45 protein-coding genes and 6 pseudogenes are annotated in these 44,206 nt (G+C 41.9%); 16 read left to right on the top strand and 35 right to left on the bottom strand.

Annotation, left to right across the window (positions count from 1 at the left end):
* From ACYQ0Y_RS10045 to ACYQ0Y_RS10010, 8 genes and pseudogenes are all read right to left on the bottom strand, one after another.
* On the bottom strand, positions 1–633 hold a 633-nt coding region (locus ACYQ0Y_RS10045), incomplete at its 3' end, for a replication initiator protein A (RefSeq protein WP_164505770.1).
* Between the two features lie 503 nt (positions 634–1,136).
* Positions 1,137–1,508, bottom strand: coding sequence for a hypothetical protein (locus ACYQ0Y_RS10040; RefSeq protein ID WP_062916848.1), 372 nt, complete (start codon positions 1,506–1,508; stop codon positions 1,137–1,139).
* 24 nt (positions 1,509–1,532) lie between these two features.
* Positions 1,533–1,772: a hypothetical protein gene (locus tag ACYQ0Y_RS10035; protein WP_010011603.1), complete on the bottom strand. Its 240-nt coding sequence runs from the start codon at positions 1,770–1,772 to the stop codon at positions 1,533–1,535.
* Positions 1,773–1,843: 71 nt separating this feature from the next.
* Complete coding sequence (locus ACYQ0Y_RS10030) at positions 1,844–2,635, bottom strand: ParA family protein (protein ID WP_056986383.1); 792 nt, start codon at positions 2,633–2,635, stop codon at positions 1,844–1,846.
* A gap of 363 nt (positions 2,636–2,998) precedes the next feature.
* A pseudogene (locus tag ACYQ0Y_RS10025) lies at positions 2,999–3,184 on the bottom strand (short-chain dehydrogenase); the annotation flags it as partial.
* A gap of 436 nt (positions 3,185–3,620) precedes the next feature.
* Positions 3,621–3,821 carry a hypothetical protein gene (locus ACYQ0Y_RS10020; RefSeq protein WP_056986382.1) on the bottom strand — a complete coding sequence of 67 codons (201 nt, stop codon included), beginning with the start codon at positions 3,819–3,821 and terminating at the stop codon, positions 3,621–3,623.
* Positions 3,822–3,980: 159 nt separating this feature from the next.
* Positions 3,981–4,112: pseudogene (locus tag ACYQ0Y_RS10015) on the bottom strand (IS5/IS1182 family transposase); the annotation flags it as partial.
* A gap of 81 nt (positions 4,113–4,193) precedes the next feature.
* The gene (locus tag ACYQ0Y_RS10010; RefSeq protein WP_155515909.1) at positions 4,194–4,364 is read right to left on the bottom strand and encodes a hypothetical protein; all 171 of its coding nucleotides are present in this window, start codon (positions 4,362–4,364) and stop codon (positions 4,194–4,196) included.
* Between the two features lie 237 nt (positions 4,365–4,601).
* Here ACYQ0Y_RS10010 and ACYQ0Y_RS10005 point away from each other — a divergent pair, with 237 nt between their 5' ends.
* Positions 4,602–5,480 carry a glycosyltransferase gene (locus ACYQ0Y_RS10005; RefSeq protein ID WP_082836707.1) on the top strand — a complete coding sequence of 293 codons (879 nt, stop codon included), beginning with the start codon at positions 4,602–4,604 and terminating at the stop codon, positions 5,478–5,480.
* 271 nt (positions 5,481–5,751) lie between these two features.
* Here ACYQ0Y_RS10005 and ACYQ0Y_RS10000 read toward each other — a convergent pair whose 3' ends face one another.
* Entirely contained in the window at positions 5,752–7,503 is a 1,752-nt protein-coding gene (locus ACYQ0Y_RS10000; protein ID WP_367334194.1) for an ABC transporter ATP-binding protein, read from the bottom strand.
* A 95-nt stretch (positions 7,504–7,598) separates the two neighbouring features.
* Between ACYQ0Y_RS10000 and ACYQ0Y_RS09995 the strand changes: the two genes are divergently transcribed.
* The 4 genes from ACYQ0Y_RS09995 (at position 7,599) to ACYQ0Y_RS09980 (ending at position 11,208) form a co-directional block, all read left to right on the top strand.
* Positions 7,599–8,386 (top strand): IS5 family transposase gene (locus ACYQ0Y_RS09995; protein WP_243884837.1). Its coding sequence is split into 2 segments (ribosomal slippage): positions 7,599–7,866 and positions 7,866–8,386, totalling 789 coding nucleotides; the frame shifts between segments, so codons are not numbered across the junction.
* A gap of 217 nt (positions 8,387–8,603) precedes the next feature.
* Positions 8,604–9,380, top strand: coding sequence for a lysophospholipid acyltransferase family protein (locus ACYQ0Y_RS09990; protein ID WP_407884940.1), 777 nt, complete (start codon positions 8,604–8,606; stop codon positions 9,378–9,380).
* A gap of 17 nt (positions 9,381–9,397) precedes the next feature.
* Positions 9,398–10,348 carry a glycosyltransferase family 8 protein gene (locus tag ACYQ0Y_RS09985; protein ID WP_014386901.1) on the top strand — a complete coding sequence of 317 codons (951 nt, stop codon included), beginning with the start codon at positions 9,398–9,400 and terminating at the stop codon, positions 10,346–10,348.
* A complete protein-coding gene (locus tag ACYQ0Y_RS09980) occupies positions 10,345–11,208 on the top strand; it encodes a lysophospholipid acyltransferase family protein (protein ID WP_407884942.1) in 864 nt (287 codons plus the stop codon). Before ACYQ0Y_RS09985 ends, ACYQ0Y_RS09980 begins: the two co-directional genes overlap by 4 nt.
* Positions 11,209–11,312: 104 nt before the next feature.
* Here the strand turns inward: ACYQ0Y_RS09980 and ACYQ0Y_RS09975 are convergent.
* Positions 11,313–12,140, bottom strand: a pseudogene (locus ACYQ0Y_RS09975) (IS30-like element ISLpl1 family transposase); the annotation flags it as partial.
* 51 nt (positions 12,141–12,191) lie between these two features.
* Here ACYQ0Y_RS09975 and ACYQ0Y_RS09970 point away from each other — a divergent pair.
* A protein-coding gene (locus tag ACYQ0Y_RS09970) for an IS5 family transposase (RefSeq protein ID WP_407884944.1) occupies positions 12,192–12,979 on the top strand; the annotation gives its coding sequence in 2 pieces (ribosomal slippage) (positions 12,192–12,450 and positions 12,450–12,979; 789 coding nt in all).
* On the opposite strand, the pseudogene ACYQ0Y_RS09965 reads toward ACYQ0Y_RS09970, so the two are convergent.
* The 3 genes and pseudogenes from ACYQ0Y_RS09965 to ACYQ0Y_RS09955 form a co-directional block, all read right to left on the bottom strand.
* Positions 12,972–13,208 (bottom strand): annotated as a pseudogene (locus ACYQ0Y_RS09965) (recombinase family protein); the annotation flags it as partial. The gene ACYQ0Y_RS09970 and the pseudogene ACYQ0Y_RS09965 overlap by 8 nt on opposite strands.
* A gap of 105 nt (positions 13,209–13,313) precedes the next feature.
* Positions 13,314–14,312 carry an FRG domain-containing protein gene (locus ACYQ0Y_RS09960; protein ID WP_407884959.1) on the bottom strand — a complete coding sequence of 333 codons (999 nt, stop codon included), beginning with the start codon at positions 14,310–14,312 and terminating at the stop codon, positions 13,314–13,316.
* A 59-nt stretch (positions 14,313–14,371) separates the two neighbouring features.
* On the bottom strand, positions 14,372–15,400 hold the full coding sequence (locus tag ACYQ0Y_RS09955; protein ID WP_407884957.1) for an IS30 family transposase: 1,029 nt from the start codon (positions 15,398–15,400) through the stop codon (positions 14,372–14,374).
* A 303-nt stretch (positions 15,401–15,703) separates the two neighbouring features.
* Here ACYQ0Y_RS09955 and ACYQ0Y_RS09950 point away from each other — a divergent pair, with 303 nt between their 5' ends.
* The 8 genes from ACYQ0Y_RS09950 (at position 15,704) to ACYQ0Y_RS09915 (ending at position 24,472) form a co-directional block, all read left to right on the top strand.
* Positions 15,704–15,781, top strand: coding sequence for a putative holin-like toxin (locus ACYQ0Y_RS09950; protein WP_076661461.1), 78 nt, complete (start codon positions 15,704–15,706; stop codon positions 15,779–15,781).
* 242 nt (positions 15,782–16,023) lie between these two features.
* A complete protein-coding gene (locus ACYQ0Y_RS09945; RefSeq protein WP_407884955.1) occupies positions 16,024–17,325 on the top strand; it encodes a Y-family DNA polymerase in 1,302 nt (433 codons plus the stop codon).
* Positions 17,318–17,638: an acetyl-CoA carboxylase gene (locus ACYQ0Y_RS09940; protein ID WP_407884953.1), complete on the top strand. Its 321-nt coding sequence runs from the start codon at positions 17,318–17,320 to the stop codon at positions 17,636–17,638. Before ACYQ0Y_RS09945 ends, ACYQ0Y_RS09940 begins: the two co-directional genes overlap by 8 nt.
* On the top strand, positions 17,631–17,999 hold the full coding sequence (locus ACYQ0Y_RS09935; RefSeq protein WP_407884952.1) for a hypothetical protein: 369 nt from the start codon (positions 17,631–17,633) through the stop codon (positions 17,997–17,999). Before ACYQ0Y_RS09940 ends, ACYQ0Y_RS09935 begins: the two co-directional genes overlap by 8 nt.
* 163 nt (positions 18,000–18,162) lie before the next feature.
* Positions 18,163–21,330, top strand: coding sequence for a type I restriction endonuclease subunit R (locus ACYQ0Y_RS09930; RefSeq protein WP_407884950.1), 3,168 nt, complete (start codon positions 18,163–18,165; stop codon positions 21,328–21,330).
* Positions 21,331–21,343: 13 nt separating this feature from the next.
* On the top strand, positions 21,344–22,966 hold the full coding sequence (locus ACYQ0Y_RS09925; RefSeq protein WP_407884948.1) for a type I restriction-modification system subunit M: 1,623 nt from the start codon (positions 21,344–21,346) through the stop codon (positions 22,964–22,966).
* Complete coding sequence (locus ACYQ0Y_RS09920; RefSeq protein ID WP_407884946.1) at positions 22,956–24,197, top strand: restriction endonuclease subunit S; 1,242 nt, start codon at positions 22,956–22,958, stop codon at positions 24,195–24,197. The genes ACYQ0Y_RS09925 and ACYQ0Y_RS09920 overlap by 11 nt, the downstream gene beginning before the upstream one ends.
* A gap of 185 nt (positions 24,198–24,382) precedes the next feature.
* Entirely contained in the window at positions 24,383–24,472 is a 90-nt protein-coding gene (locus ACYQ0Y_RS09915) for a putative holin-like toxin (RefSeq protein ID WP_072672334.1), read from the top strand.
* A gap of 156 nt (positions 24,473–24,628) precedes the next feature.
* Here the strand turns inward: ACYQ0Y_RS09915 and ACYQ0Y_RS09910 are convergent, their stop codons facing one another.
* The 19 genes from ACYQ0Y_RS09910 to mobQ all read right to left on the bottom strand — a co-directional run bounded on the left by ACYQ0Y_RS09910 (position 24,629) and on the right by mobQ (position 41,934).
* Positions 24,629–25,753, bottom strand: a complete 1,125-nt coding sequence (locus ACYQ0Y_RS09910; RefSeq protein ID WP_459935480.1) for an ArdC-like ssDNA-binding domain-containing protein — start codon at positions 25,751–25,753, stop codon at positions 24,629–24,631.
* 3 nt (positions 25,754–25,756) lie between these two features.
* Positions 25,757–25,972, bottom strand: a complete 216-nt coding sequence (locus tag ACYQ0Y_RS09905; RefSeq protein ID WP_041153659.1) for a hypothetical protein — start codon at positions 25,970–25,972, stop codon at positions 25,757–25,759.
* Between the two features lie 121 nt (positions 25,973–26,093).
* Entirely contained in the window at positions 26,094–28,229 is a 2,136-nt protein-coding gene (locus tag ACYQ0Y_RS09900) for a type IA DNA topoisomerase (protein ID WP_459935479.1), read from the bottom strand.
* Between the two features lie 6 nt (positions 28,230–28,235).
* Entirely contained in the window at positions 28,236–28,646 is a 411-nt protein-coding gene (locus ACYQ0Y_RS09895; RefSeq protein WP_459935478.1) for a hypothetical protein, read from the bottom strand.
* A 14-nt stretch (positions 28,647–28,660) separates the two neighbouring features.
* Positions 28,661–29,518, bottom strand: a complete 858-nt coding sequence (locus ACYQ0Y_RS09890; RefSeq protein ID WP_155278297.1) for a conjugal transfer protein TrbL family protein — start codon at positions 29,516–29,518, stop codon at positions 28,661–28,663.
* A gap of 5 nt (positions 29,519–29,523) precedes the next feature.
* Positions 29,524–29,898, bottom strand: a complete 375-nt coding sequence (locus ACYQ0Y_RS09885; RefSeq protein WP_147008642.1) for a hypothetical protein — start codon at positions 29,896–29,898, stop codon at positions 29,524–29,526.
* Positions 29,899–29,912: 14 nt separating this feature from the next.
* Positions 29,913–31,424 (bottom strand): VirD4-like conjugal transfer protein, CD1115 family, encoded by a 1,512-nt coding sequence (locus ACYQ0Y_RS09880; protein ID WP_311408346.1) that lies wholly within the window; start codon positions 31,422–31,424, stop codon positions 29,913–29,915.
* Position 31,425: 1 nt separating this feature from the next.
* Positions 31,426–31,896, bottom strand: coding sequence for a hypothetical protein (locus tag ACYQ0Y_RS09875; protein WP_008212995.1), 471 nt, complete (start codon positions 31,894–31,896; stop codon positions 31,426–31,428).
* On the bottom strand, positions 31,897–32,265 hold the full coding sequence (locus ACYQ0Y_RS09870) for a thioredoxin family protein (protein WP_040537815.1): 369 nt from the start codon (positions 32,263–32,265) through the stop codon (positions 31,897–31,899).
* The gene (locus ACYQ0Y_RS09865; protein WP_056986305.1) at positions 32,252–32,869 is read right to left on the bottom strand and encodes a SadB/YajI family lipoprotein; all 618 of its coding nucleotides are present in this window, start codon (positions 32,867–32,869) and stop codon (positions 32,252–32,254) included. The genes ACYQ0Y_RS09870 and ACYQ0Y_RS09865 overlap by 14 nt, the downstream gene beginning before the upstream one ends.
* A gap of 13 nt (positions 32,870–32,882) precedes the next feature.
* On the bottom strand, positions 32,883–34,037 hold the full coding sequence (locus tag ACYQ0Y_RS09860; RefSeq protein ID WP_407884993.1) for a phage tail tip lysozyme: 1,155 nt from the start codon (positions 34,035–34,037) through the stop codon (positions 32,883–32,885).
* Positions 34,038–35,456 (bottom strand): type VII secretion protein EssB/YukC, encoded by a 1,419-nt coding sequence (locus ACYQ0Y_RS09855; RefSeq protein ID WP_407884991.1) that lies wholly within the window; start codon positions 35,454–35,456, stop codon positions 34,038–34,040.
* The gene (locus tag ACYQ0Y_RS09850; protein ID WP_459935477.1) at positions 35,449–37,467 is read right to left on the bottom strand and encodes a VirB4 family type IV secretion system protein; all 2,019 of its coding nucleotides are present in this window, start codon (positions 37,465–37,467) and stop codon (positions 35,449–35,451) included. Before ACYQ0Y_RS09850 ends, ACYQ0Y_RS09855 begins: the two co-directional genes overlap by 8 nt.
* Before the next feature lie 11 nt (positions 37,468–37,478).
* Complete coding sequence (gene trsD / locus ACYQ0Y_RS09845; protein WP_153109617.1) at positions 37,479–38,138, bottom strand: TrsD/TraD family conjugative transfer protein; 660 nt, start codon at positions 38,136–38,138, stop codon at positions 37,479–37,481.
* Positions 38,107–38,469: a conjugal transfer protein gene (locus tag ACYQ0Y_RS09840; RefSeq protein ID WP_407885013.1), complete on the bottom strand. Its 363-nt coding sequence runs from the start codon at positions 38,467–38,469 to the stop codon at positions 38,107–38,109. The genes trsD and ACYQ0Y_RS09840 overlap by 32 nt, the downstream gene beginning before the upstream one ends.
* A 20-nt stretch (positions 38,470–38,489) precedes the next feature.
* The gene (locus ACYQ0Y_RS09835) at positions 38,490–38,828 is read right to left on the bottom strand and encodes a CagC family type IV secretion system protein (protein ID WP_407885011.1); all 339 of its coding nucleotides are present in this window, start codon (positions 38,826–38,828) and stop codon (positions 38,490–38,492) included.
* Position 38,829: 1 nt separating this feature from the next.
* The gene (locus ACYQ0Y_RS09830; protein WP_407885009.1) at positions 38,830–39,444 is read right to left on the bottom strand and encodes a hypothetical protein; all 615 of its coding nucleotides are present in this window, start codon (positions 39,442–39,444) and stop codon (positions 38,830–38,832) included.
* A 38-nt stretch (positions 39,445–39,482) separates the two neighbouring features.
* Positions 39,483–39,821 (bottom strand): hypothetical protein, encoded by a 339-nt coding sequence (locus ACYQ0Y_RS09825; RefSeq protein WP_011222043.1) that lies wholly within the window; start codon positions 39,819–39,821, stop codon positions 39,483–39,485.
* Between the two features lie 52 nt (positions 39,822–39,873).
* On the bottom strand, positions 39,874–41,934 hold the full coding sequence (gene mobQ / locus ACYQ0Y_RS09820) for a MobQ family relaxase (protein ID WP_459935476.1): 2,061 nt from the start codon (positions 41,932–41,934) through the stop codon (positions 39,874–39,876).
* Between the two features lie 270 nt (positions 41,935–42,204).
* Here mobQ and ACYQ0Y_RS09815 point away from each other — a divergent pair, with 270 nt between their 5' ends.
* Complete coding sequence (locus tag ACYQ0Y_RS09815; protein ID WP_065937746.1) at positions 42,205–42,414, top strand: hypothetical protein; 210 nt, start codon at positions 42,205–42,207, stop codon at positions 42,412–42,414.
* A gap of 19 nt (positions 42,415–42,433) precedes the next feature.
* On the top strand, positions 42,434–42,712 hold the full coding sequence (locus ACYQ0Y_RS09810) for a hypothetical protein (RefSeq protein WP_075141395.1): 279 nt from the start codon (positions 42,434–42,436) through the stop codon (positions 42,710–42,712).
* On the opposite strand, the pseudogene ACYQ0Y_RS09805 reads toward ACYQ0Y_RS09810, so the two are convergent.
* From ACYQ0Y_RS09805 to ACYQ0Y_RS09795, 3 genes and pseudogenes are all read right to left on the bottom strand, one after another.
* Positions 42,702–43,390: pseudogene (locus ACYQ0Y_RS09805) on the bottom strand (ATPase). The gene ACYQ0Y_RS09810 and the pseudogene ACYQ0Y_RS09805 sit on opposite strands and share 11 nt — an antisense overlap.
* Position 43,391: 1 nt before the next feature.
* The gene (locus ACYQ0Y_RS09800) at positions 43,392–43,589 is read right to left on the bottom strand and encodes a hypothetical protein (protein WP_084988368.1); all 198 of its coding nucleotides are present in this window, start codon (positions 43,587–43,589) and stop codon (positions 43,392–43,394) included.
* Positions 43,590–43,738: 149 nt separating this feature from the next.
* Positions 43,739–44,206: pseudogene (locus ACYQ0Y_RS09795) on the bottom strand (replication initiator protein A); the annotation flags it as partial.

Below are 44,206 nucleotides of genomic sequence, written 5' to 3'. Positions count from 1 at the left end.
CTTTTGAGTATCTATATTGTATCTATTAGTATCTAAATTATTAGTATAGTCTAGATCTTGTCTCTTTTTGAGAAGTCCGCTTGTACCAAGGGATTCAGATGTATCAGAAACGGTATCATGCGGGTTTCTCTTTTTGAGAAGTCCGTTTGTACCAAGGGGTTCAACGGTATCATGCGGGTTTCTCTTTTTGAGAAGTCCGCTTGTACCAAGGGGTTCAGGCGATTTTAATGGCTCTCGCTTAATATAAACGTCTTTTGCTGTTACTTCCAAATCTGCCAAATATAATCTATTTGGTTCGTTTTTGCCTGATCTTGGATTAAAACCCATATGTTTTTGATACAAAAGGTTTGCGTCGATTAATTCGTGTTTAATCTTATTGATTTTATTATTTGACCAGTTTCGTAAATCTTTTAGTTCATTGTTTGTGTATATGAAATATACGTTGTTATTTTCGTCAACCCAATTATTGCTTAGTGAGTAACTTAGACGATCGCGTAACACCGAATAAAGTAAAATGGCACTATCGCTAAGATCCTTATATTTTTCTCCTTGGAGTAAGATCTGCGGCAAAGCGTAGAACTTTACTTCATAGGCTCTTTTAGCATTTGTAAAGTTAAAGTTTGATTGATCCATAATAAAAGCTCCCTTTCTTAACTGACACAGGCCGTCTTAAAAGAGAGTTGCTAAAACATCTGACTTGTTTTAAAATACAAATCTGGTATGCTTTAACTGAATTACAAAGCGAACATTGGACGTGATCGGCTTTGTAAATTCACCGGCATGTGTCTATTCTGGGTTGCCTATACGGCAACTTTTTTTAATTTCTAACAACAAAAATGGACTAAATAGCATTGGTTAGCTACTTAGTCCATTGGATTTAATTTGTTTTTAACTATCCTTCACTTGTCCCATAGGACTGGTTTGCGGTATAATTAACCTACAAATTAAGAACAATGTTCAGACGATTTTAACTTGGCGGTCTAAATTGTCTGAATCTAAGTAGCTCTCTATTAGCTACTTGCTAAATCCAAAATCCCTGATTCCTCGTGAATCGGGGATTTTTCTGTTTAGCTTGATCTCTTTATTCGGTTGTTAAATTAATCTTAGTCTAGCATAGCGCTTACCTAGCGGCAACTTTATTTGGTCTTGTATATTTTACCAGCTTTTGGTTGAAACCAGTAGGCGATAGAAGATACCAGTAAATATTCAAATAATATAAAAACACTAAAATGCTTGGCTGTATTAATATCAAAAGCACTAAACACGAGGAGCATAAGTAACCCGCAAAAATACGTGATAAACAGAGACATTATCTGTAAAATTCTTACGACAATACGACGGTTACCGCTGATTCTTTCGAATAATAGCTGTAACCAATACTGCATTGGAAATAACCACTGTCGAATAAAAAAGCGGTCATCTACCAGGTGATTTTTTGCAATTCCAATGGCTGGGATTATCCAAAAGACAATAAGGCTGGCAAACATAACACTTATTGAAATTCCCATAACAACTCCCCCCTTAAAGTGACATCACATATTTTTTATAAGCTCATTTAAAAATTTGGAGGCAGACTTAAAATTATGTTCTTTGGCCAGACCGTCAAGTCTTTTGCGTGCGCTAGGTTGAAGTGAAAAGGTATAGTTCTTAGTACGTTCCTCTTCATCTTTAAAAACAGGAATAACAAGTTTATCTTTAGTATCAGTTGGCTGTTCTGTTTCATTTTTTTGTAGTGCCTTTTTTATGTTTTTGTTCTCTGGATCGAATGCCATAGGTAGTCCTCCTTTATAATTAACATGCACACGTATTGAGTATACATGTGATTGATACGTGTACGAAATATTTATAATTTTTCCGTGATTTCATTAAATGTTTTGTCCATACTGTCGAAAAATTCATGTTGATCAATATATGTTTTGTGGTCTTCAGCCATTTTTGAAAGAGATTTTTTATCCAACGTTGAACGATTGAATAGCTCCTTTTCTGGAACTGTAGCCAATACACTGGAATCGCCTTTTAAGGCTTTTAATAACTCGCGAGATGATCTTGTGTTGTGTTTAATCATGTTGGCGATAAAAAATAATTTGGTCGTGACATAAGATTTTCTAGTAGAGTAATCAATGGCTTCTTTGCGTAACTCGTTAATTCTTTCTTCTAGGTTAAATTTTGCATTATACCCATGTTCACTGGGCGTGATTGGACTAAGAATAGCATTACTGATGATGACTGCATTTTTGGTAGCAGTAGAAAAATCTGGGTGGCAATCTAAAATAATATACTCAAATTTTCCTAAATTTAAACGTTCATAATTATCTGACAACCACATGTAGAGGAACATGTTTTTGTTAGTCTTATTTTCAATGGTACGCTCAATATCGTCAAGGTGCATATCTCCGGCAATTATACTAATATAAGCACTTATTTCATGTATTTTGACTTTCCCTCGATCTAAGAAAATGTTGCCAACGGTGTCTTGATTGTCGTAAATGTTGTAAGTCTGGGTTAAATTACTTTGGTGGTCTAAGTCAATAAATAAAACATGCTTGCCATTTTTTGCTAACCACTCACCATAATTAAAAGCTAGGGTAGTTTTACCAACGCCGCCTTTTATAGCTGAAAATGTGATAATTTCCATTAGTACTCCTCCTCATATATACTAAGTATGCTTAATGAATATCATTATAAACATAATAACACATAATGACTATATGTACAATTAATGCATATGGTATGTATTCATAAATACTTTGTAGAGACTAGCTAAGTTCATTATCTTTTAACACTAAATTGCTTTCAGTATCTTATAAAGGTTGCCCGCTTAATACCAGTGTTTCGGGTCACATCGACGTTATACACTCCTGTTTGTATTGCTACAAGCAGGGGATCGTCTTGAGGCTTACAGTCATCGTAATTCCTTTCCTTGGTTAGGGAAAGGTGCTGTTTCTGACGTTCAAATGAGCCTAAAAAAGCTTCCAAAAAAAGAGCGGCACACGGGCTGCAATTGTTCACGAATAAGATCCCTCCACAACCCAGTTACCGTCCAAGTTGGGGCAACAGCATTGACCCATTACTGCGGAGCCATTTCAATTGCAAGCCCTTTGACCAGTAAAAGAATTGCCTGGTTACTGACAATTACGCCTGAGGCATTGCTTGGATGTCCACCAGTTCCAGATGTAGAGGCTAGTTGTGATCAGCTAAGTTTCGGCAGTGGTCAAAATTGACCGAGTTGAGCTTATTTGAATCAGTGAAAATTTCTCTGTTTAACAAATTATCAGCCGTAAAGAAACGATAGAACTTAGTGAGATTCCTCTTTTTGAGTTTCATAGGTCTCTTGGAGACCATCGATAAAGGTAAGCATAAACCAAGGAACGTCTTCTAATGAGGGCGTCCCTTTTGATACAGTTGGAGCATCAATTAAATTGAAGATGATGCTCCATGGCTAAAGAAATTGTGGCAGTCTCAACGGAAAAGATTCAGTCAGCCACCACGTCTGAGATTGCTTGCCAGTTGACACCCCCCCCGTTCAACGGGTGGTGTCAACTTAATCTACTATTTATTGTTTCGCACATCTTTGATAGGGTGTGACCAAGCAATAGTTGTTAGAGTAATGGGATTGAACTTTAGTAAATCTGTTTTCCAGCTTTGTACAGGGTTATTACTTGAGGCCTCTCAAGCAGCACATTTCTTAGTTTGTTAGTATTAAATACAGCAATATCTGCCGTGCCGCCCTTTTTGATCCCATAGTTGGGAATCCCCAGTGATTTCGCCAATCTGTAGGTTAGCATATCTAAAATTGTTTTCGCTTCTTTTGCTGTTCCCATTTGAGTTGCCTCCGCGAATAGATATGCAATAGGTAGATTGCAAATTTAGTCCGAATAATTTGTCAAATTATCCAGCAAGCCTTGATACGGTGTTTGCTAACTTTAAACGATCGTTGGTTAATTTCTAGTAATGTTGTTCTTAGAAACTGTTTGAAATCTTTAAAAGCGCCGCAATAGAACTGACATAAAGGCTAAGGTCATCATTGTGGCGCTCGTATGTAACTGCCTTTCGCAATTTTTCCACAGTCGTCGACATTTTTCTATCCAACTAAAGGATCGTTCAACATAGCCAAACTTAGCGGCCACTTGGCTATATGAGGCATGATGACTAATCGCCCAGCTGGCAATTTGAATTCTAAATTGCGGCGTTACTTAGGGTGGCTCAAACAGAACCTTAGCCCCATGTGTCTGATAAGCGGCAACCAGCATTCTAAAGAGTCCCAGTGATATCTGATACTTATTAGCAATGGTTCTCAGACTACCTTGATCATCAAAGTAGTCGATCAGGGCACGCAATTTGAGGGCTTTTGAAATCTTGGTCATAAAAAAATACCTCCAAAGTTAAAGCTTTTTACTTTAACTTTGGGGGTATACCGCACATGTGTTTGTGGGGTATTTTGTATATCTTTGTAAATAACTTAAGATTAATATAATTATTTAATCTTCTTGAATTGTCAAATTAAGTGCAACGGTTTGTCAAAAAATACTTCATATGGGGTTTCATAGTTTAACACTTTGCGAGGACGTTGATTTCTCTGGAAATATGACACACTTTGATTGATGAGACACGAATTGGGGGATGAATGCGGTTTGGATATTTTATACTGTGGAGATGACCACATGTTTTCGGGGTTGATTATTTCAATCCTCTCACTGACAAAACACGCGCAAGAACCACTCAACATCTACATTTTAACTGGACAATTGTATAATCGTCATCAGCAATTTCAAGCGCTGACTGACGATCACGCAGCCTTTTTGAATCAACTGGTCAAGCGGGAAAATGTCGATAGTGGCGTTACCAAAATTGACATTACCACTCAGTTTGAGGCGGATTTGCCCAAGGCGAACATCAACACGTTATTCACGCCCTATAGTATGTTGCGGCTGTATAGTGATTTGGTGCCGCAATTTTCCGATCGGATTCTGTATTTGGACGCTGACGTTGTGTGTCGCCGGCCGTTTGAAGATTTTTATCATCAATCACTGGCAGGAACTGATTTTGTTGGCGTATTGGATCATTACGGTCGTTGGTTCTTCCATCATCAACTGAGAGCATTTGATTACATTAACTCGGGGATGCTCCTGATGAACCTGGATATGATCCGACAAGACAAATTACTGGCCCGCTGCCGGGAATGCTGCCGAAAATGGCCGATGATTATGCCGGACCAGTCCGCGATGAATAAGCTGGCCAAGCACAAGGCTTTTGCCCCTGAAAAATACAATGAGCAACAGGATGTTCAATCTGACACCGTTTTTCAGCATTTCTCCACCCGCTGGAAATTATGGCCGATCGTCCACACGGTTTCGGTCAAGCCTTGGGAAGTTGATAAAGTTCACCAGCAACTTCATTTGCATGAATATGATGATATTTTAGCCGAGTATCAGGAGATTATGGCTGAATTGGATGCTGAAGGGGAATTGAAAACTGAGTGAGGGTGCGATGCGAGATGTGTTGCTCTTAGAATCTTAATGAACGAGCTGATTATTCCTGTTTTTGGAATGATTGGCTCTTTTTATATTTTGTCTTGATTGGATTGGTGTGCAGGAAGTGGAAGAATTATCGATTGGTTGGTGGGGTTAGGGGATTTTGAGATCCCTCCGGCCTTTAAAATACGCTCCGACGCAACTGAGGCTAACTTCTAAGTGCACTTTAATTAAAGTCCCAAACCCAGGGACTTCAATCAAAGTACCCTTAGAAACCGCCTCACCCGTTGCTCGTCGCGCTCTGATTTTTCACATACTCCCTATACAAAGGAGTCGTTTTCACTAACTGTTGGTGGGTTCCCTGGCCCGTTACCCTGCCGTTTTCTATGAAATAAATTTCGTCGGCGTTGGTAATTGTGCTTAGCCTGTGGGCGATCACCAATGTTGTTCGATTGGCCATCAACTGGTCCAGCGCTTTTTGGACCATCATTTCGGACTCGGAATCCAGGCTCGCCGTTGCTTCATCCAACATTAAGATTTTTGGATTACGCAGGAAGGCCCGGGCAATCGCCAATCGTTGGCGTTGGCCCCCCGATACCTTGACTCCACGCTCACCGACTTCCGTGTCCAAGCCCCGAGGCATCTTCTGGACAAATTGCGTTGCGTAAGCCATTTCCAAGACATGCCAAAGCTGTTCATCGGAAAAATGCCCCGGCAAACCATAGGTTAAATTGTAACGAATCGTTCCAGACATGATCGCAGCGTCTTGGCCGACCAGGCCGATTTGCTGGCGCCAATCGGCAAGTTGAATATCAGTAATATTGGTATTGCCAATCGTGATGCTGCCCTCGTTAGGTTCATAAAAACGTTCAATTAAGCTGAAAATGGTTGATTTGCCACCGCCGGATGGTCCGGCAAAGGCAATGACCGAATTGGGTTCTGCCGTAAACGACACGCCGGATAAAATGGGGTGATGCTGATCATAAGAAAAACTGACGTGGTTCATCTGAAGTGTTTGATCGCCAATATCCAAATCCGTTCCAGTCAGACGATCTTCTTCATGAGTTTGCAATAATGCCTGGATTCGAGTGGTTGAGCCACTTGCCTTGGCAACATCAGACATGAATTGGCCGAGAACCGCAAATGGACTAATCATTTGAACCAGGTACATCAGAAATGAAAATAAGGTCCCAATATCAATGGCACCTTCCCGAACCCGGATCGCACCATAGCCCAGAATTTCCAGGACCATGGCCATCATGACCATGCCCATTACAGGTCCGGCAATTGAATCATAGATCGCTTCTTTTAACCCGATGCGATAAAGGCGATACATCCGTTTATCGCCGGCTGTTCGTTCTAAGTTTTCTGCGGTAGACGATTTGACTAGACGGACTTCGCCCAGCATTTCACCGGCTTTACCATTGAGATCTGCCAGTGCGTCCTGTCTCGCTCTGGCAACTTTGTGGGATTGGCGGACAATTGGCAGCAGGCAGATCAAGACGAGCGGAACGGCGATAAACATAATGATAGTCATCCGCCAGTCCATGATGAGCATTAAGACCAATGCGCCAACCAGTTGTAGAATCGAAGTTGCGGTTTTGGGAACCGAATTGGCCAACAGTTCCTTGACCTGTGTGGAATCATTGACCAACCTGGACGTTATTTCGCCAGATTTGGTTTGGTCAAAATAACCCACCGGCAGGGTTAAGATTTTATCCCAAAGTGTTGTTCGCAGCTTATAGACGACGTCTTCACCGAAGAAGCCTAAAATACTGCCGGAAAAGGCTCCAATAATGGTACTGAAAACGAATAGTAAAATGACGGCAACGATTAGGCCGACATCCATTGAATGACCGATTGAGTTGATGATCCCCTTGGCGATGCCGGGAACCATCAATTGCATCGCCGTTGCGACAACTCCTAGAAAAAAGCCAAGCAGCAGTTGCCAGTAACGGGGGTGAATTCGGTTGATTAGGCCCATAAATGTTTTAAAGTTAAACTTGGTATTGTTCTTGGACTGAGCTTGCATCAAAATTATCCCCTAAATCCTTCTAAGAAACTGTTTGAGGTCTTTGAAAGACGCTTGAATTTCCGGTAAAATATGTAAAAAAAAAGGACTTCATTATGACTGATTATCCAAGCAATATCACTCGTGACCAATTTGAATTGATTCGCGTTGACCTTGAGACGTTTCGCAAGCGTACATGTCCTCGAAGGGTGGACCTATTTGATGTCTTCAATGCAGTGCTTTACGAGCTTCGTACGGGCGCTCAATGGCGTCAGTTGCCGCATGATTTTCCGAAATGGCAAACCGTTTACACTTACTTTGCCATGTGGTCAAAACCATTAGCTAATTCGGAATATTCCCTGATTGACCTGCTTTTAAAAAAATTGTCGCTCGAGAGCGATTACGAATGGGACGATCGGTACGAACGTCGTTCGTAATTCTTGATGCGCAAAGTGTCAAAAATACGGCAACACCCCAAAATAAAGGGTATGATGGCGGCAAGAAAATCAGTGGGATTAAACGCCACCTTGCCGTTGATATTAATGGTCTCCCATTCGCGATCCACATTACCACAGCTAATGTCTCCGAACGGGACGGTGCGATCGCTTTACTCGCGTTAAATGAAGAGCAGTTTGATCTTGTTCAGCGAGTGATGGCCGATGGTGGCTATACAGGCGACAACTTCGCCCAGTCGGTCCATGCAATCATTGGTGCAGATGTCATTATCGCCAAACAAAGTGATCTGAAGAACGGTCAAGTAACGCCACAGCGCTGGGTCGTGGAACGTAGTTTCAGTTGGTTAACCAACTGGCGACGGCTTTGGTTCAATTGCGAACGCAAGTTAAATACCAGTAAAGTCATGGTTGCTATGGCCTTTATAGGGATCCTGCTTGCTCGTCAATAGAGACCTCAAACAGCTTCTAATGATGTGTATACATCCATTGTTATCCCAAATATCCTAGCATAGCAAGCCTTAATTTTACACCAATTTCATCATTTAAAGGGCGATTTTTAGTGAATTGCCATTTTTAAACGTCCCGTATGATAAAATAATGTCATATTTGGGGTAGAATGGTTCTGTTCATGATTTTAACTTCTCGGAAGAAAGGATGACATTGGTAATGACTAAACGGACATCAAAAGTGTTTACGTATCATGATTTTGATGATGACGTGGTCTTTACCAAAAATCAAAATGCCACCATTCCTGAGGGCTACATTTGGCTGCATCAAAATTGGTTTTACCGCGTAACGGCGACGGTCGTCTACTGGGTGGCGGTTGTTGTCAGCTTCGTTTATTGTCGGCTGTATTTGCGGACGTCTTTTCGAAACAAACGGTGTCTGCGCACCCAAGGCAAACGGGGCGCCTTCATTTATGCCAACCATACCCAGCCGCTGGGGGATGCACTTTTACCGATGCTGGTCGCAATACCCCGGCGGGCGTATCCGATTGCGGAACCTGCCAACCTTGGTATTCCAATCGTCGGTCGTCTCTTGGCGATGGGTGGTGCGTTGATCCTACCCGCGAAATTATCACAAATGATCCAATTCCAGCGGGCGATGAATGCTCGATTGGACCAGCATCAACGAGTGTTTATCTATCCCGAAGCCCATGTTTGGCCGTATTACACCAAGATTCGTCCGTTTCCAGTTGGCGCATTCCATTATCCAGTCGCTGCCGACCTGCCCAGCTACAGCATGACGATTATATATCAAAAAGGCCGACTGTTGAGCCGACCCAAGCAGGTGGTATACTTCGACGGTCCGTTTATGCCGGACAAGTCACTTCCGCGTAAACAACGCCAACAAAATCTCCACGATCAGATTCATGCCCAAATGGTGACCCGCAGTCACCAAAGCAACGTGTCATTTATGACCTACCAGCATCAATCACATTGATTTAAGGGGGATTCATTATGGAAAATCAAACCGTGCCAATTTTTTACGCTGTCGATGACAATTATGCACCTTATCTGGCAGTTTCACTGGCTTCACTGGTCGCGCATACATCACCGGACAGGCATTACCAGGTGATTGTGTTGTGTGATGATCTCAATACCGACAATCAAGGGCGGCTTAAAGCCTTTGAAACGGACAACCTCAAAATTCAGTTTGTTTCAATTAATGACCGCTTGAAGCAAGAAATTACTGATAAGAATAACAAACTACGCAGTGACTACTTTACCTTTACAATTTATTTCCGGCTGTTTATTGCTGAATTGTTCCCCAAATTGGATAAGGCGCTCTACCTGGATGCGGACACGGTGGTTTTAAAGGACGTGGGTGAATTATTTGATACCCAGCTGGGGGATAACCTGGTTGGCGCAGTGCCGGATCACTTCATCGGCCACACTCCGGAAACGATTGACTATGCTGAACAAGCCGTTGGGATTGATTCACAGAAATACGTTAATTCCGGCGTGTTGTTGATGAACCTGGCTGAAATGCGCCGTTCAAAATTCGCTGAACACTTTTTGCAGCTCTTGAACAAGTACCATTTCAAGAGTTTGGCCCCGGATCAGGACTACATGAATGCCATCGCGAGAAATCGAATTTATTATTTGAACCCGTCATGGAACATCCAAATCACCACGCCACAGGATGTTGACCCCTGGCTGATTCACTATAACTTATTTGCCAAGCCGTGGCGCTATGATGATGCCCCTCGACAAAGCTATTTTTGGACCTATGCCAAACAAACCGATTACGAGACCATGTTAAAACAGCAGCTCGCAGATATGAATCCTAAAGAAGTTGCCCGTGATCAGAAGAATCAGTCCGATTTGATTCAATTAGCCGTTGATATTATTAAGACCCCAACGACATTTTACGCAAGGGCCAAGCAAGGAGTAAAAATTGCCCTATGACTTTTACACCGGTAAAGCTTGGCGAGCGTGACAAAGTGATTCAAAACATTGCTGAAAACGTCCGTCAGGGAAAAATTAATCAAAAAGTCGAACTACATGATCCAGTACTGACACTTACCGAGCAGCATGAGGTGTTGGACCACTTCTTGAAGCTTCACCAAACTAAACGTTATCATTGGCGGGCAGCCGAAGCCCGGTCGGTCATGAATATGGCTGCGAGGATGATGAATCCCAATTTAAAAGTTGAGGGGACTGACAATTTAAAGGCATTGGAATGGCCGGCAATCATTACCTGTAACCACTTTAGCCCGATTGACAGCCTGCTGGTTCGATCAGCCCTGAATCAACCTGATTTGTCGATTGTCGTTGAGCTCACCAACCTTAAAATGCCCGGGATGCTGGGATTTTTGATGACATACGCTGATACGATACCTGTCAGCGACAGCGTCAATTACATGGGCAAGGGGTTTATTGCCCTTTTGCAAAGTAGCTTGGCACGCAAACAGTCAATTCTAATTTATCCGGAACGGGAAATGTGGTTCAACTATCGCAAACCGCGGCCGCTTGAACGGGGAGCGTACTACTACGCCGTTAGATTGAATGTGCCAATCGTGTCCTGCTTTGTTTCGATGGTTGACGCCCCGACCAAATCGGATCCGCATGGCATCAATTATACGGTCCATGTGTTACCGCCAATTTATCCGGATGCGGTCGAAAAGTCGGCCACATCACAGCGGGAAGCTGCCGAAAAGATGCGCCAAATTGATTACCAACAAAAAGTTGCTGCCTATGAAAAGGCCTATGATCGTCAATTCACTAAGGATTTTAGTCCAGACGACATTCCTGGTCATTATCAATAACTAAATGGACAACAAAAAGGCATGACCGTGAACAAAATGATCTTTCATTCACAGTCATACCTTTTTTAGGGTCGAATAACGAATTAGTTAGGTAGATTGCAAATTTAATCCGAATTTTTGGACAAATTTGTCAGCATAACCTGATACGGTGTTTGCCAGTCGAGTATTTTAAGCGGTCGCTGGTTAATTTGGAGTAACGTCGTCGTTAAATCTTGAGCACTAATGTGCTCAAAACGAGTCCCTTTAGGATAAAAATAACGTAAATTCCGATTAAAGCGTTCATTACTACCACGTTCAGCTGGAGTATAAGCATGGCAGTAATAGGTCTTAATACCATATTGTGATTCAAGTGATACTAGCCCACTAAACTCAGTGCCACGGTCCACAGTAAAGCTGTGCACCGGACCATTAAAAGTGGTTAGGAACTTAGTTAGTGCTTCATTAACAGTCGCTGTCGTCCGATCTTTTAACCGGTATGCCCAAAGGAACCGTGATTTTCGATCGATTAAAGTTAATAAAACTGCCTTACTATGCCCACGAGGACCAACGACTGTATCTAGTTCAAAATCGCCGATGCGATTACGTTGATTAATCATCATGGGACGCTGTTCAATTGATCGCCCCAAAGATTGATTATATTTGGATCGTTGGTCAACGTTACGCCGTTGGCGTACGCCATGTTCAGGTAGATCATTCAAGGAGAAACCAATTCTCCCCTGATTTAGCCAATTATAAATAGATTTAGTAGCTAGTTTAAATTCGTGAGCAATCATTCCTGGTGACCAGCTTAGACGTAAATGGTTGAGAATTTTTTGCTTTAACTCATCGCTCAGCTTAGTTTTCCGACCACATCGTGATCGCTTGTATTCGGCATCTGTTTGTGCTAATTCAGCCTGATAAGGTTGACATCGAGATAATTCATAAGAAGCTGTCCAAGATCTATGATTTTTGATATACTTCTATGTAAAAAGCGAGTTTAAGCTATGAAAAATTATCCCAGCAATATTACTCGGCAACAATTTGAATTAATTCGACCAGCTTTAGAAAATTTTCGTAAGCGAACTAAGCCTCGAAAATATGACCTCTACGAGGTCTTCTGTGCGGTCCTATATGTCTTGAAAACCGGTTGCCAATGGCGTCAAGTCCCCGGTGATTTCCCAGAATGGCGGTCAGTTTACAACTATTACAAAATTTGGTCAACTAAAGCTGAGCCTACGGCTGATTCTTTATTGGAACAAGTTTTAAAAAAATTGTCATTGCTCGGCGAACTTACCAAGGACGTTCAGCTTTAACTTCCTTTATTATCGTTGACGCTCAGAGCGTCAAAAACACCGCTACTGCTGAAAACAAAGGTTACGACGCTGGTAAGAAAATCTCGGGGATTAAGCGCCATCTGGCAGTTGATATCAATGGCTTTCCGCAGGCCATTCACATGACGCGAGCGAACGTCTCTGATCGAGACGGGGCCAGTGCCATGATCGCTTTACATGCCATGCATTTACGCCAGGTTCAAAATGTCTTAGTTGATGGTGGTTATTCAGGCGTTAATTTTCAGCTCGATGTAGCCAGTAATTTAAACGCAACCGTGCAGGTTGCGAAGCGCAATGAGTTGCATCGATTCGAAGTCATGCCCCAACGTTGGGTAGTCGAACGATCTTTTAGTTGGCTAGAGAATTGTCGGCGACTTTGGAAAAATTGTGAGCGTCAATTAACCACCAGTCTGCAAATGGTCGTTTTAGCGTTTTTAGCACTATTATTTAAGAGATTTTAGACAGCTTCTTAGTCAAATCATGGTTGTTTCTGCCTAAGCGATCTAATTCAGTGACCATTACAATATCACCTTCACGAATATAGGCCAGCATTTTTTGCAGTTCTGGCCGATTAGTGTTAGCCCCACTTAATTTATCCGTAAATAATTTATCAACGTCTTTTAAAGCCGCTAACTGTCGATCTAAATGTTGCTCCTTGGAACTCACACGCGCATAACCGATTTTAGCCATTTCCAATTCTCCTTTTGGACAGTTCTAATGAACACTTGTAATTCCTAGTATAGCACAGAAATAAAAAAGGCCACTAGGGTATACCCTATTGGTTATTAAACTAACTTAGTGAAAAAGGAAAAATTCGCCTTCCTTTAGCTGATCTGTATTTAATCTTGAATCTATAACCTTCTGATCTCCATTTGCCATTTTCAATAAATCTTCTTTGGCTATAAAATTTGAATGAAGAGGAGCTTCTTGATAGTCGATTTCCCAATCTCTCAAAATGTTATAGTCTTCTGAAAACTCTATGTTCTTTTTTACACCCTCAAAATCTGGAAATAATTTTGTACTGGTGACGCCGTTTTCTTGTAAATATTTTTGTAAACAATTTCGATCCCTTTGCGGTAGTTTGTAGGTTATTTTTTCTAAAAGAGTTTCGTTCTTCCATAAGTATTTATTGTCTTTTTTTTCTAAAGAATCACTGGAGTTGTTAGAATGAAGCCAGTCGACTAATATCTGAATTTGAGAATCTTGAACCTTAGAACCTTGCGCCACATTATTTGTATCTATGCTAGATAGCAGCCCCTGTTGTGATTCCATTCTTTTGTTTTTATGATCAGTATCATATACTATTAGCGGTAATTTGGGATATTGCTTCTTTAATTCAGCATACAAGGTCTTATTAAGTCTATATATGCAATACTTGTGCTTATTGAAGTCGTCTCTAAGACAATACATTTTACAAATATCGATATCTTGATCTAAAATTTTTTCGTCAACAAACTGTTTAATATAACTAGTGAACGCAAAGTATAAAGCTACATACACCGAATAACTCCAGTCAAGATAACTAGTGTCTATCCCGTAATGCTGAGAAAGTTCGTTTGAGTTTCCATTCATATTAACTTCTCTATATCCCCGTTTAGCTGCATTTTCTACAATAGCAGCAAAAATATCATATTGGTCAAAACTTATATCTTGGTTTGGCCTTTCGGCTCTTAGCTTTCTAGCTAGAGTTGGAACTAAATCATAATTTTCAAATGCACACCCTCGATAAATGAAATTGTTATTATTCTTAGCTTCTAAAATGATTTCCCCAAATTGCAAGAACAAATTAGCCACGCAATAAATCCCGGCAAGACAGTATTTTCATTGATATTCATATTTTAAAGATTCAATCTTTAGCCAGCGGCAGCGGAGAAAAGCTCTTTTGGGGTTTGGCAACCTGACTGCCGGCGTGGTAAGTTGTTTAGCTTGGCTTCCACTGCTTGGATATCACTAGGGCCTAAAGTATCCATGGACAGGCCCTTAGGCACATCACGACGGATCATTCGATTATGCGCCTCATTTGTGCCTCGTTCTGAAGAGCGGTAAGGGTGGGCATAATAAAGGTCGGCAACCCCGTCAAGCACCGTCCCCGCCGCTGCGAATTCTGCCCCGTTGTCAGCGGTAACGGACTTCATGATGTGCCCGTATTCTTGGCAGATCTTAGCCAGTTCGTAGTTGACTGAATCGGCGTCACGGCCATCAATCAAACGCAGGATCTGACAGCGAGATTGGCGCTCGATCAGCGTTAGAATGACACTTTCTTGGCCGTTACGTTTACCGACTACGGTATCCAACTCAAAGTGACCGAACTCTTGGCGCTGATCAATACTTTTAGGTCGCTCTTCGATACTTCGTCCGGCCAGACGCTTATGCTTGGGTGAATGGTGGTGTTTGGTGCGGCGCCGGTTTTTTTCGAGCAGATCAAGATTACGGACTTCAAGTAGTTGCGCATCGATATAGTGGTATAACGTCTTGGTCGAAACCATCTCCTCAGGTTGATATAAGCCTTCAAGTTTAGCACGGCCCACCGCGGCATCAGGCGACCAACCGTCTTGGTGCAAATGGGCCGTAAAGTAGTTGATAAAGTCAGCGACACCAGCGAGTTTCAAAGGTCGATGACAGGACATTCGGTTAGCTTCGTATTTGGCCTGTGCCGCTTCTGGCGAGTACTCGCGGTGATATTGCCGTTGACCGTTCACTTTTTTAACTTGGTCGATCTCACCACGGCGTAGTTCATTACTGATTGGTTGATGACAAACGCCGATAACTCTAGCAATTGCGCGGTTAGAGTATCCTTGGCTGTGTAGGGTGGCGATTCTGCCGCGCTCAAATGAAGTTAGGTGGTGACCTTTTTCTCGGACTGTGGTATTCTGTTCTTGCATCAAGACAATAACCTCTTTCATTTTTGTGTTGGAACATCAATGATAACAGAGATTTGTCTTGGTGTTTTTTATTTTTTCAATTAGCTGGATCTAATTGGCTAACTTGATTATAAAACGCGCGCTAAAATGATTTCTTGTAACGTAGCCAATATTTTATTCCTCTTGTATAATTGAAGCCTGTAGAGAAGTTAAGGCGGTGGCTATTTCCAATCGGAGGTGGTGCTTATGGTGTTAAACCTTTAAAGCCCATAAATCCTAACGAAAGGAGTAGCCTAGGTGTCCGTGTCGGACGCTTTACAATTAATGCTGGCTTTCGGTACTTTTATCGTGGCCTTAATCGCATTAATTGTTGAGCTGATCAAAAGTCAGCAAAAAAAATAATCCGTCTTAGCTTTGGCGAGCAGATGGATTATTTTTGATCTAATCTATTAAGTTTGCCACCGTCTTAAACGGCTCTACATGGGAAGTCCTGTTATCAGCGGGGCTTCCCTTTTTCTGTCTACATTATAGCATGACTATAATGGACTTTCGACTATTTTTAATCAACTTTCTGCCAGTTCTTAGGGAACACACGTTTGCTTTATATGCTACAATACAGGTAAAAGCTAACGGAAGTGATCTAAATGTTTTTTGATGATGAACCGCATGGCGTGTTCTTCTTAATCGATAACAAGTCCTTTTATGCTAGTTGCGAAGCCGTTGCCCGGGGCCTTAATCCCTTAAAAGTCCCGTTAGTGGTCCTTAGCGAAGCTGAAAATACTAATGGCGGGCTCATTTTAGCCACGTCACCCGAAGCTAAGCACTTATTTCATCTTAAAGCCAACGTCTCCCGTAAACGTGACTTACCCAATGACCCCAGGTTGTGGGTCGTGCCCCCGCGCATGAACCTTTATATTCAACGTAATTTGCAGATCAATCAGATCTTTCATCAATTTACTACTGAAAAAGAGGTTTGGCCGTATTCAATTGATGAAAGCATTCTTGATATGACCCATACTTGGCGGCTGTTTGGCAATTCCGTTCGCGAAGTGGCACGCTTGATTCAAAAGACAGTTCGGCAAAAGCTAGGCTTGTATACCACCGTGGGAATTGGTGACAATCCGGTGCAAGCTAAATTAGCCTTAGACCTTTACGCTAAACATAATCATGAATTGATCGGTGAAATCCATTACGAAACTGTGCCGGATAAAATTTGGTCAATTACTGAATTAACGGACGTTTGGGGGATTGGCCCCCGTATGGCGAAACGTTTGAACCGCCTTCACATTCACAATATGTATGAGCTAGCCCATACCAACCCTTATTTACTCAAACAGCAGCTTGGCGTCATTGGTAGCCAGTTATTTGCTACGGCCTGGGGAATTGATCGCGCGCAAGTTACGGAACCAACTAAGGTTAAAGAAGCTAGCCTGGGTAATTCGCAAGTATTGCCACGAGATTATTTTAACCAAGTCGAAATTGAAACCGTCATTAAAGAAATTGGGGAACAGGTGGCGGCGCGGCTTCGGCACCACCATAAACTGGCGGGGTGTCTATCGCTAAGCATTGGGTTTTCCTATGCCGCAGCTGAAGCAGATGGTCGCGGTGGCTTTAACCAGGCTTTAAAAATTGAACCAACTAATGACAATCAAGTTTTGACGCAACAATTATTGTGGTTATTCCGTCAGAATTGGGACGGTCAAGCTGTCCGGAATATTGGTGTTTATAGCAGTAAACTAAGTGCCAACTCCGGCCAACAACTTAATTTATTTGAAACCCCGCGCAACCAAATTCGCCGTAGCCGGTTAAACCAGGTGATTGATGAAATTCACCGGCAATTTGGGTTCACCAAACTAGTTTACGCGACCAGTTTATTAAAGGGAGGCACTGCTATCAAGCGGGCTTCACTAGTGGGCGGACATAATGGAGGCAATAGCTATGAATAGCGATATCGAGATTATTAAGGGTCGGTTAACCTTATTGTTTAAGCGGCGTCCCAAAACCCGCTATTGGTTAATGTTGACTAATGATACCTACGATCAGACCTATAATCTGTTTTTTAACAGTCAGCGGGTTAACGAGCGCTTGCAATCCGTTCCCTTATATAAATTAGCTAACTATGATTTAGCTGATTTAGAAAATTTACTAAAAGCATTACGACAAGATATAAAGCTAACGATCGAATTTGTCGGCTTTACAGGAGAACGGTGGCCGGCAAGTCAAAAGCTGATTCAACGAAAGCGGGTGCCCCTTGAATAACCAAGACTTTGATTTAGGCACGGTTAAGCATTTTTTTGAACATGATTACCATGACCGGGGCATGATGAAATGGCAGGGATTCTATTTATCCGACCATACTGCTGCTTTAAACCAACAGAAGCAGCAATTGAATGAAGTCTATGTTCCGCGACCGCAACAATCCTTAGCAGAGATAACCCAACAACTGGCAGACGCATATCAGCGTCAACAACCAGTGATCATTCAACTAAAAACGGTTGACCAAAACAACCGTCATTGGCCAGATATCACCACCTTGATTCATGGTTACAATGCCAATGATATTGTGGTTGATGCTGATCGGTTTATCCCACTACCAGAAATTCGAAATGTTTCAACATAAAAGGACGGAACGGTTACTTAATAATTAACCTTCCGTTTTTTTGATGCTTGTCTATTTGGCTTTATTTGTATCCTAGCTATATTAAATTATGAAGCCTAAACGCTAATCTGTTCGCGTATAATAAACTAGTGAGTAATTTAAAAGTGGGGGAAGGACTGTTTTTATGTTGGAACTGTCGTTTGAAAAAGAAGTTGTTAAAACCTTAACGACTGGAAGCAATCAATGGGTGGAACGAAAAGACCTATATGGTGCGACGCCGGATCAATTATGGGCTAATTTTCGTGATAAATTAAATAACAATAACTATGCTAAATTGCAGGGATACCCCCTAACTGATACCGAATTTAATCAAGTTAAACGGGCGATTGAGGTCCGGACACCTTACGAAGCAGCTAAGTTACTAGCCGCCGAAAATGGCATTGGCAAAGTGGAAGTTGAACGTGATGGTGCTAAGCTGGGCACGGTGACACTCGAGTTATTTTGGAAAGCGGACGTCGCTGGCGGTAAATCTAGTTATGAAGTTGTCCGACAAGCAGTGCGACCACGGTTAGCTGGTACTCAAGATGTCGATCCTGATCGCCGTTTTGACGTAACCCTATTGATTAATGGGTTACCCTTAATTCAATTGGAACTAAAAAAAGCCACGGTCGAACTTAACCAGGCTTTTAATCAAATTGAAAAATACGCACAGGAAGGTAAATATACGGGAATTTACTCGCTGTTGCAAATGTTTGTGATTATGACGCCGGATAGTACGGCGTATTTTGCGAATGCCGAACCGGATCATTTCAATAAAGCTTTTTTGTTTAATTGGCGGACGCGGGATAATCACCCCGTGGAAAACGGTTTAGCGTTCACGCGCCAAGTCCTTAATATTCCCATGGCCCACAAAATGGTCAGTGAATATACAGTCATCGACCAAGAGCGGCAAAGCTTAATTCTCTTACGGCCTTATCAGATTTATGCGATTGAAGCCGTGATGCACCGGATTCACGACCATCAAGATGGTTTTGTTTGGCATACCACGGGTTCTGGTAAAACACTCACCTCATATAAAACCGCTAAATTAGCGGCGCAAGATCCCGGTGTCGATAAGGTCATCTTCTTAGTTGACCGGCGGGATTTAGACGAACAGACAACCAGCAACTTTAGTGCCTATGCCGCCAATGATGATATTGCCATTAACGAAGCCCAAAACACCGGTGATTTAATGCGTAAATTGCAACAAAATGACGGTAAGGTCTTGGTCACCTCGATTCAAAAACTTCATCGGGCGGTCAAAAAAACGCAAGCCCAGCTGGCAACCGGTAAGCAATCCCGCTTTAGTAAAACTTTAAAGCAACGGGTGATCTTCTTTGTTGATGAAGCCCACCGGTCGCAATTTGGTAAGATGCAAAAGGAAATTCGGGCAGCGTTTGTCAATAGTAATTGGTATGGTTACACCGGCACCCCCATCTTTAATGAAAACAAGAAACAGCTCAAAGGTGATCTAGCAGTTACGACGGAGGAGCTATTTGGTAAAGTCTGTCATGTTTATAACTTGCGAGACGCCTTAGAGGACCAAACCGTGTTACCGTTTAACGTGGAACACGTAACGACGATTGGGAAAGACACGTTAATAACCCGGGCCCTCGAAAAAGAAACTCAGCGCGTCAAAGCGCGTCGTGATAAGCAAGGCCGCCTGCTGAGTACGGCTGATGAAGCGAAAATTCAAGCCAAGATTCAAGCGATGTCAGTCAAGGACTTGGAAGAAGCGTATTTAACTCCGGCTGACTTTGAGACTGATGAACATATCCAACAAGTTGTTCAATATATTTTACAAAAAGGCCCACGTAAAACGAGTTTGGGTCATGGCAACTACAATGCGATTTTAACCACCAGCTCCATTGAAATGGCGCAACGCTATTATCAAGCCTTTAAAGCCGCGAAAAAGACTACTCACAATCAGCTAGATCCTGATTGGCCCCGAATTGCGATTACTTATTCATTAAGTGAAAACGAAGATCAGAGTGCGCAAAAACATGACCAAATGGCCACCATTTTAAAAGATTATAATCAGCAGTATCACACTAATTTTGATTTAACTGATTTGAATCTCTACAACGAAGATGTCGCGAAACGGGCCGCCCGGCGTGAGGCTGTCTTTGCTCATTTACAAACGGATCAAGAAATAAATTTAGTGATTGTCGTACGCCGTTTATTAACAGGCTTTGATGCCCCTCGGCTAAACACGCTCTTTGTTGACCGCACCTTAGCTTATCAAGAACTCATTCAAGCCTACTCACGCACCAACCGGCTCCAAAACCGGGAATTAAAACAAGAAGGCCAAATTGTGACCTTTCGGGTACCGGCAATCATGGAAGCTAATGAACGTGAAGCTTATAAGTTATATAGTGGCGAAGGCTCTTTTAATGTCATCATTCGTCCCACTTATCAGCAGGCTGTCTTAAAATTTCAAAAGGCTGTGGTGGATTTAAAAGCCATTGCTCCAACACCAACGGCTGCCGATGACCTGAAAGGAACCACTGCCAAGGTACAGTTTGTGAAAGCCTTTCGCCAAGTGAATCAACAATTGAATTCCTTATCCATGTACAACGATTTCACTTGGAAAAATAGTGAAAAGGCCTTTGGTATTGCTCAGCCCGAAGTAGAATCCTATACGGGTAAATATCTGCGGATTAAAGCGGCGGTTACTAACCAAGAGCCTGAGAAAGTCCCCGAAGAGTTGGCCGCTTTAGACTTTTCCTTAGCCGTTGGTTCAGTCGTCTTGGTGGATTATGATTATTTGACGCAATTAATTCAAGATTGGATTGATGAACAGCAACAGTACTCGACGCCTGATCAAGCCCAAGCGCATATGACGGATTATCTGCAAAATAGTGCCAAAGTACAGGCTAGTTTGAATAAATTGGCGGAAACGCAACCGCAACAGGCCCAGTTAATTCGCGAAGCCATGCCTTATATTGAGCAACAAATGCAACAGTTTCAGCAACAGAGTATTCAAAATCAAACTCCAGTAGCGTTAAATGCTCGAGAGTTGGTGGCTGATTACGCTCAGAGACAATTGGTCCAAAAAACGACGGCCTTTGCCCACACGTGGGGCTTAGATCAAGCAGCCCTATTGCGGGTAGCGCGTGAACACACCGTGGGTACTGATGAATGGCACCATGAACAAGAATTAACGCAGTCAGCGAATTTAACAGCGGCCTTACAAGCTCAAACTGCCACTGGGCCGAAGATTCCAGCTATTTTGCCACTATACCGGATTAAATCCCAGGCCGCTTGGCGGCAGTTTATTGAACACGATTTAGCAATCTATTTACAAAAATAAGTGAGGTTAAACAATGTCAGAAAAAACAACGCAAGCTAGTCAGCTTGAAAGCGCCCTATGGAATGCGGCCGATGTTTTACGTGGGAAAATGGACGCTTCTGAATATAAAAATTATTTATTGGGGTTAATTTTTTATCGGTTTCTATCCGAGAAAACCTTAACGACTTTTAGTGATTGGGCAGGCGAAACCGAAAATGTCACTCAGAAATATGCTCAGTATATGGATCCTCAGTTCGAGTTGGAAGGCATCTCGGTGCAGCCCAGTTTAGTGGAGTATTTGCAAAACACGCTCGGCTATTTAATTCAACCCCAGGCGTTGTACGCTACCCTGATTGGCAAGATTCAAGCCCATACTTTTGCATTAGATGATTTATCCCAAGCACTTCACGATCTAGAACAGTCGACACAGAATCTGTCTTCAGCGCAAGACTTTTCGGGCTTGTTTGCCGATGTGGATTTAAGTAGTAATAAATTAGGCAGTTCTTTACAACAACGAAACCAAACTATTAGTGATACTATGTTAGCTTTAAATGCGGTTGATCTTATTCATCATCAAGGCGACGTCCTAGGTGACGCCTATGAATACTTAATCGCGCAATTTGCCAGTGATTCTGGTAAAAAAGCGGGTGAATTTTATACCCCGCGGCAGGTGTCCGACATTATTGCCCAGATTGTGACTTATCAGCGCCATGCAGGTGATAACCAAGTGCGGACTATCTATGATCCAGCAGTTGGTTCTGGTTCGCTGCTGTTAAATGTCGGACAACACGTGCAAGAACCTGGTTTAGTGAGTTATCACGGCCAAGAACTGAACACCACGACCTTTAACCTGGCCCGAATGAATTTAATGTTACATGGGGTCTCGTATGACGATATGCACTTACGCAACGGGGATACGTTAAGTAAAGATTGGCCCGTTGACGAGCCTTACTTATTTGATGCCGTCGTTATGAACCCGCCCTACTCGGCGCACTGGGATAACAGTGATAAACGCTTGTCTGATCCCCGTTTCCGCGACTATGGCGTCTTACCACCTAAATCTAAAGCCGACTTTGCCTTTCTGCTACATGGCTTTTATCATTTGCAGGAACACGGGACTATGGGCATTGTCCTACCCCATGGCGTATTATTTCGGGGGGCTAAGGAGGGCAAAATTCGCCAAAAACTCCTGCTGGATAACCGGATTGATGCCATTATTGGACTACCCGCCAATATTTTTCATTCCACCAGTATTCCAACGTTGATCATGGTTTTAAAGAAACACAAAACCACTGATGACGTCTTATTTATTGATGCGTCCCGGGAATTTGAAAAGGACAAGAATCAAAATAAGCTAACGGCAGCCAATATTCAAAAAATTGTGACCACTTATCAAAACCGGCAAGATGTCGATAAATATGCCCATGTGGCCTCACCGGCAGAAATCAAAGCGAATGATTATAATTTAAATATTCCGCGCTACGTTGATACGTTTGAACCGGAACCCGAGATTGATCTGAACCAGGTCAAAGCTGATCTAAAGCAACTGGACGAGGAAATCAGTCAGAATGAACAAGCCTTTAATGAATTAGCTAGCCAGTTAGTGACCACCCAGGTGAATGACCAGTCAAAACCGGAGGCTCACAATGAAAGATAACCAAGCTAAATATCCGCAATTAAGATTTAAAGGCTTCACTGATCCTTGGGAAAAGCGTAGGTTAAGCGATATGGTCCTTATATCGAAGGATAAAAATACAGATAATCAATTTGGTAAGAATGAAGTTGTATCAGTATCGCGTGAAGCGGGAACTGTTAATCAAATTGAATACCAAGGCAGATCTTTTGCTGCCAACGATGTTTCAAATTATAAAAAAATCAAATTAGGCGATCTTGTTTATACTAAAAGTCCATTAAAAGGTGCTCCATATGGTATTTTCCAATATGCGACAATAGTTGGCATTGTAAGTCCACTATATGCTGTCTACCACTCCACTAAAAAATCATTTGCGCCGTTTGTTGCTCTTCAACTACGAGACGATAATATTGCATCGCATTATCTTTCTAGAATAGTAACAAAAGGTGCAAAAAATACTATCAATGTGACGGATACAGACGCACTAGATGGATATTTGAATTTTCCAAATCGAATCGAACAACAAAAAATCTTTGATTTCTTTCAAAAACTAGATAATCTGATAACTTTAAACCAGCGTAAGTTAGCTAAGCTTAAGGAACTTAAACAGGGCTATTTGCAAAAAATGTTCCCCCAAAATGGGAGCAAGTTCCCGCAATTAAGATTTGCAGGGTTTGCTGACGCTTGGGAACAGCGTAAGTTATCTAATTTGGCTGAACGAGTAACTCGAAAGAACAAAAATAACGAGTCGGGGCGTCCGTTAACTATCTCTGCACAAGATGGTCTGATTGATCAGAATGACTTCTTTGACAAGCAAATTGCAAGCCGTGATGTCAGTGGTTATTTTCTAGTTAAGAATGGTGAATTTGCTTACAATAAAAGCTATTCAAATGGATATCCCTGGGGAGCAATTAAGAGGCTCGATAAATACGATATGGGAGTTCTTTCAACTCTTTATATTATTTTTAGACCGACAAATGTTTCTTCCCAATTCTTGGTTTCATACTACGACACAACTAGGTGGTATAAGGAAGTCGCGAAGAATGCTGCGGAAGGCGCACGTAATCATGGACTTTTGAATATAGCCCCTACTGATTTTTTCAGTACTGTGCTAATAATCCCAAATTCAATCGAGGAACAGCAAAAAATTGGTTCATTCTTCAAACAACTCGACGACACTATTACCCTTCATCAGCGTAAGCTTGAAAAACTCCAAGAACTTAAAAAAGGGTATCTACAAAAGATGTTTTGCTGAGCTTAATTTGATCAAATTTAGGATCCTATGAAACCCCATGACTTAATTTTTATTGTGCTTGGTCAACACTTAATTCACCTGTATAATGGATTACGCAGGAAGTTTTAAGGGCGGTGGCTGTCTTTTCCCTTGCGAGGTGAGGCCCATGGGAACATGGAATAATCTTCAGGAAGGTTGCACAGTCAATGAGCGTCTTCCAGACACTCTCGTTGATGTTGCTATTTGCAATGTTTATTTTAGCGTTGCTAACGTACATCGACAAAAGGAACAAATAAAAAAGCCGCCCTGCGTAACTTTGGTAGAGGTCACAGGACGAGCTAAAATCGTTTATTAAATTTCTGCCACCGCCTTTGAAGCGGCTTGCATGGGAAGTCTTGTTAGCGCAAGGCTTCCCTTTTCTATTACATTATAGCATGTCCCTTAAAAACTGGCTAACGTTTTAGGCTTTGATCGGGTTCAGAATCTGGTCGTTTAATTTCTGGATTTTCTTCAGCAAATGCTTTCAGTTGTTTTTGCGTTCGATTACTGATTTCATGGTGTACATCATTTAACTTATTTTTTAGTCCTAACTTTTGTTGTGGATTAGTCGCTTGCTGAACTTGTTGTTGCAAGCCTTGATAGGACTTATTAAGATCCTGGGCTGATAGCTTTTTTAAATCATGCTCAGGCTCTTTTTGGGCTTCTTGTAAGCCTAATTGTTTGGTTAAGCCATCGCTAAGCTCAATCACTTTGTTGCTAACTTGCTGGATTTCACTTAAAGCACTATGGATCACCGCTTTATCTTTGGCCCAGGTAGCCACGTAACCGAGTGAGTAGTTGCTGGTATCAACGCCAATATTTTGCATGGCAACATACGCAACCGCTTCGGCTTGGGTTTCCTGATAGGCTCGGGGCCGATCTTTAAAAGCTGATTTTAAGCCGTGTAGCTGGCTATGCGCATATTCGTGGTATAACGTCTTTAGTTTCAAAGCATTGTCGGGCTCATCGCCACCAATGACGATTTCATTAGTGCTGGGTTGAAAATACCCCTTAGCCCCATTTAGCGTCGCTAAAGGCACTTCACTGACTTTAAGGTCGGTTTGCTGGTTTAAATAATCTTTGAACGCGTTATATAAGCTTGTCACATTCTGATGATCGGCCAAATTTTCTTTGACAAAGTCTTTAGCACTTAACACTGGTTCACCGCTAGTTTGTGCCACATCAAAGACGGGTAGATAGCGATAACCGACAATGGCGCGCTCATCGGTGGTATCAAGATGCTTCTGCTCGGCTGGTGTTAGCTTCTTAATGATCGGAGCCGCAATCCGAATGGATTTAGCGCCCTTATTAACGGTGCGGTTAAAAGCCTTCTGCCATTGCTTAAAACCGGCGACTTGAGTGGCTTGAGGATTTTGCGCATAAATTAAATCAATGTTTCTGGCGCTATAACGATGAAATTTAGCCAGGGTATTGAGATACTTTTTAAATTGGTCACTATCAGTTAATTTTAGGATTTGCTGTTCAGCCTGGGCGACTAATTGTGCTTTCCAAGCCTTAACATCTGCTTTATTTGGCATAAGTTACCCCTCCTCATCTTCAAAAATATCATTCAATGTTGGCAATGATCTTATTTGAATCGGGGTCGTGCCATAAAGGGCAACGTAGCCATCGGCTAATTTTTGCCAAGCCACTTGATAGTAAGCTCCATTTCCAGTAATTTCTTTTAAATACTTGTAGGCTCCTTTAGTCTGCAAAACCGGTAATTCACTCCCAATGACTGTTAATTCGTTATCCATTTCATGATCTCCTTTGCTTTGCTAATCTCACCCGTTGTTTGGGTTTACTTTTAGGGTTGTAAAAGTGAACCTAAATGACGGGTTCACCAACCGGAACGTAGTGCAGGGCGGTAGGCAGGTTCTAATCAAAATCAAAACTTAATTTATGACCGTCAAGTTTTAGCTTGGCGTCAAACGACTTTCCCTTTTTGCTCTTGAAACCCTTTAATTTTCTGGTTTTCCCTTTGGTGACCAACGCTTTAATTGCGGTCTTACCGAGGGTCTTACTGCTCCATTTCTTGGGCAGGGTAAAGTCTTCGCCTTGCTTAGGCTTTACAATGTAAAACTTCTGTTTATTTAAAACGGTCGCTTGCGGTGTTTCTAAGAAGACCTCGTCGGACTTTTGTGCTTGCTGTTGGTGATTGATTTGTTGCTTAATGGCTGCATTGCCGGTTAATTGTGTGGGAACATCAGCGATTAACTTCGCCACAAACTTCTTGATTTGGCTCAAAAAATTATCCGGAGTGCGTTCTTCGGTACTGATTTGCTGTAACGCTTGCTCCCATTTAGCCGTCATTTCTGGGCTAGTTAGCAAGGGTTCGAGTTCAACCGCTTTACATAAAGTAATCCCCGCTTCACTGACGTGCAGCTTATTTTTTTCAGTGACGAGATAGCCGCGTTTTTTTAATATTTCCAGTACATTTGCCCGGGTCGCACTTGTCCCAATGCCTTGCACATCTTTGAGAATCGCCTGGGCTACTTCATCATCAAGCGTTTTGCCAGCGGTCTTCATGGCCGTAATCAGGGTACCTTCGGTAAAGGGTACCGGAGGTGTTGTTTCTTTTTGCGGCGTTTGCAGATTCGCTTGAACTTGGTCGCCTTGGTGAACGATCGGTAGGGTGGCTGCCTCTTGCTGGTCGGTTTTGTGATCATCAAATAAAGCTTGCCAACCTTGCTTAGTTGGGACCTTACCGGTTGCTTTAAAATTGGCGTCACCAACTTGGGTGATAATAATGGTTTCCTCGTACTCGTACGGATCAGCAAACATGGCTAATGTGGTTCTTAAAACCAAGTCATAGACTTGTTGCTGTAATTTAGGCAAGCTGGCTAGTTTCTCTTTCGTCGGCACGACTTTAGTCATGATAATGGCGTAGTGTTCTTCAACCTTTTTTCCATTAACATAGCGCTTATTTGGGGTGGTATTGGTTAAAGCGACTTGTTTAGAGACTAACCCCAGATACTTCGTCAGATTAGCCACTAAATAATCAAATTCTTCATCAGTGATATAAGCACAATCGGTGCGGGGATAACTGAGTAGTTTGTCTTCGTATAAGCTTTGAATAGCCGCTAAGGTTTGGCTGGCGCTGGCGTGATAACGTTTATTCATGGCACTTTGGAGACTAGATAGCGAGAATAGTTGGGGACTAGCACGCTTCTTGCCTTGCTTTTGGACGTTCTTGATTAAACCGGCCTGTGAGCTTTTCTGAACGCGTTTAGCTTGCATGAATGTTATTAGCCCTGCTTCGTCTTTAAATCGCTGATAGGGGTCTAATTTTGCGACGAATTTTTGCTGATTAGCTAAAATTTCCGCATTTAGTTCAAAATAGGGTTCCGGCTTAAAGTTTTTGATTGCCTGGTCTCTTTGATAAACCATATACAAAGTTGGCGTCTGCACGCGACCAATTGAGTACACCCCGCGCACCCCATTTTGTCTCAACAATAAAGTATACAAAGGACTACCATTCATACCGATCAACCAATCACTAATTTGACGGGTTTGGGCTTCTTTATACGCTAAGTAGTCTTTGTGCCAATCGCCAAGATTTTTAAAGCCGGTAATAATGGCGTCTTTTTCCAAACTATTCAACCATAGCCGTTTAATGGTCTTCTTTTTAACATCAATCTGGGCTTGGTTCATGATCGACCAGGCGATATTAGAACCCTCTCGGCCACTATCAGTGGCGACAATAATGATGTCGGCTTTTGCTAACAGGTCTTTAACGATCTTGAATTGCGTTCTTTTACTAGCTGACACTTCAAACTTGTATTTATCGGGAAAGATCGGTAAATTAGATAGGGCCCATTGCTGGTATTTCTGATCGTATTTATCCGGTGTGGCCAGTTCAACTAAATGTCCGAGACCATACGTCACAAGCGTATTCTCGGGCAAAACAGGGTCACTAACCGTATAGTAACCCTGTTTTTTTGTGCTCTTTTGAAAGGCTTGGACGTATGAACGGGCTTGACTGGGTTTTTCAGCTAAGATAACAGTGGTCATGTTCGTTCACTCCTTGTGATTAAGTTTTTGATCTAATTCTGTTTTACCTTGTTCAGCCGCTTTCAACCAAGTTTCACGGCGCAATTCTTGTTGTTGCTCTATCGATTGTTGCTTCAAATAATGTTGATACCGGTTGATGGCTTTGAGATCTGCATAGGCTGACCAACGGAATAATAAGCCACCCAGCAGTAAAACTAAGGCCATTAGCGCAGTTCCTAAAAAATCGGTATGGTTCGCCGTGAAAAGCTCTTGGTATAAATCCATTAACATGAGGTAAATTCCCATTATATAGAAGACCATGCTAAATAAGTTATCAAAATAGTAAGACAACTTAGTCCGCCGTGAAGGTGTTGTAAAAGGATCGGTTCGCATATCTTTTTTGGCTTTTTCCAATAACCAGTGTGCGATTTTCTTCATAACTATTTTTCCTCCTAGTGGTTACGGAAATAATTTTGAAACATTCTCATGGCACCCATACCAGCACTTTTAGTCACACCGGTTGAAGCCCAAAAGTCTTTAACGGCGTCAGGTGTTTTGACCACCAGAAAACCGAATCCGATTGAAGCAATAAAAGCAATAAACCCGTATTTAGCCATATTAGTGAAACACCATACTGATAATGACATACAAAGCACCTGGCTAATAATGGAGGCATTGTAATAAATATACTTCTTCCACCACGTACCACTATAATCAAAGCTTTCAGTCGCCATGCTCATTGCAGCTAAAGGAATTGTCAGGTTATACCACGCCATATCAGCCACAAACACACACATTTTGATAAAGAACACGACGGTTACGACAGTGAAGATTAGCAGAAATAAAATCTGTAAAGGTAGCGAAATACCAACATCTTTTAACCCAGGAACTTTATTCATGCCGGTAATTGATTTAGCAGTGAACTGCTGATCAGAACTAAACATATACTTTAGCAGGGGCAAGGTAATTGAACCTTGAATAAAGCCCTGTAAGAACACGAAGACCGGGATCACGGCCGCTGATTTAATCCCGTCCATGATGATATTAGCCCAAGTAACATCGGTACTTTCATCTGCCTCTTTTAGAATTGTCATCACAATGCGGCCAAGGACGACCACAACGACTAACGATGTCGCAAAGGACAGGAAGATGGCATACCACGTTTTAACAACTGGCAAGCTTTGATTGGCTTGGTCAATAATGGCCTTGCAGATGTTGAATAAGCCGTCCAACAAACCAGACAGTGCCCATTCAAAAAACTTAGCAATCGCTCCCTGAACCAGTCCTGAAATATCACCTAAAACAAACATATCTATCACTTCCTTTTTTGCAATTCAAAGCTTCCTAATCCGTCATCTGCTTTGGCAGTTTTATTTATTGCTTTAGCTTTATAACCATCGCTAATTTGAGTTAATTCAAGTTTTTGATTCTTCTCATCATCAGTATTTACTTTTAAATATTCTTTACCAGAAGTATTACTGACTGAATAATTGGCATTTACATTCATCAAGGGGCTTTCAATAATCATTGTTTTTTTATTAAATTGGGTTTTGTAGCTTTGTCCTTTTTGGTTGAGATACCATTTATTACTTTGCAAATCCTGTGCTGTAGACTTCCCACAAGCGGTAAGACCAACAACAATCAGCAACACTGTCATCACAGCGATTATATATTTCCGATATTTTTTCATTAATATGTCCTCCATTATCCAAGCATTTTCTTATGTCTAGACTCTAATTCTTGATCGATATTGTCCTGCAATTTGTCTTCTTCGTCATCGGTTGTTTGATCGTCTTTTTTTGCTTGGTGTTGTGCTTTAACCGTCTGATTCCACTTATCTACCTTATTCTTAAAGTTGGTTTCTTGGCTGGCTTCTGGTTGGCCTTGATACTCATTCTGTGACAAGTTAACCAAATGATCAGCCCCTGGAAATAGTTTAAATTGGAACGCTTTTGTAGCTTTGACCGGCCGTGCATTACTAAAGATTAATAAGCTCTGGTCTTCGGGCATCCGCATAATTTCATCGGGCGTCATGAGCGAACGGCTCGTATAGCTGTAACTATCGCTCTTGCTGTGGCTTTCTTCCTTGCTATGACTGGTACTCTCACTACCGGTTTCCACTTTCACGGTTGATTTTCCTAACAGATCACTAAAGTATTTAGCGGTCACGTCATTAGCGGCATTCAAGCAAATTTTAACGGCATGATTACCTAAGATACTCTCGGCCTTATCCTTGCCATACAAGGCTTGTAGCTGGGTTAAGGTTTGACAAATGGTGGTGACACCAATGCCGTACCCTCGACACGTTGCTAAAAATTCTTCATACTTTGGGAATTTACCTAAATTGACAAATTCATCAAGGATAAAGTCGACTTGGTGGGGCAATTTAGCGTGATGATCGGCGGCTAATTTGTATAATTCATCAAATAATTGTGAGAAAAACAGATTGATGAAGCTTTCATAGGTATTATCCATGACCGGAATAATCACATACAGTACTACTTTGGCTTTGCCAATCTCTTTTAAATCAAAGTCTGAAAAGCTGGTAAAATTGGCCACTTCTTTGTCAACAAACTTCGAAATGGTCGCCAACAGGCTTTCAATAATGCTGGCTTTCATTTCTCCTTTAGCCTTTTTGAAACCTAACTCATAAGCGCGTCTCGCTGGATCAGTCATAGTTAGATCAAGAAACAAGGTATCTAGCGGACTATCCGCACCCTTTTCCTCGGCTTCCACATCGTTTTCTTGCAACACTTGGGTCACACCCGCCAAATTTCGTTGTTCTGGTGACCGGTGGTTCATGACAAACAGGATTAGTGCCTTCAAAAGTTGCCGTTGGGTACTGAACCACACGTCTTTTTTACCTTCGGCATTTTCACTTTGCACGATCTTTGTTGCCACGGTTTCAGCTTGAATATCTCGTTGAATATAATCAAAAGGATTGTAGCGATCACTATGCGCCATGTTGGCAAAGTTGACGACATGCACTTGATAACCCTGGGCTAACTTAATACCGGCTGTTTTTTCGTATAATTCACCTTTCGGATCAGTTACAACAATGCTGTTCTCCGTTTCATTAAACAGGTTGGTAATGACGACTGACTGGGTCTTATACGATCCTGGGCCCCCAACCACAAAGATATTCCGATTTGGTTTGGTGCTGTTATTCTGGTAAACAATCCGTTTATCCACGATCCCTAAAATCGTCCCATTCATGTTAATCTCCCCCTTTCGCTGACTTTTCTCGATCCACTAATGATTTGAGAATTTCTGCCTTGGTACTCTTGTTAAATGCTGTGGTGAGGTCTTTGGCATTGATACTAAAGTAATGGTCACTCAATTCTTTTAAATTCCCCCAGGTCGCACTCCCGTGGGTTTCAGTGTCCGCAGTTTCCCACGCTTTGTGCTTGCTATTGCGTTTCAAAGCAAAATAAATGGTGTATAGGACCACAGCGATACTGACGATAATTAATACCGGGTTCTTTTGACCCAAATACAAGTTGTAATAGTGCCAGGGGTGCAAGGCTAATTGTTTTAATACGGTTGGCATATGATCCGCAAAAGTTAGCTTATAGTGCGACAAGGCCATGACTGATCCAGCTAAAATCTCCGCTAAATACAAGCCAATGATTAGCGTTAGTAGATATGGCCAGCTGACTTTAACGCTGTTTAATAATTTGTCTTTCATCTAATCACCTACTATCTGTTTAATCCTTTGTTGGTTGGTACCGGAGTATCGTTGCTTGCCATGGATCAAGGTTGGTACTGACGTTAATTGATATTTTTGAATGTAATGCCGATTCTGCGGTTGGTTCATGTTAATCAAGACGATGTTGTGACTGATTGCGTTGTGCCAATAAATCTGATGAAAAATAGCTTGGCAATCCGGGCAATCATCGCGATAGAAGAACAACACTTTTTTAGGGTGCTTAGCCAGCGTCACAACTGTTTTCTCTTTCTCAACATGGTTCACATAGCTATGACCTGCAAAGCCTAATACTGCAAGTATCACCACGATCACCGCTAGGGCTTTGCTTACTTTTTTAATCAAGGTCACTCGCTTTAAAACTGTTCCCAAGATTCTGTACATCAGTGATTCGATCCGTGGTGGTATCGAAAGTCACTTGATAAAGTACCGTCGCCTTTTGCCAGTCGTTGTCGCCACTCTTACTTTCGTAACTGACAACGGCCAAGCCTTTCATATTTTGCCCCTGCTTACTTTGCGTATACAGGTTCAGTTGATTTAACTTAGCTGAAACACTATTGCTATCACCATACGTGCCCTTATTTGAAAAGTATTGCTGATATAGCTTGTCGGAAATCAAGTCTTTCACGCCATCTTTACGCTGTCCGTAGGTCTTGGGCTTGAAGTTATTCATGACCTTAAAGAACTTGGTGACTACCGTATTAAAACTCAGTTCAGCCTGACTTTTGTCTTTATTATTTTGGTAGGTCTTATAACTGTCAATTTGGGTGCTCAATAACTGCTTTTGTTGGTTGGTTTTAGTCAATTGCTGGTTAACTTGGCGCTTCTGTTTTTGTAAACGACTAATCTGCTGTTGCGCCTGCTTAACTTGGCTATGTTGATAGGCATTCGCCCCTAATGACATGATTAAGATCAAACTACCAATCGCAATACTTAAAACCATGCTGCGTTTCATTTACTCGTCCTCCTTACTTCTTGATTGGCCGAGCTAACGTTACATCGCTACCACTTAGTAAGCTATAAAAGGCGGTGCCAAAGGTGCTTTCGTTAACCTTGTCGCCTACGCCACCTTGTTCAATGATTTTGGTGGCTTTGCCTTGCCATTTGCTTAGTAGAATGGCAGTATGGCCGTCGTTTCCAGCTCCCACGCCTTGATTAACGATCACAATATCACCGGCTTTCGCGTCAGTTTCACTGATCTGTTTCAAGTATTGATGGCTGCCTTTGGCGTCACTGGCCATCGTGCCGGTAAACCAACCCATGTTGGCCGGTACCTTGTAACCAGCTTTATTAAGCGCTAACCAGACAAAGCCTGAACAATCGGTTCCACCGGTTTTGTTAGGATTCTTTAAATCGCTACCTAAATCGGGGCTAGGGTGAGTTTGAACATAATAGAAGTCGCCCTTCATACTTTCCGCGTTTTTAACAATGCTGCCACCGGAATAGCTCGGGTCACTATCACAACCTAGTTCGGTCAGATCGCCGGAACTTGCATTATCTAACGTATTACCGGCCACGGGATCACTTGCACCCAACACGGAATACCAATGATCGGCATAACCGTATCTTTGGCTTAAATACCATTGTTCCGGGTTCTTACTCATACCCTCGTAATCCATTAACCAGGCTTTGGTCGCTTTATGCACGTCCGCATATTTAAAAATCTGCTTGTTTGACGCATAGTAACTACTGTTCAATTCTTGGTCGAGATAATCCAACTGTACCCCGAGATTGGTCGCTGGTTTATTTTCTTTATGGGCTAAGTCCTCCAACTTATCTTTTCGGCCACCTAACCACTGGGCTAAGCCCGTGGCCCCGGAACTTGAATTAACGGACTTGGGATCAAGCCGACTTTCTAGTTGTAAGACCCCCAAGATACCAGCCGCCGCTTGTGGCGTGGCACCATACTTCTGTTTCCAGTGCGCATAGATATTTTTGGCATTTTCTGTCATGCTCTTACTATCTAACTGTGTTTCTGTAGTGGTTGAGTTATCACAACTGTTTTCTTGCAATTGACCTGTTACTGCCGCAATTAACAAGATGATTAGCAGAAGGGCGCCGCCCACAATATAAGCAATCAACTTCCACTTCTTTTTCTTATATTCGAAAGACAGTACTTGCATTTAATCACCCACTTTGTGCTTGGCCTGATCGACTTGTTTTTGCGCTGCTGATTGGTCACTCTGCGCGTTCTTTAAGTCCGACTTAGCCGAATCCACCTTCTTGTCTTTGTCCTTATCTTTACTGCCATCAATCTTGTTGGCGTCATCTAACTTCTTTTGGGCGTCACTAACTTCGTTCTTAGCGGCATTGAGACTTAACAAGGCTTTTAAATACTTAGCTTTAGGACTGTTCACGCCGGCTAACTTGGTTTGGACAGTCTGGGCGTCTTGCGTATCATTATGGGCGAGGAAAGCTTGCCCTATTCTCAATAACACATCAGCGTTCGTCGTAAAGGATAATTGGTTATTAAGCGTATTGGTATCATAATTAACAATCGCTTTTTCGAGTTTCAATTGATCTTTTTGCTTACTCGTCGCCTTAGTTGGTAACTGCCAATCGGCCACTTGACTGCTATCTTGGTTGGCATAAGCCGCATTAACAACCTTGTTCAACTGACTTGGGTCAACGTTTAAGGCTTGCTGGTACTGACGATGCTTTAAAAAGACACTGACTTGCTTAGCTGAAGGATAGCCGGCCCGTTGCATATCTTTTTGCGCTTCTGACCACTTGTGATCATTTAAAGCGGTTTGAATTTGACCGCTATATTTTAATCGCATGACCTGGGCTTGGGTCTGGTTAGCCAAGCTTTGATATTGCCGTTCGTCACTTTTATGGACTAAGCCGATGGCCAAAACGGCCACAATCGCCACCCCGGCCATACTCAACCATAAACGTTGTTTGGTTTTCTGCTGGGCCGTTTCAACTTCCTGCCATTCGTGATAGCTCACAAAATCCTCAATGCCGTTAACCACTTCCGTTAACTCATTTAACGACGTAGCTTTAGCCACTTGTTGTAAATAGTCATCTGGGTGTTTGGCCAAGGCTTCTTGGGGATTGCTTAATAGCCGTTCGTAAGGCGTCCCCGTCAAGCAAAATAGAATCAGCGCTTTGTATTTGGCTAAATTGCTATGCTTGTCATCATAAGGCATGAGTTCATTGGCCCGGTAGGCGTACCAAACATGTTGCATGGGGTAATACCACAGGTTAGCTGGGTTCAACGCAACGTGATACTGGCTATCGTTAACCACATTTTGCGCCATGATTTCCTTGGCAATTGCTGATCGGATTGCTTTATTTTCATGTGGTAATTCCTTTAATGATCTGACCTTATCCGGCAAGGTATAAGTTAAAACAACCTTCTGGTCTTGCTCAACTACGTTAACCAACTGTAAGAAATTGGCATCAGCTTCCTTTAATTCGTTTAGCTCACTCAACTGGTCATATCGAAATTGATTGTGATTAAGCTCTAGGATTAACTTGTTTCCTTGCCGTTTGAATGTCCCAACCTCGATATTTAATAGTTGGTTTGATTTACTCATTTAAAGTCCCCCCTTCCTCTTCGGTGGTAGTTAAAGCGTCAATTTCACTGGGGGTTAAGACCACGCGCTTTTGATAATCCGGTTGCCCAGCTGTCTCACGGTTGTATTTCTCTTGGTAAGCTTCGGGGTCGATTAGTCGTAGTTCTTCTTCGGTCAACTCGACACGCATAAAGGCGCGTTGACTACCATAGATCATCAGGGCTTCGCCTTGTCTACGACGTTCTAGTAGCTTCTTTTCTTTATCCGAGAACGTCATACGCAATTTGGTAATCACATCATCAACGCCTTTACCGTCAAGACCAAAGAACACTTTGGTGTAGGAGTTCCCAATAATGGCTTCCCCAATGTTCTGCCCGGTATCCGTTGTGCCTTCAATCACGTCTTGAATTTGCTGCGTTCCGGCAATGGCCCCGGCATTGTATTTTCTAAACCGTTTGTATGCTTGATGGAAAAAGGTGGCGGCCGCTTTATGCAAGGTCAAAAAGTGAAATTCATCAACAAACAATTTCTTGCGGCTATGCCGATCTTTGGTAATTTCGTCCCACAGGTATTGAAAAGTATTCAGATAAGCCGCTGATTGGACTTCCTGCTCACTTTGTAGCGGTTTTAAATCAAAGGAAATGATTTTCCCTTTTAAGTTAACGTTGGTATGGCCGTCAAATAAACTGTTAGAACCATGGGTATAACTGCCTAAGATGTAGTAGAAGTCTTTGACCCGATTGAATTTGTCGGCGTCCTTATCTGCCAGTTTTTCCAACTCGTCATAAACATTGGATAAGGTCGGCCACTGATCGTCTTTAATCTCTTTTAAGCGGCTATATTTCAAAACGCCACTGTTGACGTAAGCTTGTTTAACGACATCATCAAGGATTGCCAGCTCAACTTGGGTAATCCCGGTTTTAAGCACTTCAAAGAATCCCTTTAATCGCTGGATTTTATCTTTGACTAGTAAATCAAGGTTTGTGACCGCTTCATCGGCGCTTAAGATTTCTTCGGAAAAGATTTGTAGCGGGTTAATTTTGTACTTCGCATTAGAAGTTAAGTGCAAGACTGCCCCACCCAGGGCTTCGACAATCTTGGTATATTCGTTTTCTGGATCAATAATGTAGAGTTGATAGTCTTGAATGGCGTAGCGTAGGATTTTCTGAATCATATAGGTGGTCTTGCCGACCCCCGAGGTCCCGATAATCACTTGATTTTGATTTAGGGTCTTGTTGCGATCCAACATATCTACGGCAATTAAGCTGTTGGTATCTTTGTTAACCCCTTCAATATCGCTTCTCGGCTTTAAGTCCAGAATTTCAGCGTCATCAAAAGGAAACATGCTGCTGGCGACTTCGGTATTACTCTCTTTATAGGTGTAATCCCCCATGAGGTTCTCGTTAATTGGCATGGTTGACCAAAATGCTTGGAAAGTCGCTTTAACGGGCACTAGGGGCTTCATTTGTAGTTTAATCAACGTATTCTTGACGTTTTCGGTTAAATCGTCTAGTTCTGCTAAACTGTTGGCCCGCAGATAAATGAGCATATGTTGGTACACAAATGTGGTAGAATTATCGAGGTATTTATCTAGTTGCATGTTGGCTGAATCAATATAATTTTGCAGAATTTTCTTTTTATACGGGTCGAACGTATTCAGCTTCTGCGCTTCTTTATTTTGAATCGTCTTCTTGTAATAGGTAATCATTGAATTGTTACTGGCGCTGTCGATATATTGCACAATATCGATGACGCCTTTTTTTCGCTTCAATTCTGACAACCAGTTGCCATACACCCGCTTGGGATAGTCAGCAATCGCTAACACCCGAATAAAATTCTCGCCCGACTGGACGTAGGTGGGGTACTGTTCCCAGCTAAACGGGAATAGTGAATGCAAGCTATCGCGATCAATCAGCTTGGTAAAGTCTTCAACCTCCGCTTTGGGCTTACTACCCGTTTGGTCGCTGTCGCCTTGATGGCTTTCTTTTTTAGTTGGTATAAATAAATCAATGACCTTATCACCAAAACTCATCCTGTTGCCTCCTATCCATTGAAATTGATTAAGTTCTTTAAAATCTCTTGAACTTCTTGACTAGTCAAGACTTTGGCCGTCACATCAAAGTCCGTTAACGCATTTTCAATATCTCGTTTAACTTGTTCGATCTTTTCGTCTAAATGATTGACCGCTAGGTTTAAGCTCTTAACACTTTTGTCTTTAATTGGCACCTTAACGATTAGCAGATGTTGCTTAGTGGTCATGTTTTTGGATTCTTGGACTTTAGTAAAGTGATCCAAGTAACTGGCTATGAGCTGGATTTTGAACTGTTGCTCCGGGTGGCCTTTTTGTAAGGCGAGATACCGCCGTTTGAGACCATTGAGATAAGCCGTCATATTGACGGGAATCGTTGGCTCTAAGAACTGTAACGTGTCATCAACGCCTTCACCTAAGGTACTCATGAGAAACGCGCCATAGTCCTCAAAAACGTCCTGTTGTTCGGTTTCATTAAGTAGATCAAGGTTGATCCCACTAACTTCCAAAATGCCAACGAGATTACCGGTTTTGGTAACTTCGTAATTACCATACATACCCACCACCAAGCTCATGTCATCAATGGTCTCTTTGCCACCATTGATTTTAGGCGGTTGATAATCCCAATCTAGCTTGGCTGTTTTATTGGCGGTTTTGCTCTTTTTCAAACGCATTTAGTTCACCTCGCTTCTTCGGTTTCAAATAAAACAGTTTCTGACCATTGGCATAGTGGCGTTTCAACTTAAAGTTATCCCGCACTTTAATATTCTTCCGCGCCGCAACTGGCCTAATTGTTAAAATAGCCATGACAATCGTCATGGCTAAGACAACAATCACTATTTTTATCAGGACTAAGATCAGACCATAGGGTGGGATCGCAATAAAAATTAAGCCCACTAGTCCTGCCAGCGCCGCATAGCCAAAATCCTTCAAGGTGTAGTCTTTCCAGATCCCGTAATCTTTATCTACGTTCTCTGGAAAGATAAATTCTTTTCCTTTCTTCATTTGGCAGGCTCCTTTTTAAATTAAGTGAATAGGCTGTAAACCCAAGGTAATAGCCAGATAATGGCTGCCGCTAAGGCCACTAAACCAGCCACCCGGCCAACCGCGTGATAAACTTCTGATTTCTCTCGCGGATCGTCTGCGTCAGGCATTCTTTTGATAATAATAAATAGCGCGACACAAATCCCAACTAAAACGACCAAGCCAGTTAAAATACCTTGAATCGTCTTACCAGCGCTGGTTAGCTTGCTTTTAACTTCGCCACCGTCCGCTGCCAAAACGACCTGGGCATTCATCAAGCCCAAGTAAATTGCAGTAGTCCCAGCAGTTGCTAGCGCTTTCATTTTTCTGTATTTTGACATGTTAGTCCTCCTTCCTATCGTCTTCTGATGTTCGTAATTGAATTTGTTCTGCCTGCGTTTCTTCTGGCTCACGCTGATAGAACTTGTTCAATTGTTCCTCGGCAATTTGCTGGCTTGGTAACGGATCAGTGGCTAATTTGACGCGGCCATTTTCACTCGTGGCTAAGTAATACTCTTTTTCTGACTGGCCTACTTCTTGGGTCTCTAAGACATGCAAATTATGTTCGTAACGGTCTAAGGCGTTATCAACTTCTAAGCCATAGAAACCTAAGAAGCCTTCCAGGAAACTCTCACCAAAAAAGGTCATTTCATTTTTAATCTGCTTATATTGATGAGTCGGTTTATCACTTACCAATTTTTCGGTCTTTTTAGCATTTTGACGGTCTTGATGGCGATTAAACCAGCCCCTAAGCTTTAACGGCTCAGTCTTCAACTGGCGTTTAACGGTCTTCTTAATCATTGCTTGCCGGACTTCGTCAATTGGCTGACCGTCTTGATCTAAAATTGCTTGTAACTGTTTTGGATCAGTTAATGCGTGGTCATCATCAACCACAATCGCCTTTTGATCATCATGAACTAGCTTGCCATTAATGCCTTGCCAGCTTTCTACTTTCATTGGATCACCTCCTTATGTTGTTTGTTGGGTTAGAAATATTAAACAACTAGCTTTCCCCTAACCCGCCCGGTAAAATGGATTATTAGGAGGGTGACACCTAGAAGGCGTATTTCTAGGTGCTGATCCCCGTTAGCAACTTCACTGCTTACGAGGACGCCCTCTTTTTTTATGTGGTTTTTAACCCACTCTATCCCTTCATCAGATATTAATTTATTGGTACCTGAACCAAGCAAAAATTGATCAGGGAACTCTGGATGTCGTTTGATCCAGTTGCTGACATAATTTCGGCCACGCCCCAGCTTATGATTAGCTTGCGTTAGGCTGTACCATTCCTGATTGCCTGTCACATGTAAGTTCTCCTTTCTTAATTTAGTCATAGTTTAACACTAAAAGGTGTAACTTACACCATTTATTTTTTTTACATTTAGGTTACAAGTGCATGCCCCCATCTTCATGCCGGTTTCTAGTTTGATGTTGCCGCTGCTTTTTCGTCATTGCCCACTCGGTCTCTTTTAAGCCACGTAATTGCTGCTTTCTTAGATAGTCTGTGTTCTTCGCATATAAAATGGTTATTAAGGCTTCGTCCAAAATATTAGTCAGGTAGTTTTTCGGGCTAGTTGGGTAATAATTGATCGCTTGATAGTCCTTAATTTGGTCTTGCTTATATTGATCAAACCGCGTTGTCTGTTGTTTCAAACGGGCTTGCACAGTTTCAATTTGTTTGTGATCCAACTTAGGATCTTGGCCACATTCGCCGATAAACAGTTGCCGGGTGCCATCATGTTTTAAGACCCGTTGTAATCGGTGGTTCTGAATATCTTTTAATTCAATTTTACCTAACAGGTAATTCAAACCGGCTTGGTGTTGCTGACTAGTAAAGACTACCGGTGGCTGCTGTTGTAATTGACTAAGCTGGTTTGCATCTAATGGCTTTAATTCTGGATCATAGTAAACCACAGCCGTATAAATTTGCTCCTTGTCAATCGTCTCTAGCTTATCCAGGTCACTGTCCGGAAAAGCAGTCGCTAGAATGCTGTCGTATTGGGTTTGCACCACGGCTTTAACTTCCCGAACGACCCGTAAATCTTTCACCGCTTTAGAAATGAATTCGAGTTCGTTAGGTTGATAAGCGGCTAGCATGCCCCGATCAGTATGCTTCAAATTGTCTAACTGGTGACCATGTTTGGCTAGCACCGTGGTTAATTGCTTCTCAATTGTTTGGGCTTGCTGATTAACTAACTGCCAGCTGGTATATGGCCGCTTGGTAAACGTCAATAATTGCTGGGTTAATAAGTCACTTCGAATAGCTGCTAACCGTTCTGCCAATTCGCTACCCTTAAAAATCGTTTGTTCACTATTAGTTTCTTTAATCAGTTCCCGTCGTTCAGCTGCGGTTGTCTGTTCAAAATTAAGTTCCGGATAAAGCTTTTTCGTTGCTCGTTCCACCACTTTATTTAACAACTGGTTAGCTTGTGCTAGTGATGTCGTTTGCTGGTCAATAGTCAGCAGTTGCTTGGTTACATCTTCACCAATGGCATGTTTGATTAATAAGCTGTTTTTCCAATTAAACAGCATGCGCTGTTTATCATCTAAATGTTCTAAATCGACATAGGTTTTCAATTGCTGACTTAGATGACTAATTGTGTGTTTTTCAGAGAATGATAGCTCGTCAGTTAAAGCGTCAAAGTGTTCATGATTTCTAATCTTTTCGTCAAGATTATGATATTTAGCTTGGGCGCTTCTTTGTGCGCTAACTTGTTGATTAAATGCTTTTCGTTCGTGTCGTTTGCTATTGATTCCCTCATGCTGAGTTGGGGTATCATCTATTCCTTGATCGACAAAAGATTTCTCACTAATCCGATCCGGAATATTTTTTTGTGCTAAAGACTGATTAACACTTGTTGCCCAATTATGCCGCCACTCATTAATTTTTTCCTTTTTATCCCAATCAACCAACCAAATTTTTCTTTGTTTTGGAAACCCGCTTTTGGTTAAAAGTTGCTTGCCATTTTCATCTTTAATGTACTGCGTCTTTGCTTTTAATCCCCAACTACCATCGGGGTTAAATGGGCGATTGGTTAACATCACATGTGCATGCGGATTGTCTGGGTGATCGCGATGAATTGCTACGTCAGCTACCATACCTTGATCGACAAAATTCTCTTGCACATATTTTGTCAGTAATTCTTTCTGTTCGGATTCACTTAATTCTACCGGTAAAGCTACGTTAAATTCTTTTGCATACCGTGAGTTTGATTTACGATCGTTCTTTTCAACTTCATTCCATAATTTTTCTCGATCACTGGCCCATTCTGGTGCATTTTTGGGGGTTAAAATAAAGCTTTCTGGAATTACCGATCGGGCATAGGAATATCGGCGACCTTCTTTATCATCAAATAATTTTTCACCACTTCGATAAGCCGCACTGGCAATCGCACTTCGTCCTTTTCCAGCACTAATATTACTAAAACTAATATGAAATATTGCCATGTTAGTCACCTCTTTACTTTGATTCTATGGGCTTGACTTTGTTGTCGCCATCGGCGACTTCTAATACAGGATTTTGGGGGTTAACATAACATAGGATTTATTCTATGTGTAAGTGCGCATTGACCTCGTTTCACTCGGCCTGCTGATTCCCCTAAATTTACTTATAGTGTATGACTTCCGCTTCGCTATTTCAACTTTCATCCTTTGACTTAACGTTCTCTGTATGATATAGTGTCGGTGATTATTTTTAATACGATTGGAGGGATCCTTATGTCTCAAAGTAACTTAGAAAAACAAGAAGCCAAATTAAAACAGCTTAATCAAAATATTAAAGCTGAAAAAAATAAAATTGAACAAAATCTCGGTAAGCAAATCATTAGATCAGCCAATTTGGATTATGGGACACTTACCACTCCACAGATTAAAATGATTGCTAAAAAAGTTGCCGCCTTTTTAAATCAAGCTCAAAATAACCGATAATAGTTAGGTGGTAATGACTATGCCTAATCAATATGAAAAACTAGTTGAACAACAAGCGCGTTTAAAACAAAAAATTGAGCGAGAAGATTTTAAATTACGGCAATCTAAATACTACGAAAATCGGCAAGCCCGCAAAGCCCGTTCTCGCCGATTAATTCAAAAAGGGGCTTTGCTCGAAAAATACTTTCAAGCTGATAACCTATCGGTCGAACAAACCGAAGAACTTTTAAAAATATTTGCCAATTACGTTAATGCCCATAAACCGAATAAATTTAAAGACGATCAGCCTAATAACTAGGCCGATCGTTTTTATTTTCTGAATCATTCATGGGATTTCTAACTTTTAAATCTGGATTGTTTTTAACAAAGTCATTTAGTTGTTTCTGTATAGCTGCTTCAAAGGTAATTTTGGAATTTATCCAAGGAAAATCACGCAAATTATTTTTGATCACCTGGTCATGCTCTCGTCTGTAAACTGATACAAATTTTTGGCTATTATCGTAGATCACAACGTTATCAGCTTTGAATGCAACCGCTGCTAAATTATGGTTTGATTGATTATAGCGTTTTTTTACAACTTCGTCTGGTACTCCGTGCCCACCTTTTTTGACTCGTTCATGAACCCGATTAATTGCGACTTTTTCGTTTTTTAACGCCACGTATAAAAGCGTTACTTCAAAGCCATTCTTGTGGGCCCGATCGATTAAATTCAATTGCGTCCTACCTTGGCCAGCCAGGTTGTTTCAACATGAATACTCTGCCCGGTATCTAAAGCCGCGTGGAGTTGTTTTATTTCTTCGAGCATTGCCCTAAAATTATCACGCTCTTTATGCCAATCACCACCCATTTTTTGTAGGATTTCATCGGCATTTAATCGTTTGGAGTGAGTAAATAATTCGGGCCTCGCGCGATATAAAGTGCTTTTACCAGCGCCGTTTATCCCAGCCACAATGATGTATCTCTTTAGCTCACTCATGTTAAATCACGAAATGCTTTTCATTGATGATTTGTTCTTGGCGTTTATCTAAGAGGTAAGTGTGTAACGCGTCAAACAGCTTGCGTTTATCAGGATCTGGATTATGGGCTGCTTGCTCCCAAACGTCTTGAATATCGACTGCCCATGGGTCAGCCAACAATTGCTCAATTGTTTCGACTTCTTTGCTGGATTTGGTCATTTAAAAAGCTCCTTTCACATTCCCTTAGTTCAGTCATCGCCAATTCAGCCACTCAAGGTGTCTATTTTTGCTTCTAAGCGATTTTAAAACGATTTTAATATAATTATGCATGTAACACTTAAAACGGCTTAAATGAGCCTATATGACGTTTAATTCCAAGAAGGCCCATTGTCAGTGTTCTGTTCTTCGGGGTGTTTGGCCGCATATTCTCTAGCCGCTTGTTTATTCCACCAAATGCCAAATAGGTTTTGCATAGTACCGTATAAGTAGTTCTCCACGTTCTTGATATGGTTCTCATTGCTTCTAAGGGCGTTAAAGTAGCGTCTCAAGGCTTTAGTCATCAAAGGTTTAAGTTCTTCATCGTCCAGTGGGATTAGAACCCCAATATCTTGATGATCCTTTTCAACTCGATATTTAGCATTCAGGATGATACTAATAAACCGGCGCATTTGTTGCGGAGTTCGGCACCAGAAGCTAAGTAATTGCACGGCTTCTGGTTCTAAGAAAACCGGTAAGCCACTGTCTTCATCAGTTAAGAAGTCATTAGCATGGTTCACCAAATCCTGGTTTTGCTTTTGAATTTCTGCTGGTGAGAAATTGGCTGTGGAAAAGTCCAA

The sequence above is a fragment of the Furfurilactobacillus curtus genome, assembly GCF_054657915.1.
The sequence above is the reverse complement of the archived record's forward strand: the minus strand, read 5'-3'. Positions and strand labels throughout refer to the sequence as shown.

Excerpts from the sequence above, each read along its gene's own strand:
- ACYQ0Y_RS10040 (WP_062916848.1), bottom strand. The coding sequence starts at position 1,508 with ATGGGAATTTCAATAAGTGTTATGTTTGCCAGCCTTATTGTCTTTTGG.
- ACYQ0Y_RS10035 (WP_010011603.1), bottom strand. The coding sequence starts at position 1,772 with ATGGCATTCGATCCAGAGAACAAAAACATAAAAAAGGCACTACAAAAA.
- ACYQ0Y_RS10030 (WP_056986383.1), bottom strand. The coding sequence starts at position 2,635 with ATGGAAATTATCACATTTTCAGCTATAAAAGGCGGCGTTGGTAAAACT.
- ACYQ0Y_RS10020 (WP_056986382.1), bottom strand. The coding sequence starts at position 3,821 with ATGGGAACAGCAAAAGAAGCGAAAACAATTTTAGATATGCTAACCTAC.
- ACYQ0Y_RS10010 (WP_155515909.1), bottom strand. The coding sequence starts at position 4,364 with ATGACCAAGATTTCAAAAGCCCTCAAATTGCGTGCCCTGATCGACTAC.
- ACYQ0Y_RS10005 (WP_082836707.1), top strand. The coding sequence starts at position 4,602 with ATGAGACACGAATTGGGGGATGAATGCGGTTTGGATATTTTATACTGT.
- ACYQ0Y_RS10000 (WP_367334194.1), bottom strand. The coding sequence starts at position 7,503 with ATGCAAGCTCAGTCCAAGAACAATACCAAGTTTAACTTTAAAACATTT.
- ACYQ0Y_RS09990 (WP_407884940.1), top strand. The coding sequence starts at position 8,604 with ATGACTAAACGGACATCAAAAGTGTTTACGTATCATGATTTTGATGAT.
- ACYQ0Y_RS09985 (WP_014386901.1), top strand. The coding sequence starts at position 9,398 with ATGGAAAATCAAACCGTGCCAATTTTTTACGCTGTCGATGACAATTAT.
- ACYQ0Y_RS09980 (WP_407884942.1), top strand. The coding sequence starts at position 10,345 with ATGACTTTTACACCGGTAAAGCTTGGCGAGCGTGACAAAGTGATTCAA.
- ACYQ0Y_RS09955 (WP_407884957.1), bottom strand. The coding sequence starts at position 15,400 with ATGCAAGAACAGAATACCACAGTCCGAGAAAAAGGTCACCACCTAACT.
- ACYQ0Y_RS09950 (WP_076661461.1), top strand. The coding sequence starts at position 15,704 with ATGCTGGCTTTCGGTACTTTTATCGTGGCCTTAATCGCATTAATTGTT.
- ACYQ0Y_RS09945 (WP_407884955.1), top strand. The coding sequence starts at position 16,024 with ATGTTTTTTGATGATGAACCGCATGGCGTGTTCTTCTTAATCGATAAC.
- ACYQ0Y_RS09940 (WP_407884953.1), top strand. The coding sequence starts at position 17,318 with ATGAATAGCGATATCGAGATTATTAAGGGTCGGTTAACCTTATTGTTT.
- ACYQ0Y_RS09930 (WP_407884950.1), top strand. The coding sequence starts at position 18,163 with ATGTTGGAACTGTCGTTTGAAAAAGAAGTTGTTAAAACCTTAACGACT.
- ACYQ0Y_RS09925 (WP_407884948.1), top strand. The coding sequence starts at position 21,344 with ATGTCAGAAAAAACAACGCAAGCTAGTCAGCTTGAAAGCGCCCTATGG.
- ACYQ0Y_RS09920 (WP_407884946.1), top strand. The coding sequence starts at position 22,956 with ATGAAAGATAACCAAGCTAAATATCCGCAATTAAGATTTAAAGGCTTC.
- ACYQ0Y_RS09915 (WP_072672334.1), top strand. The coding sequence starts at position 24,383 with ATGAGCGTCTTCCAGACACTCTCGTTGATGTTGCTATTTGCAATGTTT.
- ACYQ0Y_RS09910 (WP_459935480.1), bottom strand. The coding sequence starts at position 25,753 with ATGCCAAATAAAGCAGATGTTAAGGCTTGGAAAGCACAATTAGTCGCC.
- ACYQ0Y_RS09905 (WP_041153659.1), bottom strand. The coding sequence starts at position 25,972 with ATGGATAACGAATTAACAGTCATTGGGAGTGAATTACCGGTTTTGCAG.
- ACYQ0Y_RS09900 (WP_459935479.1), bottom strand. The coding sequence starts at position 28,229 with ATGACCACTGTTATCTTAGCTGAAAAACCCAGTCAAGCCCGTTCATAC.
- ACYQ0Y_RS09895 (WP_459935478.1), bottom strand. The coding sequence starts at position 28,646 with ATGAAGAAAATCGCACACTGGTTATTGGAAAAAGCCAAAAAAGATATG.
- ACYQ0Y_RS09890 (WP_155278297.1), bottom strand. The coding sequence starts at position 29,518 with ATGTTTGTTTTAGGTGATATTTCAGGACTGGTTCAGGGAGCGATTGCT.
- ACYQ0Y_RS09885 (WP_147008642.1), bottom strand. The coding sequence starts at position 29,898 with ATGAAAAAATATCGGAAATATATAATCGCTGTGATGACAGTGTTGCTG.
- ACYQ0Y_RS09880 (WP_311408346.1), bottom strand. The coding sequence starts at position 31,424 with ATGAATGGGACGATTTTAGGGATCGTGGATAAACGGATTGTTTACCAG.
- ACYQ0Y_RS09875 (WP_008212995.1), bottom strand. The coding sequence starts at position 31,896 with ATGAAAGACAAATTATTAAACAGCGTTAAAGTCAGCTGGCCATATCTA.
- ACYQ0Y_RS09865 (WP_056986305.1), bottom strand. The coding sequence starts at position 32,869 with ATGAAACGCAGCATGGTTTTAAGTATTGCGATTGGTAGTTTGATCTTA.
- ACYQ0Y_RS09860 (WP_407884993.1), bottom strand. The coding sequence starts at position 34,037 with ATGCAAGTACTGTCTTTCGAATATAAGAAAAAGAAGTGGAAGTTGATT.
- ACYQ0Y_RS09855 (WP_407884991.1), bottom strand. The coding sequence starts at position 35,456 with ATGAGTAAATCAAACCAACTATTAAATATCGAGGTTGGGACATTCAAA.
- ACYQ0Y_RS09850 (WP_459935477.1), bottom strand. The coding sequence starts at position 37,467 with ATGAGTTTTGGTGATAAGGTCATTGATTTATTTATACCAACTAAAAAA.
- trsD (WP_153109617.1), bottom strand. The coding sequence starts at position 38,138 with ATGCGTTTGAAAAAGAGCAAAACCGCCAATAAAACAGCCAAGCTAGAT.
- ACYQ0Y_RS09840 (WP_407885013.1), bottom strand. The coding sequence starts at position 38,469 with ATGAAGAAAGGAAAAGAATTTATCTTTCCAGAGAACGTAGATAAAGAT.
- ACYQ0Y_RS09835 (WP_407885011.1), bottom strand. The coding sequence starts at position 38,828 with ATGTCAAAATACAGAAAAATGAAAGCGCTAGCAACTGCTGGGACTACT.
- ACYQ0Y_RS09830 (WP_407885009.1), bottom strand. The coding sequence starts at position 39,444 with ATGAAAGTAGAAAGCTGGCAAGGCATTAATGGCAAGCTAGTTCATGAT.
- ACYQ0Y_RS09825 (WP_011222043.1), bottom strand. The coding sequence starts at position 39,821 with ATGACTAAATTAAGAAAGGAGAACTTACATGTGACAGGCAATCAGGAA.
- mobQ (WP_459935476.1), bottom strand. The coding sequence starts at position 41,934 with ATGGCAATATTTCATATTAGTTTTAGTAATATTAGTGCTGGAAAAGGA.
- ACYQ0Y_RS09815 (WP_065937746.1), top strand. The coding sequence starts at position 42,205 with ATGTCTCAAAGTAACTTAGAAAAACAAGAAGCCAAATTAAAACAGCTT.
- ACYQ0Y_RS09810 (WP_075141395.1), top strand. The coding sequence starts at position 42,434 with ATGCCTAATCAATATGAAAAACTAGTTGAACAACAAGCGCGTTTAAAA.
- ACYQ0Y_RS09800 (WP_084988368.1), bottom strand. The coding sequence starts at position 43,589 with ATGACCAAATCCAGCAAAGAAGTCGAAACAATTGAGCAATTGTTGGCT.